49 protein-coding genes and 3 pseudogenes (1 of these 52 running past the window's edge) are annotated in these 57,671 nt (G+C 69.0%); 30 read left to right on the plus strand and 22 right to left on the minus strand.

Features of this window, described 5'->3' with window-relative positions:
- Positions 1 to 510: 510 nt before the first annotated feature.
- Positions 511 to 1,023, plus strand: coding sequence for a hypothetical protein (locus FAF44_RS04825; protein ID WP_237101772.1), 513 nt, complete (start codon positions 511 to 513; stop codon positions 1,021 to 1,023).
- Between the two features lie 303 nt (positions 1,024 to 1,326).
- Here the strand turns inward: FAF44_RS04825 and FAF44_RS04830 are convergent, their stop codons facing one another.
- Positions 1,327 to 1,683 carry a hypothetical protein gene (locus tag FAF44_RS04830; RefSeq protein WP_237101773.1) on the minus strand — a complete coding sequence of 119 codons (357 nt, stop codon included), beginning with the start codon at positions 1,681 to 1,683 and terminating at the stop codon, positions 1,327 to 1,329.
- Between FAF44_RS04830 and FAF44_RS04835 the strand changes: the two are divergent.
- The 3 genes and pseudogenes from FAF44_RS04835 to FAF44_RS04845 all read left to right on the plus strand — a co-directional run.
- Positions 1,682 to 1,825, plus strand: a pseudogene (locus tag FAF44_RS04835) (IS3 family transposase); the annotation flags it as partial. The gene FAF44_RS04830 and the pseudogene FAF44_RS04835 sit on opposite strands and share 2 nt — an antisense overlap.
- A gap of 2 nt (positions 1,826 to 1,827) precedes the next feature.
- Positions 1,828 to 3,984 (plus strand): LamG domain-containing protein, encoded by a 2,157-nt coding sequence (locus tag FAF44_RS04840; protein ID WP_237101774.1) that lies wholly within the window; start codon positions 1,828 to 1,830, stop codon positions 3,982 to 3,984.
- Positions 3,985 to 4,071: 87 nt separating this feature from the next.
- Positions 4,072 to 4,659 carry a hypothetical protein gene (locus FAF44_RS04845; RefSeq protein WP_237101775.1) on the plus strand — a complete coding sequence of 196 codons (588 nt, stop codon included), beginning with the start codon at positions 4,072 to 4,074 and terminating at the stop codon, positions 4,657 to 4,659.
- 187 nt (positions 4,660 to 4,846) lie between these two features.
- Here the strand turns inward: FAF44_RS04845 and FAF44_RS04850 are convergent.
- Positions 4,847 to 5,119: pseudogene (locus FAF44_RS04850) on the minus strand (transposase); the annotation flags it as partial.
- 176 nt (positions 5,120 to 5,295) lie between these two features.
- Between FAF44_RS04850 and FAF44_RS04855 the strand changes: the two are divergent.
- Positions 5,296 to 5,805, plus strand: a complete 510-nt coding sequence (locus FAF44_RS04855) for an Imm21 family immunity protein (RefSeq protein ID WP_237101776.1) — start codon at positions 5,296 to 5,298, stop codon at positions 5,803 to 5,805.
- Between the two features lie 67 nt (positions 5,806 to 5,872).
- Here the strand turns inward: FAF44_RS04855 and FAF44_RS56315 are convergent, their stop codons facing one another.
- Together FAF44_RS56315 and FAF44_RS04860 are read right to left on the minus strand one after the other, a co-directional pair.
- Positions 5,873 to 6,124 carry a DUF6086 family protein gene (locus FAF44_RS56315; protein ID WP_368857751.1) on the minus strand — a complete coding sequence of 84 codons (252 nt, stop codon included), beginning with the start codon at positions 6,122 to 6,124 and terminating at the stop codon, positions 5,873 to 5,875.
- A 295-nt stretch (positions 6,125 to 6,419) separates the two neighbouring features.
- The gene (locus FAF44_RS04860; protein WP_237101777.1) at positions 6,420 to 7,691 is read right to left on the minus strand and encodes an integrase core domain-containing protein; all 1,272 of its coding nucleotides are present in this window, start codon (positions 7,689 to 7,691) and stop codon (positions 6,420 to 6,422) included.
- Between the two features lie 348 nt (positions 7,692 to 8,039).
- Between FAF44_RS04860 and FAF44_RS04865 the strand changes: the two genes are divergently transcribed.
- Positions 8,040 to 10,994: an AAA family ATPase gene (locus FAF44_RS04865; protein WP_237101778.1), complete on the plus strand. Its 2,955-nt coding sequence runs from the start codon at positions 8,040 to 8,042 to the stop codon at positions 10,992 to 10,994.
- A gap of 53 nt (positions 10,995 to 11,047) precedes the next feature.
- Here FAF44_RS04865 and FAF44_RS04870 read toward each other — a convergent pair whose 3' ends face one another.
- Positions 11,048 to 11,224, minus strand: coding sequence for a hypothetical protein (locus FAF44_RS04870; protein ID WP_237101779.1), 177 nt, complete (start codon positions 11,222 to 11,224; stop codon positions 11,048 to 11,050).
- A gap of 38 nt (positions 11,225 to 11,262) precedes the next feature.
- Between FAF44_RS04870 and FAF44_RS04875 the strand changes: the two genes are divergently transcribed.
- Entirely contained in the window at positions 11,263 to 17,451 is a 6,189-nt protein-coding gene (locus FAF44_RS04875) for a S8 family serine peptidase (protein ID WP_237101780.1), read from the plus strand.
- Positions 17,452 to 17,832: 381 nt separating this feature from the next.
- On the opposite strand, the gene FAF44_RS04880 is transcribed toward FAF44_RS04875, so the two are convergent.
- From FAF44_RS04880 to FAF44_RS04895, 4 genes are all read right to left on the minus strand, one after another.
- On the minus strand, positions 17,833 to 18,381 hold the full coding sequence (locus FAF44_RS04880) for an SMI1/KNR4 family protein (RefSeq protein WP_368857752.1): 549 nt from the start codon (positions 18,379 to 18,381) through the stop codon (positions 17,833 to 17,835).
- Between the two features lie 481 nt (positions 18,382 to 18,862).
- Entirely contained in the window at positions 18,863 to 19,348 is a 486-nt protein-coding gene (locus FAF44_RS04885; RefSeq protein WP_237101782.1) for an HIT family protein, read from the minus strand.
- 320 nt (positions 19,349 to 19,668) lie between these two features.
- Positions 19,669 to 20,322, minus strand: a complete 654-nt coding sequence (locus FAF44_RS04890; protein WP_237101783.1) for a response regulator transcription factor — start codon at positions 20,320 to 20,322, stop codon at positions 19,669 to 19,671.
- Positions 20,310 to 21,440: a sensor histidine kinase gene (locus FAF44_RS04895; RefSeq protein ID WP_237101784.1), complete on the minus strand. Its 1,131-nt coding sequence runs from the start codon at positions 21,438 to 21,440 to the stop codon at positions 20,310 to 20,312. Before FAF44_RS04895 ends, FAF44_RS04890 begins: the two co-directional genes overlap by 13 nt.
- A gap of 131 nt (positions 21,441 to 21,571) precedes the next feature.
- On the opposite strand from FAF44_RS04895, the gene FAF44_RS04900 reads away from it, so the two are divergent.
- Genes FAF44_RS04900 through FAF44_RS04910 form a run of 3 tightly spaced genes read left to right on the plus strand, consistent with a single transcriptional unit; the run spans position 21,572 to position 23,611 of the window.
- Positions 21,572 to 21,949, plus strand: coding sequence for a DUF6069 family protein (locus FAF44_RS04900; protein WP_237101785.1), 378 nt, complete (start codon positions 21,572 to 21,574; stop codon positions 21,947 to 21,949).
- Between the two features lie 47 nt (positions 21,950 to 21,996).
- Entirely contained in the window at positions 21,997 to 22,878 is an 882-nt protein-coding gene (locus FAF44_RS04905) for an ABC transporter ATP-binding protein (RefSeq protein WP_237101786.1), read from the plus strand.
- Complete coding sequence (locus FAF44_RS04910; protein ID WP_237101787.1) at positions 22,871 to 23,611, plus strand: ABC transporter permease; 741 nt, start codon at positions 22,871 to 22,873, stop codon at positions 23,609 to 23,611. The genes FAF44_RS04905 and FAF44_RS04910 overlap by 8 nt, the downstream gene beginning before the upstream one ends.
- A 103-nt stretch (positions 23,612 to 23,714) precedes the next feature.
- Here the strand turns inward: FAF44_RS04910 and FAF44_RS04915 are convergent, their stop codons facing one another.
- Together FAF44_RS04915 and FAF44_RS54415 are read right to left on the minus strand one after the other, a co-directional pair.
- Positions 23,715 to 25,007: an erythromycin esterase family protein gene (locus FAF44_RS04915; protein WP_237101788.1), complete on the minus strand. Its 1,293-nt coding sequence runs from the start codon at positions 25,005 to 25,007 to the stop codon at positions 23,715 to 23,717.
- A gap of 29 nt (positions 25,008 to 25,036) precedes the next feature.
- A complete protein-coding gene (locus FAF44_RS54415; protein ID WP_272894067.1) occupies positions 25,037 to 25,168 on the minus strand; it encodes a hypothetical protein in 132 nt (43 codons plus the stop codon).
- A 134-nt stretch (positions 25,169 to 25,302) separates the two neighbouring features.
- Between FAF44_RS54415 and FAF44_RS04920 the strand changes: the two genes are divergently transcribed.
- From FAF44_RS04920 to FAF44_RS04950, 7 genes are all read left to right on the plus strand, one after another.
- Positions 25,303 to 25,509 carry a TetR family transcriptional regulator gene (locus FAF44_RS04920; protein WP_272894076.1) on the plus strand — a complete coding sequence of 69 codons (207 nt, stop codon included), beginning with the start codon at positions 25,303 to 25,305 and terminating at the stop codon, positions 25,507 to 25,509.
- Positions 25,510 to 25,586: 77 nt separating this feature from the next.
- Complete coding sequence (locus FAF44_RS04925; RefSeq protein ID WP_237101789.1) at positions 25,587 to 26,267, plus strand: TetR/AcrR family transcriptional regulator; 681 nt, start codon at positions 25,587 to 25,589, stop codon at positions 26,265 to 26,267.
- 237 nt (positions 26,268 to 26,504) lie between these two features.
- The gene (locus FAF44_RS04930; RefSeq protein WP_237101790.1) at positions 26,505 to 27,839 is read left to right on the plus strand and encodes a cell wall metabolism sensor histidine kinase WalK; all 1,335 of its coding nucleotides are present in this window, start codon (positions 26,505 to 26,507) and stop codon (positions 27,837 to 27,839) included.
- A 92-nt stretch (positions 27,840 to 27,931) separates the two neighbouring features.
- The gene (locus FAF44_RS04935; RefSeq protein WP_237101791.1) at positions 27,932 to 28,822 is read left to right on the plus strand and encodes an RNA polymerase sigma-70 factor; all 891 of its coding nucleotides are present in this window, start codon (positions 27,932 to 27,934) and stop codon (positions 28,820 to 28,822) included.
- 99 nt (positions 28,823 to 28,921) lie between these two features.
- Positions 28,922 to 29,665 (plus strand): SDR family oxidoreductase, encoded by a 744-nt coding sequence (locus FAF44_RS04940; protein ID WP_237101792.1) that lies wholly within the window; start codon positions 28,922 to 28,924, stop codon positions 29,663 to 29,665.
- A complete protein-coding gene (locus FAF44_RS04945) occupies positions 29,662 to 30,060 on the plus strand; it encodes a hypothetical protein (protein ID WP_237101793.1) in 399 nt (132 codons plus the stop codon). The genes FAF44_RS04940 and FAF44_RS04945 overlap by 4 nt, the downstream gene beginning before the upstream one ends.
- 33 nt (positions 30,061 to 30,093) lie before the next feature.
- Complete coding sequence (locus tag FAF44_RS04950) at positions 30,094 to 31,278, plus strand: cytochrome P450 (protein ID WP_237101794.1); 1,185 nt, start codon at positions 30,094 to 30,096, stop codon at positions 31,276 to 31,278.
- Positions 31,279 to 31,444: 166 nt separating this feature from the next.
- On the opposite strand, the gene FAF44_RS04955 is transcribed toward FAF44_RS04950, so the two are convergent.
- From FAF44_RS04955 to FAF44_RS04970, 4 genes are read right to left on the minus strand one after another with little or no spacing between them, the layout of a single operon-like run.
- Positions 31,445 to 32,065 (minus strand): response regulator transcription factor, encoded by a 621-nt coding sequence (locus FAF44_RS04955; RefSeq protein ID WP_237101795.1) that lies wholly within the window; start codon positions 32,063 to 32,065, stop codon positions 31,445 to 31,447.
- Positions 32,062 to 33,270: a sensor histidine kinase gene (locus FAF44_RS04960; protein WP_237101796.1), complete on the minus strand. Its 1,209-nt coding sequence runs from the start codon at positions 33,268 to 33,270 to the stop codon at positions 32,062 to 32,064. The genes FAF44_RS04955 and FAF44_RS04960 overlap by 4 nt, the downstream gene beginning before the upstream one ends.
- 36 nt (positions 33,271 to 33,306) lie before the next feature.
- Positions 33,307 to 35,127, minus strand: a complete 1,821-nt coding sequence (locus FAF44_RS04965; protein ID WP_237101797.1) for a hypothetical protein — start codon at positions 35,125 to 35,127, stop codon at positions 33,307 to 33,309.
- The gene (locus FAF44_RS04970) at positions 35,112 to 35,879 is read right to left on the minus strand and encodes an ABC transporter ATP-binding protein (protein WP_237101798.1); all 768 of its coding nucleotides are present in this window, start codon (positions 35,877 to 35,879) and stop codon (positions 35,112 to 35,114) included. The genes FAF44_RS04965 and FAF44_RS04970 overlap by 16 nt, the downstream gene beginning before the upstream one ends.
- Before the next feature lie 274 nt (positions 35,880 to 36,153).
- Here FAF44_RS04970 and FAF44_RS04975 point away from each other — a divergent pair, with 274 nt between their 5' ends.
- The 3 genes from FAF44_RS04975 to FAF44_RS04985 are packed head-to-tail and all read left to right on the plus strand — an operon-like array spanning position 36,154 to position 39,010.
- Positions 36,154 to 37,065, plus strand: a complete 912-nt coding sequence (locus FAF44_RS04975) for a CPBP family intramembrane glutamic endopeptidase (RefSeq protein WP_237101799.1) — start codon at positions 36,154 to 36,156, stop codon at positions 37,063 to 37,065.
- Between the two features lie 56 nt (positions 37,066 to 37,121).
- Positions 37,122 to 38,327: a sensor histidine kinase gene (locus tag FAF44_RS04980; RefSeq protein WP_237101800.1), complete on the plus strand. Its 1,206-nt coding sequence runs from the start codon at positions 37,122 to 37,124 to the stop codon at positions 38,325 to 38,327.
- On the plus strand, positions 38,324 to 39,010 hold the full coding sequence (locus tag FAF44_RS04985; protein WP_237101801.1) for a response regulator transcription factor: 687 nt from the start codon (positions 38,324 to 38,326) through the stop codon (positions 39,008 to 39,010). The genes FAF44_RS04980 and FAF44_RS04985 overlap by 4 nt, the downstream gene beginning before the upstream one ends.
- Positions 39,011 to 39,266: 256 nt before the next feature.
- On the opposite strand, the pseudogene FAF44_RS04990 reads toward FAF44_RS04985, so the two are convergent.
- The 6 genes and pseudogenes from FAF44_RS04990 to eccCa form a co-directional block, all read right to left on the minus strand.
- Positions 39,267 to 39,542 (minus strand): annotated as a pseudogene (locus tag FAF44_RS04990) (alpha/beta fold hydrolase); the annotation flags it as partial.
- A 70-nt stretch (positions 39,543 to 39,612) separates the two neighbouring features.
- A complete protein-coding gene (locus FAF44_RS04995; protein ID WP_237101802.1) occupies positions 39,613 to 41,592 on the minus strand; it encodes a hypothetical protein in 1,980 nt (659 codons plus the stop codon).
- Between the two features lie 113 nt (positions 41,593 to 41,705).
- A complete protein-coding gene (locus FAF44_RS05000; protein WP_237101803.1) occupies positions 41,706 to 42,908 on the minus strand; it encodes a S8 family serine peptidase in 1,203 nt (400 codons plus the stop codon).
- Positions 42,909 to 43,132: 224 nt separating this feature from the next.
- Positions 43,133 to 44,296, minus strand: coding sequence for a transglycosylase SLT domain-containing protein (locus tag FAF44_RS05005; protein ID WP_237101804.1), 1,164 nt, complete (start codon positions 44,294 to 44,296; stop codon positions 43,133 to 43,135).
- A complete protein-coding gene (locus tag FAF44_RS05010; RefSeq protein ID WP_237101805.1) occupies positions 44,293 to 44,607 on the minus strand; it encodes a hypothetical protein in 315 nt (104 codons plus the stop codon). Before FAF44_RS05010 ends, FAF44_RS05005 begins: the two co-directional genes overlap by 4 nt.
- Positions 44,608 to 44,643: 36 nt before the next feature.
- The gene (gene eccCa, locus FAF44_RS05015; RefSeq protein ID WP_237101806.1) at positions 44,644 to 48,621 is read right to left on the minus strand and encodes a type VII secretion protein EccCa; all 3,978 of its coding nucleotides are present in this window, start codon (positions 48,619 to 48,621) and stop codon (positions 44,644 to 44,646) included.
- Positions 48,622 to 48,691: 70 nt separating this feature from the next.
- Between eccCa and eccD the strand changes: the two genes are divergently transcribed.
- From eccD to FAF44_RS05055, 8 genes are all read left to right on the plus strand, one after another.
- Positions 48,692 to 50,188 carry a type VII secretion integral membrane protein EccD gene (gene eccD, locus FAF44_RS05020; protein ID WP_237101807.1) on the plus strand — a complete coding sequence of 499 codons (1,497 nt, stop codon included), beginning with the start codon at positions 48,692 to 48,694 and terminating at the stop codon, positions 50,186 to 50,188.
- Between the two features lie 36 nt (positions 50,189 to 50,224).
- Positions 50,225 to 50,671 carry a YbaB/EbfC family nucleoid-associated protein gene (locus FAF44_RS05025; RefSeq protein ID WP_237101808.1) on the plus strand — a complete coding sequence of 149 codons (447 nt, stop codon included), beginning with the start codon at positions 50,225 to 50,227 and terminating at the stop codon, positions 50,669 to 50,671.
- A gap of 208 nt (positions 50,672 to 50,879) precedes the next feature.
- A complete protein-coding gene (locus FAF44_RS05030; protein WP_237101809.1) occupies positions 50,880 to 51,224 on the plus strand; it encodes a WXG100 family type VII secretion target in 345 nt (114 codons plus the stop codon).
- A gap of 17 nt (positions 51,225 to 51,241) precedes the next feature.
- Entirely contained in the window at positions 51,242 to 51,547 is a 306-nt protein-coding gene (locus FAF44_RS05035; RefSeq protein WP_237101810.1) for a WXG100 family type VII secretion target, read from the plus strand.
- Positions 51,548 to 51,627: 80 nt separating this feature from the next.
- The gene (locus FAF44_RS05040) at positions 51,628 to 52,005 is read left to right on the plus strand and encodes a hypothetical protein (protein WP_237101811.1); all 378 of its coding nucleotides are present in this window, start codon (positions 51,628 to 51,630) and stop codon (positions 52,003 to 52,005) included.
- Positions 52,002 to 53,378, plus strand: a complete 1,377-nt coding sequence (locus FAF44_RS05045) for a hypothetical protein (RefSeq protein ID WP_237101812.1) — start codon at positions 52,002 to 52,004, stop codon at positions 53,376 to 53,378. The genes FAF44_RS05040 and FAF44_RS05045 overlap by 4 nt, the downstream gene beginning before the upstream one ends.
- Positions 53,375 to 54,442, plus strand: coding sequence for a pentapeptide repeat-containing protein (locus tag FAF44_RS05050; RefSeq protein ID WP_237101813.1), 1,068 nt, complete (start codon positions 53,375 to 53,377; stop codon positions 54,440 to 54,442). The genes FAF44_RS05045 and FAF44_RS05050 overlap by 4 nt, the downstream gene beginning before the upstream one ends.
- The gene (locus FAF44_RS05055) at positions 54,443 to 55,204 is read left to right on the plus strand and encodes a WXG100 family type VII secretion target (RefSeq protein ID WP_237101814.1); all 762 of its coding nucleotides are present in this window, start codon (positions 54,443 to 54,445) and stop codon (positions 55,202 to 55,204) included.
- A 12-nt stretch (positions 55,205 to 55,216) separates the two neighbouring features.
- Here the strand turns inward: FAF44_RS05055 and eccB are convergent, their stop codons facing one another.
- Positions 55,217 to 56,647 (minus strand): type VII secretion protein EccB, encoded by a 1,431-nt coding sequence (gene eccB / locus FAF44_RS05060; protein ID WP_308193283.1) that lies wholly within the window; start codon positions 56,645 to 56,647, stop codon positions 55,217 to 55,219.
- A 113-nt stretch (positions 56,648 to 56,760) separates the two neighbouring features.
- Here eccB and FAF44_RS05065 point away from each other — a divergent pair, with 113 nt between their 5' ends.
- Entirely contained in the window at positions 56,761 to 57,177 is a 417-nt protein-coding gene (locus FAF44_RS05065; RefSeq protein ID WP_237101816.1) for a hypothetical protein, read from the plus strand.
- A 2-nt stretch (positions 57,178 to 57,179) separates the two neighbouring features.
- On the plus strand, positions 57,180 to 57,671 hold the start of the coding sequence (locus FAF44_RS05070) for a hypothetical protein (protein ID WP_237101817.1). 801 nt of this gene lie beyond the right edge of the window; 492 of the gene's 1,293 nt are visible here — the first part of the coding sequence; the start codon lies at positions 57,180 to 57,182; its stop codon lies off the right edge, out of view.

Raw genomic sequence — 57,671 nt, forward strand, 5'->3', positions numbered from 1 at the left:
TACGAACGTCGACACACGCTCAAGAACGCCCAAGACCTCGACTATGCTGCCGCGTAGTCGCAAGCCCTGATGTGTCTATCGAACCGGGGCAACTCCAGCCGGATGATCTCGTCGGATGGTCGGCCGGATGCATCGCCAACCAGGACGCGGGTCAGGGTGGCGAGTGTGTCGGTCATACCCTCGCGGGATTTGGCCGCCGCGTGGGGCCACCAGGCATCGCCGCGCGAGTGTCAGGACCGTTGGTGGTTGAGCTGGAAGCCGGAGAATCCCGTCGCCATCGCCCCAGGACGAGCCAAGCAGACCAAGGGCCTGGGGCGAAGGTCGTTCCTCCAGTTGGGGGCCCCACCTTCACCCCAGGCCCTTCGCCCGCTTCCCTGACGGATGGGACGACGGCGACGGGATGCTCAGGCAGGCCAGTTACTGGCAGCGCCAGGCGTCTTTCGCACGCACGTACGATCCCCTAATGTGTCGCGAGCATAGAAGCCAAACGATCAAGGCCGGAGGGTCCAAATGGGGGTCTTCTACGACTACTACCGGGCGGCGAACAGGCAGGCCGCCGCGGAGAAGCCTGATAGTCCCCGTGCTGTCGAGAAGCCCATGCCGGGCGTACCGACGTTCGACGCGGTGGACGCCAAGTGGATCGACCCCGGCGTGATACTTGGGCAGCTCATAGCCCTCGTCAGGGACGTTCCGTTCAGCTTGGATTTGGTGCAGACGATCACCATCTATCCGCCGCCCGAGGGCGCTCCGGCGACGATGGAGGAGTGGGAGGCTCTGCCGGAGGACTCTCCCTACAAGGAAGGGCCGGGAATCGAAGAGCTCTCTGCAGACGTGCGCGACACGCTCGCCGGCATCCCGGACACCAGGCTGGATGAACTCGTTGAGCACTGGGAGCAGATCGAGGAGTTCGCCGACGTACCACCGGCCGATGGATACCTTCTGGAGGTCCTTACAGGCCTGCGAGGCCTTGCTCAACGGGCACAGGAAGGGGATCAGATGATCTATTGCTGGGTCTGTGTATAGGGTCTCTCCCAGTGCCAGGTTCGAGCCCTCGGCGTCTTGTCTCAACGGCTGCCGTGCAATATGCGTGCAATGATCATGAGCTCGGTGGCAACGAGACGTGGCTGCGGTGCAGGTAGAAGACCGTCTGAGCTTCGTGACGGTCACGAGCTGTAAAACCGTCGGCGCTTCGCAGGCGTGCCCGTTGCGTGCCCTTCAGGGCGGACAACGAGGGGGAGTCGCGGGAAAGTCGCGGACAAGATGACTCCCGTATTGACCTGCACCGCAGCAGGTCCCGAGACCGTGTGCCGAAATCTTCCAAACTAGCTACGACGGTCGTCGATGGCCGGTTGACCAGAGCCCACTTTCTTTCAGAAGTTGCTTCGCCGCGTGCTGACTAGCTTGGGAACCTCGCTGGCCAAGGGCGATCTCTCGAAGCAGGCCGGCGAAAAGCACCACCTCATCCGCCGCCATCCATGCCAGAGTCCTAGAGAGCCAGTACTCCGACTGCCCCATCAGGCCACAGTGAACGACTGCCCGCAGAGCCTCGGCGAGGTCCGGATCATCAGGGCCAAGCTGCCACCGGGCCTCACTTTCTACTTCATCTCGCGACTTCTCCAACAGCGGCAAGTGAATCGCCCCGGGTTCGGTGGAGACTTGATCTCTTGAGAGGATCGAGTCCATGCCAGGCAAGTCTCCCTACCCCGATGAGTTGCGCAGGAGAGCGGTGCGGATGGTCGCCGAGGTGCGGCCGAACTACCCGACCGAGTGGGCCACGATCAACGCGGTCGCGGCCAAGCTCGGTATCGGCACCGCGGAGACGCTGACGTGCCGAACCCGACGGTGGGAGCCTTCCAGGTCACTCCCTCCCAGGTGGTGGACGGCGTCACCGTTGCCATCAGCCTCACCCCGGCCCTGCGCGCGACCGTAACCGACCCGGCCGCCCAACCGCTGCGGGCCGAGTTCGAGGTTGAGCACGACCCCGCCGTCACCGGCCAGGGTGAGGGTCAGATCTGGGCGGGCGGTCTCGACGGTGTCGCCTCCGGCACCCAGGCCACGGCCACGGTCCCCGCCGGGAAGCTGAACGACGGCTGGAAGATCCGCTGGCGGGCCCGCGCCGTCGCCGCCGATCAGTCGTCGGAGTGGTCAATCTGGCAACCGGTCACGGTCAAGGTCCCCCAGCCCGGTTCAGGGCCGTTCGCGCGAACGGCCGCCGCTGTCATCCGCACGGACCAGGACTTCACCGTCGGCGCCTGGTTGAAGTTCAGCGACAAGGATGGCTCCTACACCGTGATGGAGCAGAAGGGCACCCATCAGGCGCCCTTCCGGCTGGGTAACGACCCCGACCATGGTCTGGTGTTCACCTTCAGCAGCGCCGACGCGGCCGATGCTACGACCGAGGGAGTTCTGTCCGATGTGGATGCCCCCGTCAACGAGTGGTTTCACCTCGCGGGCGTGTACACGCAGAATCCGAGCACCGCGACGCTCTACCTGAACGGGTTGGAGATCGGCACCTCCGCGCTCGGTTTCGCCGCCTGGAACGCGGCCGCGCCGCTGACTCTCGGCACCGCGATGACGGGCAGCCTGGACGAGGTCTGGGTGTACGACGTCGCCCTCGTCTCGGACGAGGTGTTCGACCTCATGGATGGCAGCCCGACCGCGGACGGCGCGGCGGGGACACCCCTTGCCAAGAGCGCCGCCCCGGTCACACCCCGGTACGACCGGCTCTCGCCGGAAGACTGCTGGAAGAACCACGGATACAAGAAACGCACCTACGGCTACATGAAGAACCGCTATAGCGGTTGCATGATTCACGAAGTGCCCGTGTTCACTGGCAGCGTCGAGGTAGGGGTGGACGGCTACTACGGCAACATCACTCCGGACATCGATGTCGAAGGAAATCCGGAGTGGCTCGGCCGGATGATGCTGGTGGCGAGGAGCTGGAACGGCCCGCAAGAGATCGACGCTGGCGCCACCGCCCGTGACATATGGTTCGATCTCTATGTCGGCCACAGAAAGAATGTCTTCTGGGAGGACGCCTCGTCCACGGACCTGACCCTCGGGCTCCGGCCCGCCTACGGACAGTCGGCCTGCAAAGACGTCACGATATTCAACGGCGGCTCGCAGAAGAACCACCTGACGATGGATGTCGAGGACTGGAGGGAGAAGGCAGACGAGACCGACGACGGCGAATGGACGCCCCTGGCGACGTTCCGTTTTCGCGCGGCCTCCGCCGACGCACCGGCCTACATAAAAGACCGGACCGGCACGTCGGTCTCGAACGGCGACAAGATCTCCAACTGTGTATTCAAGCCCTACATCAAAATCGAGAACACCGGGTCGCACGCGGTCATCTTCGAATACGGCACCATCGAGGAGAAGGCCCAGATCACCTGTGATTCCTCACACTCCGTTGGTGCCTGGAACGGGTGCACCCTGCCGGTTCTCCCATCCATCGAATGGAAGCTCGACGGCACCTATGACGCCGCGTACAAGCACTACTACAAGGCCTGCTACGACAGGACAGACACCTATCCAAAGGACACGACCAAAACCATCCCCGGCTGCGCCGTCAATCGTACGAACCGGCCGCCGAAAGAGCAGTACCTGTGGAGGGTCAGCGATCCTGCGGCGAAGAACACCAATGCACGCGCCCGGGCCCGGTGCCACAGCCTGTGGTTAAACTTCAGTACCAACGGCCAGGAATGCGATGAGTATCCGTTCGCCTCGGCCGGCAACCGGACCAAGGACACGGACAATGATCGGAACTTCTCCGTTTGCGCCATGACCGGCGGTACCAAGGGGCCGAACTACGTCGCGGGTATGGCTTTGCGGCGTTTCCAGAAGAAGGACAGGCTCCTGTACGGCCAGGACTTCTTCAACCGGTTCTCCACGGAGCTGCAAACCCTGCCAGCCATGGACAGCATCTGCTGGAAGCCGGCCAACACCGGCTCGATGTACTGGGCAGATAAACAGAAGGATTAGCGGCTGACGCACCCAGCCGCCGTGGACGCGACAATGCCGTCCGCGGCGGCCGGGCGCCCATTCACGCCTCGGATTCAAGGAGTATCGATGAGCCTGGACAGCTTGTCAGCGCATTACGGCCACCTCCTGCAGGGCGACGGGAGCTGGCTGGCCGAAGGACTGGCGTGGACCGTCGTCGTGCCGGATGAGGGGGCGCTCTCATCAGAGGAGATCGCGGCGCGCCTGCTCGGCGGGGATGAACGGCCGTCCCTGACGATCTGCGACATCGAGGAGGCGAGCGAAGGCGACGTCGCCATTGTCGAGCAGGCAGGCAGGGCTGCCATGATCGTCGACTTCTCCGGTGCCGGCCGCACATGGGACGAGGACATCCTCAGCCGGCTCAGCGCCGGTGCTCAGGTCTGGCACGTGTCGTGGGAGGTCACGCGAAACTCCCGGCTGATCCACGCCGCACACGGACATGTCGTCACCCGGATCCCGCATCTGGAACCCGTCGGCGCTCCGGGGGCTGACGTCTCCTTCGCCGGGACGGAGCTCACAGCGCTGGCGCGGACGCTCGAGCATCCCTGGCCGGCCACGCAGGCCATGGCGATGGCCATCGTGGAGGCGCGCACGGGCGCGCACCTGGACAGCGCCTGGCTCGGGTCCTTCCACCCGGTGGTTCCCGTGGGCGGGTGAGCGGCGCCCTTCCAGGGCTGATGCGTTCTTGGCTAGTGGGACGCGCGCGGCGCGTTGAGGCCGAGCGGTTGAGGCGGGACCCCGGGGTACACGCGGCGAGCAGGACCTGGAAGGCTGGGCGGCGCGAGCGGAGGCCAGCCCGGCACGGGAACTACGCGACTTCGTCGCCGGCCTTCGCCGGGACTGGCCAGTCCGGATAGTACGAGCCCGACCGGAGTTTCGGGATCGCGAGCTCGATGGTGCCGGCCCGTGTGTCCCACTCGCGCTGCCGGTAGCCGTTACGCGAGTTGGTCCGCTCATCGCTGCGCTCGCCATAGCCGGCCCCGCACAGGCTGTCAGCCTCGGCCGACATCAACGTCTCGGCCATGGTCTTCACCATGGATCGCAACATGTCAGGGTCACCACCCTCGATCTGCTGCGTCGGCCACCGGGCAGGCGTCACACTGTTGTCCGCGGTCATCGCCGTTCTCCTTCTTGGAATCGTTGCTACGAAGGATCACGCGATGACCGTTCTCATTTCACGGCACCACACCTGGTGACCAGGTCAAACCCTTACACCACTCCCGCGGACGCAACCAGATCGCTGCCCGTACTCTGTCCCCCAGGAACGATCACGCAGTGAAAGCGGGGTCATCAGTGCTGCATACCTGGGTCAGCACCGCCGGAGGGCCACTAATCGCCATCCCCCAGTCCGGGCTGAACAGGTGGGCGGGTGTGGACGACAACGATGGTCCCGTCGAGACCTCGGGAGACTACGGCCGCGCCTGCGCTGTTGAGGGCTACATCGGTGCCGTCACCGTTGGGGCGCGGCAAGCCCTTGTTTTCGGCGACGAACCTGCCATGACGACCTATCTGCCGGCCGAACGTCTCTTCCTGCGCTGGGTCGCCGCATACTCCGAAGCCGAGCTGGTCGCGGCAGCCAAGCGAGCCCTGGCAGCAGAGCCGGATTGGGATGATGACGAAGACCTGAACTGGGAGGTGCGGGAGGCAGTCGCGCTCTTCGACTCGGCCATTCCTGGTGCTGAGCTGGAGCCTGACGATCGACTCATTATTGATCTGGAGCCTGGCCAGTACAGGGTTCGAGCCACCTACATGAAGGACGAGGACAACTGGATGATCCTCGTCCAGCTCCAGCCGGAAACTTGAGCCCCGGGCGTACTCCGCGCTTGTGCCGCTCTTCTCATTGATCATGTGGTCGAGTGTCGTAGGAGCCTCAGTATGGCATTGCCCGAGCGTGCTGCCCAGAAAGGGCTGCCCATCGCTCAACATCACGTACCTGGCCACCTGGTGGCCATGCGGAATGTTCGCTCACCTGCACATCCTTCCAGCCGCCATCGTTCGCATCGGGCACGGGCAGTTTTGCTCCGCCGCGGTCAATGAGAACGAGGGCCGTCGCTATGAAGCCCTCCATGAGTGAGTGCAGGATGGGATGGTTCGAACGCTCGTAGCGCTCGATTAGTGGCACTCACGAAGGCCGTGAAGGCGGCCAGGTCAACCTCATATTCGTCGCTCACCATAGGGTCGAGCCCCGTCGGCAATCCTGTCTGGGGGCAAGCGCTTCTGCTGATCGCATGAACAGGTCAGCGACTCCGTTCGAGGGTTCCAGAGGACTCGATCGCCAACCTGGAAGTACTGGCTCATGTTCTCCTCGCGTTCCACCGCGCCCGCCGCTCAGACTGCGACGTTGGGCCCGAAGGTTGCCGTTTCCTAGGCATCCCCGGGTATCGTCGCGGGTCCATCGTAGTAACTCGGATGAGCTATTAGGACGGACTCGAACTGTCTCCCTCGGGGTCGCCCTCTGCTTCGGGCTTAATAGAGCGCCAAAAGGCTAAGAGAAGCTTGGGCAAGGTGCAACTGTGTCCGTTCTCTTCCTCGATCACCGTTGCATGCTGCCGAAGCTGCGCCACCAACTCTTCCGCGGGTGTGGCGAAAACATCCAACTCCGCCCAGAGAACGCGGTCCCACTCATCCGCGCCGGCTACTGGGGTGTAGATCTCAATGGCTTCTACTACCTGGTGTTTGTCGAAGTAGATCGCTCCGCTGAGCACCTTTCGGCGCTGAACCCAGCCTTCCAGCGGCACCACAACGTGCTCGTCTTGATCGGGTGGGCGTTGTTGGCGGGACTGGTGCGGACGGTGCACGTTGTAATGCTCGGCGTACTCCTCCAGGACCGATCGAAGGTGGCGTTCGTCGTAGATCAGCATCCGGTCAGTGCATTCGGCCCGGACGGTACGCACCCAGCGCTCGGCGTAGCAGTTGGCTCGGGGCGTCCGCGGCGGCGTCTTCATCACCGTGACACCCTCGCCGGCGAAGACCTCGTCGAAGACGGCGGTGAACTTGGCGTCCCGATCACGGATGAGGAACCGAAACGAGCCGGCCCTCCGCGCGAGGTTCATGAGCAGGTTGCGGGCCTGCTGGGCCGTCCACGCGCCGGTGGGGTTGGTGGTCACGCCCAGGACGTGCACGCGCCGCGTCGCCACCTCCATCACGAACAACACGTACAGGCGTCTCAAGAAGATCGTGTCGACGTGGAAGAAGTCGCAGGCGAGCAGCCCTTTCGCTGGCAGGCGTAGAAACGTCCGCCAGGAGGTGTCGAGGCTTCGGGGAGCCGGACCGTGTCTGCGCGAACGCAGGATCCGTCGCACGGTCGCTGCACTGACCTGCAAGCCGAGCCCAACCGGTGCACCGTGTACCCGCCGATACCCCAACCTCGGGTTCTCCCGTGCCAGGCGGAGCGCCAGATCCCGGACCTCCTTGCTCGTTCCGGGACGACCGGCGCGGTGAGGATAGGTCCACGAGCGTTTGATCAAACGGCGATGCCGTGCCAACAAGATGCCCGGGGTGACCAGCCGATGCGCCCGCAGCACCGCAGGAAGGAAGCGCACCAAGGCTGCCAGGAGCGCCCGATCGGTCCAGTCCGGCTTCGCGCGGGCGAGTTGACGCTTCAACACGGCCACCTCATGGCGGAGCACCATGATCTCGACGTCCTTGGACGCCTGACCACGTCCCAGCAACACCAGCCGGCCGAACATACGAACCATTGATCAGATACGGCAGACGAACCGGCACAAGCCGCGATCCTGCCCGTAGTGCTGCTGAAGGTCAAAACCGCAGATCAGGCACCCTGCGGTGCGTTATGAAGCGGTACAGGATCTCCATGTTCTCGGAGGCGTCGCTACGGGCTAGCAGCGTCAGCCGCCCCACGATGCGGCAGAAGAACATGGAGAAGAAACGGAGCGTCACGAGCCTCGAGCATGCCCGACCCAGGCCACTGCTCGACCAGGAAACCGAGAGTAACCCGCAGTTCACGACCGTGAAAAGGAGTATTGACACCCTTCGGGGTAATTGCGCCCGAGCATCGAAAAGCGAGATCATCACGCATGTTCGACCCCTTGCCCGAGAACGATGGGACTTCACCGACGGTTTCTACGCCGCATTTCGTGGGTCGTGATCGGGAGATGGCGGCGCTTCGGGCCGCCTTGGCCCGGCCACCGGCGATCGTGCTGGTAGAGGGCGAGGCGGGGATCGGGAAGAGCCGGCTGCTGCGAGAGTGGTTGGCCGGGCCGGACCAGCGCACTGCCTTGGTCTCGGTGTGCCCACCGCTTCGCGAGTCGCTGACGTTGGGGCCGATCGTCGACGCGTTCCGTGGGATCGACCGCCCGGTGTCGCGATCGCGGCTCACCGAGCTTGCGGGTGCGTTACGGCCCCTGTTCCCTGAATGGTCCGCTGACCTGCCGCCCGCATTGCCGCCTTTGAACGATGCGAAGGCGGCCCGGCATCGCCTGTTCCGCGCCCTGGACGAGCTGCTGCGGGCTCTGCGTGTCGACGTTCTCGTGCTCGAGGACGCTCACTGGGCCGACGAGGTGACCTTGGAGTTCCTGCTGTTCGTCGCCTCCCGACAGCAATCGGACGGGCCGAGCCTCGTGATCTCCTATCGGCCGGAGGAGGTGGACGCCGGGTCGCTGTTGCTGCGGCTGACGTCCCGGTTGCCTGCCGGCGTGACCCAGTTGAGGATCGCCCTGGCGCCGATGCGACCCGACGACACGGCAGCGCTGGTGTCCTCGATGCTGGACGGCAACCCGATCTCGCAGGAGTTCACGACGTTCATGCACGAGCGGACCGGTGGGGTTCCTCTGGTGCTGGAGGAGTCGGTTCGCCTCATGTGCGACCGTGCCGACCTCGTCTTCCGCGACGGACAGTGGGTCCGGCTGAAGCTGCGCAAGCTACAGGTGCCGCCAACGGTGCGCGACTCCACCCGGGAGCGGGTGGGCCGTCTGTCGCCGACGGCGCAGCAGGTGTTGCGAGCCGCGGCCACGTTGGCTGAGCGGTCATCGGTGGCCACGATCGCGATGACCGCCGGTCTGTCACCGGTTGCGTGCCGAGGCGCCATCGCGGAGGCGGCCGACGTCGGCGTCCTGGACGGAGACGACCGCGGCCAGTGGCGATTCCGGCACGTGCTGGCCGCCATGGCTGTCTACGAAGCGATCCCGTTGACCGACCGCAGACACTTCCACCTGCTGGCCGGCCGGGCCTTGGAGGACATCCATCCGCCGCCTGTCGCGCGCCTTGCCCACCACTTCCGTGAGGCGGGCGAGACACGGGCCTGGGCGCGGTACGCCGAGCAGGGCGCCGAGCTGGCCATGGCCTCGGGTGACCACACCAAGGCGGTCGACTTGCTGGTCGATCTGTTTTCGTGGTCCGAGCTGCCGCCGGCGGATCGGGCACGAGTCGCGCGCATCGCCGGAGTAGCCGCACTGGGCCGTCGTGAACCGGTCGACGAGGTGTACCACCGCGTGATCCGTACCTTGCGCTCGGTGCTGGAGACCCCCGGTCTCTCCGCCCGCCAGCAGGCGGAGATCCGTAACCCCTTAGGTCGGCTCCTGATCATCGGGGGTGAGGCGCAGGCCGCGCTCAGCGAGCTCGAGCAAGCGGTGACCAATCTCGACCATGACCCGGTCGAGGCGGCCCGGGCAATGACCTATCTGGGATGGGCCTACGCGGGACCGTGGCCGGCGTCGACCCATCGGCGTTGGCTGGATCGCGCCGCTGAGCTCACCGCCGACGTCGATTCTCCCGCAGAGCGGCTGAACCTGGCCGGCAACCGAGCCGCTGCGCTGCTCATGCTCGGTGAGGAGGAGGCCTGGGACGTCGTCGCTGACCTGCCCATCGACGGCGCGGCCTCGGCGGAGCGTCTCGACGTGGCCCGCATCCACACAAATGTCGGGACCGGCGCACTGATCTGGGGCCGGTACGCCGACGCGGAAAAACACCTCGCCGTGGCCATGCGCCTTGCCGAGGCCGAGCAGGCGTCCCGGCTGCAACACAACGTCCGACTCGAACAGACGAACCTGGCGTGGTTCACCGGCCGGTGGGAGGGTCTCGCGGAGAGAAGCGCGGCGCTCGCCGATGCCGACCGAGACCGGCCGGCGTACTACCTCGGCAGCATTCGCCTCGCGGCCCGGCTGGCGGCCGCAGCCGGACGGCGGCGCGCCGCGGGGGAGCAGTTCCGGCTGGTCCTTGAGGAGTCTGCCCGTCTCGGCGCAGCCGACGACACGATGGAGGCTGCCGCTGCGCTGGCCAGACTGTGGCTGACGGACGGAAACAGCGGCCGGGCGCTGCAGATCACGAACGAGCCGATGGACACCGTCCAGAGAAAAGGCATCTGGGTCTGGGCGACGGACCTCGTCCCCGCCCGGATCGAGGCGCACCTCGTCGCGGGCGACCTGAAGGCCGCGACACGCCTGGGCGACCAGTTCGCCAGAGGACTGCGTGGCCGTACGGCGCCGGCGCCGCGCGCCGCCCTCACCGTATGCCGTGCGCTGCTGGCCGCCGCAGCCGGAGACCACGCCCGCGCGGCGAGGGCGTACGACCGGGCGGCGCGCGCCTGGAACGCGTTGCCGCGCCCCTACGACGCCATGCTCGCCCGCGAGCGTCAAGCCGAGGCGCTCATGGCGCAAGGCCAGATCGAACAGGGCCGAGAGCTGCTGGCCGCACAGTACGAGCAACTGTTCAGGCTCGGAGCCCGCGGCGATGCGGACCGTGTCGCACAGCGGCTCCGCGAACACGGCGCCGAGGTTCCGCGATTGTGGCGCGGCGGTCGACGGGGGTACGGCGACCGGCTCTCACCTCGTGAGCTCGACGTGGTCCGACTGGTCGTCGCCGGCAAGACGAACCGGGAGATCAGCCGGATTCTGGCCAAGTCACCGGCCACGGTGGATCAACAGCTACGTGCGGCGATGCGCAAGTTGAAGGTGAGTTCCCGAACCGCGCTCGCGGTCAAGGCGGTAGAGGCCGGAGTGTTCGCAGAAGAGGATTCGCTCGGCGACCCGTCGTGAAAATTGACGTATCCGCCGGATAGCGAAGATCGCTCGTCACCCCGAGCATGACTTCATGATCCAAGGCCCCAGGGCAGTGCATGCCTGAGCGACCTGTCGCGCGTGACGACTCCCTCATCGAGCACCAGCAACCACTTGAGCTGTCGCGCGAGCCGCGCGTCAGCAGCCCTGACGCCCCTGACGCCCGGGATGCCCGGGATGACGGCGATGACGGCGATGACGAGAGCCACGACCCCTACCAACCCCTGTAGGCCGGAGGAGCCCCCACGTGAGACTGAAAGCCCTCGTCGCTTCGCTGGCCGTAGCGGTCGGCCTGAGCATGATCCCGCCATCACCGGCGTCGGCCGCTGAGCCGGATCCCGGTGCGGCCGCCAACAAGATCGCGTCGGACCTGAAGGGCCGCTTCCGCACGGAGCCGGTCTCCGACTTCTGGATCACGTTCGACACCAAGGCCGACCTCGCGCCGGCGAAGAAGATCGCCGACTGGACCACTCGCGGTCAGTTCGTCTACGACGCACTGAAGGCCTCGGCCAAGGCCTCCGCGGCGTCCGTCTCCGCCGAACTCGACGCGGCGGGCGTGAAGTACACGTCCTACCCGCTCGTCAACGCCGTGCTCGTCAAGGGCGGCACGCAGCAGCTCGCGCTCGACGTCGCCTCGGTCGGGCAGGTCGCCGAGATCCATGCGTCGCCACAGGTCGCGCTGGTCGAGCCCGTGGACGAGAAGACGCCGGCCGACCAGGCCGTCCGCCCCGACGCCCCCGCGGCCACCGCCGAGGATGGCACCGTCTCGTGGGGTCTGGACGCCATTCACGCCCCCCAGGCCTGGGCCATGGGGGCCACCGGTGCGGGCATCACCGTGTCCAACCTCGACTCGGGCGTTCAATTCGACCACCCCGCCCTGAGGCAGCAGTACCGCGGCACGAAGCCCGACGGCACCGTCGACCACAACTACAACTGGATGGCCACCCGGGGCACGTGCTCCGGCGCACCGTGCGACGACGACGGACACGGCACGCACACCATGGGCACCATGGTCGGCGACGACGGCACCAACCACGTCGGCGTCGCCCCGGAGGCGCAGTGGATCGCGACAAACGGCTGCTGCGACAGCACCGGCGCCGAGTCGTTGCTCCGGTCCGGCTGGTGGTTGCTCGCCCCGACCGACGTCCACGGGAACAACCCCGACCCGTCCAAGCGCCCCCACGTCATCAACAACTCGTGGGGCCAAAGCGTCGAGCACAACTTCGACGACTTCTTCCAGGCCATCGACGAGGCCTGGAGTGCCGCGGGCATTTTCAGCGTCTGGTCATCGGGCAACACCACGCCGTACGCGGCGTGCGACACCGTCTCCTCGCCCGGCTCCGCCGAGAGTGCCTACTCGGTCGGCGCCTACGCGTCGGACGGCAAGCTCGCGTTATTCTCCCGCAAGGGCGAGGGTGAAGATGGCCGGGTCAAGCCCGAGATCTCCGCTCCGGGCGTCGCCGTCCGTTCGTCCTACCCGAACGACGGTTACACCGCGATATCCGGCACATCGATGGCGGCTCCCCACGTCGCCGGCGCCGTCGCCGGCCTGTGGAGCTACGACCCGACCCTCATCGGGCAGGTCGAGGAGACCCGCCGCCTGCTGGCCGAGTCGGCCGTCGACGTCGACGACACCGAGTGCGGCGGCACCGCCGACTTCAACAACAAGTACGGCGAAGGCCGGCTCGACCTCGTCCGCCTGCTCGAGCTCGCACCCCGGCAGGGCGGTACCCTCACCGGTGTCGTCACCGCCAACGGCGCCCCGGTCCCCGCCGTCGACGTGACGATCAGCGGACCGTTCAGCCGGTCCATCGGGACCGACAAGGACGGCCGGTTCACGGTAAATCTCCCGGTCGGCGACTACCAGATCAGCACCAAGGTCTTCGGGTACCTGACCGCGACCGCGAGCGCCACGGTCGCCCTCGGCCAGAACACCTCGGTTGAGGTTCCCCTCACCGCCGCCGCGCGCCACGACATCAGCGGCAGGGTCATCGACGACAAGAGGCAGCCCGTCCCGAACGCCGACGTCTCCGTCAAGGACACGCCGCTGGACGCCGTGCGCACGGACGCCAACGGCGCGTTCACGATCGCCGGTGTGCCGGAGGGCCAGTACGGGCTCGCCGTCACGCCCAACGCCTGCTTCTCGCCGACGATTGTCCCGCTGACCGTCGGTGCCGAGAACAAGTCGCTGGAGATCCCGATCGGGCTCGTCGTCGACAAGGGCGGCTACAACTGCGCCCTCTCCGAGGGGGAGTACCTGCGCGGCACCGACCCGGTCGCGTTCGAGAGCGGCGTGTGGGCGACGGTGAACCTGCCGTTCCCGATCGCGCTCTACAACGGCAGCCACGACACCCTCGGAATCAGCCTGCGCGGCGTGATCTCCCCGGACACCTCCACCGGACCCGGCACCGGCGGTGCGGGCATCTTCCCGTTCTACGTCCCGTCCCCCGTCAAGTTCGCCCCCGGCGGGGGAGTCTTCACGACGGCCACCAAGGTCGACGGCGAGGACGCGTTCGTCATCGAGTTCCGCGACGCCAAGATCTGGGCCTACCCGATCCGGTCCGAGTACACGGAGCCGGTCAGCTTCTCGGCGACGCTCACCCGCTCGGGCAAGGTGATCTTCGGGTACGGCGACGGCATCGGGACCGACGACCCGGTGACCGGCGGCGCCCGCACCATCACCGGCATCCAGGGCTGGGCCGGTGTGGACGGCATCCGGTTCTCCGACAACGTCCCGGTGCTCCACGACGGGATGATCGTCACCTACGATCTTCCGGACTGGGGCTACCTCGACGCGACCGTCGTCGACAAGAACGACGGGCTGCCGGTGTCCGGGGCCAAGGTCTCGCTCACCGGCAAGAACGGCCTCGTCGAGAGCGTCACGACCAACGGGACGGGCGTCGTGCATCGCCAGTTGCCGGTCGCCGACTACACGATGACCGTCGAGGCGCCGAACTACGTGACGGGGTCGTACGACTTCACCCTCGACAAGCTCTACGCGAAGGCGACGATCGACGCGCGCCTCACCACGGGCGTCGCCGGGCTGAAGGCGAGCGGCCTCGACGCCGTGATGGGAACCGACCAGAACGGTGTGGGCTCGCTGACGCTGACCAACAACGGTTCCGCCCCGCTCACGTACGACCTGGGCGAGGCCGCGCGCCACCACGAGCTCGACGCTTCCGGCGCCACCAAGCGCACCGGGACGGGTGCGGACAGCACGATCGACCTCACCGCGTGGCAGGCCGGTGCGAGCGGCATGAAGCCGTCGAACGTCGACGGCAAGGCTGCGACGGCGAGCGCCGCGGAAGCACAGGCGGTCGGCAAGGTCGGCACGACCTCCGGCGGCGACGTCATCACCCGCATCGAGATCCCGGGCACGATCGCGGAGAAGGAACCCTCCGGCATCGGGTACGACGGCGACGTCTGGGTCCACGACTACAACGCGCGGACCAACACCGCCTACACCGTGATGGGCAAACCGACCGGCAAGGTCTTCGACGCCTCGTGGAACCCCAAGTACCGGGCGTTCGACATGGCGCTCGACACCAAGACCGGTGACATGTGCCAGATGGAGGACAGCCCGGCCAGCTACATCCACTGCTTCGACCGGGAGACCGGAAAGGAAACCCGGCAGATCAAGGGTGACTGGTCCACGCTGCAACTGACAGGACTCGCCTACAACCCCACCGAGGACGTGTTCTACGTCGGCGGCCGGGCGAACGGCCTGATCGGAACCGTCGCCGGGACGTCGCACGACAACGCGGGTGCGCTGCTGTCCTTCTGCGCCCCGCCGCTGCCCGAGGTGATGGGCCTGGCCTACAACCAGACCTCCGACACCATCTGGTACACCGACCTCACCTCGAACAGGCCCACCCGCCTGCTGCAGGTCGACCCCGACGACTGCTCGCTCGTCAACGCGTGGTGGTTCCCGGGCCAGAAGGTGGGCCAGGGTGGCGGCCTCGAGACCGACTCGACCGGGGCGCTGTGGGCGGCGGACCAGATCGCCGATGACGTCGTGCTGGTCGACGTCGAGGACGACCTGCTCACCGACCTGCCCTGGCTGTCGCTCTCCTCGACCGGCGGCACCCTCGCCCCGGGCGAGTCGGCGACGGTCAAGGTCTCGATCTCCTCGAAGGACGCCGCCCCGGGCACTCTCGGCGCGAACATCGTCGTGTGGTCCGACTCCGGACGGCAGCCCAAGACCTACGTCCCGGTGACGCTCACGACCACGAAGTACCAGGTCGGCGTCAACGCCGGCGGCCCCTCGTTCACCGACGCCTCCGGCTACACCTGGTCCAGCGATCAGGCGGCCGGTGACGGGGCGTGGGGCTACGCCGGGAAGGGCAAGACGATCTCCGCGAGGGCCGCGATCGAGGGCACCGAGGACGACGCCCTGTTCCAGTCCCAGCGCACCACGCCGGGCAAGGACCTGGTCTACACGTTCCCCGACGCGCCGAAGGGCACCTACGCCATCGACCTCGGGTTCGCCGAGATCGAGCAGGTGAAGCAGGGCAAGCGGGTGTTCGACGTCCTCGTCGACGACGAGCTGACGCAGTACGCCTACGACGCCGTGAAAGCCGTCGGCCCGAACGCCGCCGACTGGCACACCGCCGTCGTGCAGCACGACGGCGGTCCGCTGACCGTGGAGCTGCGGGGCGGGAAGGGCCTGCGGGCTCCGAGCATCGCGGCGCTGCGCGTGACGCTCGATCCGCGCGGAGACAAGGCGGAGCCGGAGCCCCAGCCCGAGGAGCCGGAGCCGGGACCCGTGCCGGTGGCCCCCGCCGGTCGCTCGTACTCGATGAAGGTGACCGACGGGCTCTACCGCCAGGGTACGGAGGAGTCCGGGTGGCACGGCGATGACGTCTGCGGCGTGCTGTGGTTCGACTCCAGCTTCCTGTTCCCGTTCTACGACACGGCCTGGGACGGCGTGTGTGTGACGACGAACGGCGCGCTGATCTTCGACCGGGCCAGCGCCGTGGGGAACAACACGGCGCTGCCGTCGCCGTACGCGTTCGACGCGATCTTTCCGCTCTGGGACGACCTGGTCGTCGACGACCAGGCGGGCATCTACTTCGGCACCACCGAGGTGGACGGCCTGGCCGCTGAGGTCATCGAGTGGCGCAACGCCGCCTTCGACAGCGACAGGGCGGCCCGGGTGAGCTTTTCGGTCACCCTGATCGCGGACGGCCGCATCCAGATCGGGTACGGCGACGGCATCGGCGGCGACAACCCCGTCACCCGCGGGGCCTCGGCGACGGTCGGCCTGGAGAGCCTGAAGCGCAACCCCGCGAGCCAGTACTCCTTCAACCAGCCCATCCTGACGGCCGGTCTGGGGCTGGAGTACACCCTCCCGGCTGCGGGCACGATCGAGGGCACGGTCACCGACGCGAACGACGGCAAGCCGATCGCGGGCGCGATCGTCACGCTCGGGGGGCCGAGCGGTGACCGGGTTATCACCGCCGACGAGAAGGGCCGGTGGAAGGCCCAGGCGCTGATCGGCGAGAACACCGTGCAGGTCTGGGCGCCGAACTATGTCACGGCCGGCCGCCCCGTGACCATCGCCAAGAAGGATCAGGCCGAGGTGGTTGACGCGGCGTTGACCACGGGCGTCACAACCGTCACGGGAGGTGACCTCGACTGGCTCCTCGGCCCGGACCAGAAGGCGACCGCCGACGTGATCGTGACCAACACCGGCTCCGCCCCGCTCGAAGTGCGGCTCAGCGAGCAGAAACGCACCGGCGACGGCGGGCACGAGGCCGCCGACCTTCCGTGGCTGACCCTCACCGGCGCGGCCGCGGCCGGCACGGTCAAGCTCGCCGTCGGCGAGTCCACCACGGTCACGGCGACGGCCGACAACGCCGCCGTCGTGCCGGGCGTGCTCGTCGGGGACGTGCTCGTGGCGTCGAACGCCGGCAAGGGCGAAGCCCAGCTCAGGCCGGTCCGCCTGGCGACCTCGGCCTACTGGAAGGGCGTCGACGCGGGCGGGTCCGGGCACGTCGGTGCCGACGGCTTCGTCTGGTCGCCCGACCAGGAACTCGGCTCGCGGCCGTGGGGCTACGTCGGCGGCAAGGCGCGTGCCACCAAGGCCGACATCGGCGGCACGGAGGACGACGACCTGTTCCGCACCCAGCGGACCGGCGAGACGTTCGCCTACGTGTTCAAGAACGCGCCCGCCGGGACGTACCGAATCGGCCTCGACTTTGCGGAGATCGAGAAGGTCAAGGTCGGCAAGCGTGCCTTCGATGTTCTGGTCGACGGCAAAGCCGTGCTCCACGACCACGACGTGCAGGCGAGGGTGGGTGCGCTGACCGCGGACGTGAACACGGTCACCGTCGAGCACGCCGGTGGCGATCTGAAGGTCGAGTTTCACCGCGAGATCGGCGAGCGCGACCCGATCCTCAACGCCCTGAAGGTCCAGCAGGACCCGCGCCTATGAGGTAGCCAACCAATCCGCCGGCAGTGGTCAGAGCCTCCTCGGAAAGGATCGCCGTGGAGGCTCTGACCACGCCTACCGAGTCTGCGGCTTCCGACCTGCGCTTTTCAAACGTATGCCAGGAAACTGGGCGGCTCCTGCCGGTAGCGATGCAGGCAAACCGTTGCACAGAACTACCAGCGCCGACGACAACACAACCAACCGGCTTGTGTAATAACAGGTTCACCGGTGGGAGGCGCCGCGTTCGGTGAGCGCAGGCCCGCCAACGTGTTTAATTGCCCTCTGATACTTCAGCCATCCTGGATCACAGCCTCTGATTGGTCCGATATTCACCGGACTTTACTGTTACTCTGTCCACGCCAGTGGACTTGACAGGCGTCGGTATCAGTCGGTCTTCAACTCATATGCTGCGAGGTCCCAGAAGGACTTAAACCGCTTAGCGCCGGGTAGCCATGGTGCGAGATACCAGGCTTCCCACTCACCCTCGGAAGTTCTGACGTGGGGATTGAGGAGGGCGACCCCGTCATCCCAGTATCCGATCAGAAGGGTGTCGGGCACATACTCCCTTCTGAAGTGGCTGGATTCCTGCTCGGGCCCATACACAAGGTAGAGCTCGTTGGGCACACTCCACGAGTCCGCCTTAGGCCCTGACCAGATCTCGGCCCGCAAAGGATCGGCCTCACGAAGCCAGCCGACCTCTTCAGTACGCAGCAAGCAGCAGTCATCGTCGCTACCCCACCCGTTAGCGAACAGAAGGAACTGCCTGTAACTCGGCGGCAACTCCAGGCCCACCCGCTCTTCAAGCTGGGTCACCTCTGCCTCGGTAGCCGAAGGATACAGCTCGCCGAGTGGACTGATCGTTGAGTATCGAGAACTGTCGGTCGACGGATGCCTTGCAGGGAAATGTTCAGACCATGCGTATTGGGCACTCATGGTGATGAAGATATTCCGCTTGAGTGACTGCTTGGGCTGCCGAATGGCCGAGTTGTTCCTTCAGGTATCAAGGCTGCGGCGCGGCGCGCCGCCGTATCCCCGGCCGTCCGCCCGCCGTCCGGACGTGGTCGGGGGCGATCGGAGGTCCAGGGCTTCGTTCCTCCGTCCCGGCCCACCGGACAACGTGATTGCGGTTTGCCTCCAAGCCAAGGCAGGCCAAGGCAAGCCTTGAGCTTTGCGGTGAGGTACACGTGTTAGTCCTATGCCCCGCCCGTGAGGAATCCGTAGAGATCCCAACCTCGCGGGATGTTGGATTCCGCTGGGTGGTCCGCGAGGTGGAGCGTGGCTCTGTCATACACGCTGTGGGTTTGGACGTCCTCGACATCGTCGTACAGGACGAACGTCACATCGAACATCTTCGCTCGTGCGTTACCTGCCCAGGCTCCCCACGGAAAGGTGACCTCTGAGGATCAAGCATTGCCTAGGCGGTGTGCCACTGCGGTACATCGGGTAGCGGAGCTTGGAGCAGATGGCCGAGCTTGATCGCGATCTCGTTCATCTCATCCGTACTCACCGCGTCCTTCTCCGAGGGGCACATCAGGTCGAACACGTTAGGGCCGTGCAGGTGTAGGGGAAGGTCAGGCATTCGTGGCACGAGGTGGAAGTGCACGTGGCTGAAACCCTCTCGCTCGGCAAACTGGATCACGTAGGTCTTCACGCAGCCGGTGAGCTCGTGGAGAGCCCGAGACAATCGCACTTGCCACAGCCCCAGTGTCAATGCTTCCCCGTCGGTGAGCTCCGCGATAGTTGCGATATGGCGCCGCGGAACCAGAACGAGCCAGCCAGGTAGAGCTGTGTCGATCGCATGCGCCACGCGCCAGTACTCGTCGTAGCCGACCTTTTCGCGCGGAGGCAGGCTCTCGAATTGGCCCTCTTGTTCACAGGTGTAGCAATTCTGGGCGATCACCGTTCGATGTTATGGGCCTCTTCCTCGCCTCGACCAGCCCTGTGGACTGTCCCAAGGGCAGCCTCGGCTCCGACGGCCGCGAGAATGCACAGGTTGAGGCCGCGATGGAGCGGGACTGCGCCTGCCGATGATTCCATCCATGCAGCTCGCGCGGCATGTGAGTATTCGTGAATGACGCCGCCGAGCCGGTCTCGTCGGCGTGTGTTCAGGTCGATGGCAGCGGTCGAGGAGTTCGTGGCGGCATGACTGCAGCCGCCACGCGACCCCGGCAAGGCCATGACCTGGCCGGATGGCATGATCGGCAGGCGCACGGCCGCCGCTCAGGTCAGGCCCGCGTCGTGGGCGAGGATCGCGATCTGGGTGCGGTTGTCCATGCCGAGCTTGGTGAGGATGCTGGAGACGTGCGCTTTCACGGTCGTGATGCCCATGGCCAGGTCCGCGGCGATGTCGGCGTTCGTCTGGCCGCGCGCGATCGCCAGGGCCACCTCGTGCTCGCGAGGGGTGAGGGCGGCCAGCGCGGCACGGGCCCGCTCATAGGCGCCGGCCTGCGCGACGGTGCGCTCCATCAACCGCCGGGTGATGTGCGGGGACAGGATCGGATCGCCTGCGGCGACCCGGGTGACCGCCTCCACGATCCGCGGCGGCGGGGTGTCCTTCAGCAGGAATCCGGCAGCGCCCGCGCGGAGGGCGTGCAGGACGTTCTCGTCGGTGTCGAACGTGGTCAGCACGATCACCTCAGGCGGGCGGGGCCGGGCACGCAATCGGCGGGTGGCGGTGATGCCGTCCACCCGCGGCATCCGCAGGTCCATGAGGACGACGTCGGGGGCGTGGGCGTCGGTGGCGGTGATGGCCTCCTGGCCGTCGGCCGCCTCGCCGACGACGGTGATGCCGGCGGTGCCGTCCAGCATCATGGACAGCCCGGCGCGGACCAGGGCGTCGTCGTCGACCAGTAACACGCGGATCACGCGGGCCATGGTAGCCGGGCGTGGAGCCGGAACTCTCCTTCGGTGTGGTGGTGGTCCAGTTGCCCGCCGGCCAGCCGTACCCGTTCGGTGAGCCCGACCAGGCCGAGGCCGCTGCCGGGCGCGAGTGGGGCGGTGTCCGCCGGGGCCAGCGGGTTCCGGATGTCGATCAGCAGGTGCGTGCCGGGGGTGCCGTGCAACAGCACGTCCACCGGCCGGCCGGGGGCGTGTTTGCGGGCGTTGGTGAGCCCCTCCTGGACGACGCGGTAGGCGGTCCTGGACGCGGCCTGCGGCACGGCGCCGTCGTCGATGGCCTCCTCACGGAGCCGTACCTCCTGCCCGGCCTCCTGCGCGTCGGCGATCAGGCCGGGCAGATCGGCCAGCGCCGGCTGGGGTTGCAGCTCGTCCACCTGGTCGTCCTGCTCGCGGAGCAGGCCGATCACCTGGCGGAGCTCCTCCAGCGCCTGGTGCACCCCCGTGCGGACCACCCCGGCGGCGCGGGCGACCTGCTCGGGGGAGGAGTCCGGGCGGTATTCCAGTGCCCCGGCATGGGTGGCCACCAGGGACAGGCGGTGGGCCAGCACGTCGTGCATCTCCCTGGCGAGCCGGCGGCGTTCGGCCATGCGGGCCTCGGCGACCCGCCTGCCCTGCTCGGCCTCAGCGCGGTCGGCACGCTCGTGCAGGGAGATGAGCAGGGCGCGGCGGGAGCGGGCCAGCGCGCCCCAGCCGAGCAGCGCGCCGTAGGAGGCGCAGATCAGCAGCAACCACCATTGCTGGGAGATGCCGGAGCTGGGCCGCCACAGCCCCTGGAGCACGTGGGCCGCGACGCCCCCGGCCGCCACCGCCGCCGCGACGGGGAAGCGTCTGCGCTGGGCCACCTGCAGCGCCCCTACCGTCGCCGCCGCAGTGGCCACGGGGGACAGGGTGGCCAGGAGGGTGGCGGCCAGCGCTCCCGAGGTCGGCCACCAAAGCTGGGCGAGCGCCGCGACCAGGCTCACCGCCGCGACGACGACGTCCAGCCCCCACATGGGCCCGTCGGCCTGGCTCCACAGCGTCAGGCTGCTCAGGCCGCCCACCCCGAGGACCATGCTGGCAACCGCGATCGGGTACGAGGGTCGGATCCTTTTCACCGGGTCAGGGTAATCGCCGGTTCTCAGGCACCATCACCTACTAAAGGAGGACCCGTTCCCCACCGAGGGAGAACACAGAGCGGCCACGCGCCCGATGTGCCGGATCGGGCGACTGGGCGAAGCTGACCGGCATGAACACCTCAGCCAAGCGCATCCTCCTCACCGTCGTCGGCGCCCCCGCGGCCGCCCTGGCCGTCTGGGCCCTGGCCGTGCCGGTCGCCGGAACCACCCTGACCGTGCGCACGGGCGCCGGCACGCAGCCGGTCGGACCGGGATCGGTCCTGGTGGCGAGCCTGCTGGCCGGGCTGGCGGGCTGGGCGCTGCTGGCCGTCCTGGAGCGGTTCGTGTCCCGTCCCGGCCGGACCTGGACGATCGTCGCCCTGACCGTGCTCGTCCTGTCGCTGCTCGGGCCGAGCGGCAGCGCCGTCGGTGCCGCCGCGATGCTGGTGCTGGCCCTGATGCACCTGGTCGTCGGCGCCGTACTGGTCCTGGGACTGGCGCGGCGGTGAACGCACACCCCGCTGGACGACGGCCGGTACGACACAGGAGACATGACATGACCGTCCTCGCCAGAGGAATCGAGGTCACCCGCCGCTACGGTGACGTGCTCGCGCTCGACCGCGTTTCGCTCGACATCAGGGCAGGCGAGCTGGTCGGGCTGCTCGGCCCGAACGGCGCCGGCAAGTCCACCCTCATCAACCTCCTCGTCGGGCTGCGCCGGCCGACGTCGGGCACGGTGGAGCTGTTCGGCGGCCCGCCCGCCGACCCGGTCGCACGGCGGGGCATCGGCGTGACCCCCCAGGAGACCGGGCTGCCGGAGTCGCTGCGGGTCGGCGAGATCGTCGACTTCGTCTCCGCGCACTTCCCCGAGCGCTATGGCACGGCGGAACTGCTGGCCAGGTTCGGTCTCGGCGACCTGGCCAGGCGGCAGGTCGGGGGACTGTCCGGCGGGCAACGGCGGCGGCTGGCGGTGGCGCTGGCCTTCGCGGGCCGGCCGCGGCTGGTGTTCCTCGACGAGCCCACCACCGGGCTGGACGTGGAGGCCAGGCGAACCCTGTGGGAGGGGATCAGGAGCTTCCACGACGACGGCGGCACCGTGGTGCTGACCAGCCACTATCTGGAGGAGATCGAGGCGCTGGCGCAGCGGGTGGTGGTGATCGGCCGGGGCCGGGTGCTGGCCGACGGCACCGTGCGGGCCATGCGCGATGTGGTGGGCGTGCGCCGGGTCTCCTTCGCGGCGCCGGCCGTACCCGATCTGCCCGGGATCTTGCGGAGCTCGGTCGAGGACGGCCGGGTGCACCTGCTCACCACCGACTCCGACCTGCTGGTCGCCGAACTGGTACGCGCCGGGACGGCCTTCGCCGACCTGGAGGTGCGGCCGACCTCGCTGGAAGAGGCCTTCATCACCATCACCTCCGAGGAGGACGCTCGTGCCTAGCCTCACCCTCACCCACCTGCGCTACCAGTTCCTGGAGCAACTGCGCGTCCCGATCGCGCTGGTGGCGAGCGCGTTCTTCCCCGCGGCCGCGATGCTGGCGTTCGTGGTGCCCTTCACCGGCGCCGACCCGGCGAGCGCCACGTCGGCGACGGCCGGGATGATGCTCTTCGGCGCCATGTCGTCGGCGCTGATCGGGCTGAGCGTCAGCGTGGCACAGGACCGCGAGCGGCCTTGGGACCCCTACCTGCGCACACTGCCTGCCGGCCCGCTGCCCCGCTTCGCCGGCCGCATCCTGACCACGATGGCCGGCATGCTGCTGTCGGTGGTGCCGGTCCTGCTCATCTCGGCCTTCCTCACCGCCGCCGCCATCTCCCCGCCCCGCCTGGTGCTGGGCATCGGCGCGCTGCTGCTGGGCTCCGTGCCGTTCATGCTGATGGGTCTTTTCATCGGGTACGCGGTGTCGTCCAAGGCGGCGATCGCGGTGTCGCAGGTGGCGTACTTCCCGATCGCGGCGCTGGGCGGGCTGCTGATGCCGCTGGAGGTCATGCCGGGGTTCGTGCAGTCCCTGGCGCCGTTCGTACCCAGCCGGGGGGCGATCGAGCTCATGTGGGCCGCGGTGGCGGGCCGCACCCCTTCTCCCGTCTCCGTGGTCGCCTTCACCGCCTGGATCATCGTCGCCGGGGCCGCCGCCACCTGGGCCTACCGCCGGGACGAGGGCCGCCGCTTCTCCTGATCCCTCCCCGGTAGCGCAGCAGGTGCAGGATCTGCCCGCCGAGTCCCGCCGGCCGGCATGAGGCCGGTGGGACCGGCTCCCACGATGATCACATCGGTGTCGGTCACGGGGCTTTTCCTTCTTCGAGGTCGCGGGCCACGGTGGCGGCCGGGGTGTGCAGGATGCCGTCGAAGGCGTCCAGGACGGGGGTGTGCAGGAAGGTGCTCTGCAGCCGGATGCGGTCGGGGCCGGTGGCGGCGAGCTGTGTGCGGGCCGGGCGGAGGCCGGCGACGCTGAGCCCGAGGCCGGCGCCGGCGAAGGCGGCTTCGACGCTGCCCGGCTCGGGCGGCCGCAGTGCGGTGTCCTCGATGCGGAAGCCGAAGCGCGCCTTCTCGTCGCGGATCATCTCTCCGGTGTGGCCGCCGGTGCTGGTCAGGCCGAGGGCGAAGTACGCGTCGCCGAGCGCGTTGTGCAGGTGCTGCCCCATGGGGAAGCCGGTGAGCTGCCCGTTGAAGGAGATGGGTGCCTTCTGGATGTGGGCGTTGTGGGCGGCCAGCACGATGCGGGTGCCGGGCTCGCAGCGCTCCAGGTGCCACAGGACCGACCCGGCCATGTAGACGTCGCGGGCCGAGGTGTCGGCGGTCAGCCCGGTTCCGGCGAACAGGCCGGCCATGGCACGGAAGCCGTAGTCGGCCTGGCAGGCGCCTTCGAGGCGGCGCAGGGCGATGTCGTAGCCGTGCTGGTCGCCGCGGGAGACGTACAGCGGCTCGACGGCGCGGAACCGGATGAGCAGGCGGGTCAGGGCGGCGGTGAGGGCGTCCTGGTCGGCGGCGGGCAGGCGGGCCCACGCGGGCGCGCTCGAGGCGGCGGAGGTTCCGGCGAACGATTCGGCGATCCGCGTCGCCGTCTGGACGGCCGGGAGGGCTTCGGGGTCGATCTGGCGCAGGTAGTCGGCGACCGGGGTCAAGGCGGGGAGCAGGGAGCCACCGGCCGCCGGGATGTCGATGCCGGCGAACCGCACCGGCCGCAGGGCCGTGGCGTTGTGCCGGCGGAGCCAGCGCAGCGGGTCGTCGACGCCCACGGGGACCGCCTCGGCGAGGTGGGCCGTCAGGTCGTCGTCCGTGCCCTCGCCCTGGGCCCAGGCGTCGAGGGGGAAGCCTTCGCTGAAGCCGTACTCGAAGGCCAGGACGGTGAAGCCGCAGCGTTCGACCAGGAATCGCAGCAGGCGCCGGCGCAGGCGAATGAACTCGTCGATGAAGTGGGAGTGCTCGCCGATCGCGACGACGCGCGCGTCGCCGATGAGGTCGCGTAGCGGCTCCAGGTCGTCGAGCGGCGCCTCGGGGTCGAGGTGGGTGAGCGGGGCGGCGTGGCGGCCCAGCCAGTCGGCGAACGGGTCGGGGTGGGGCGAAGCGGGCATGCTGATGGCTCGATTCTGGTGCTGGAAGGTCAGTGGACGGGTCTCAGGTCCTGCGCCGCCGCCACCTGCTCCAGGGCGCCGACGCTGCCGGACATGATGGTGCGGACGTGTTCGGTGATGAACTGGAGGGGCCAGTCCCACCAGGCGGTCGATGTCGGCATCGTTGTGGTGGCGGCGGATGAGCTTCGGTTACCCCCGGCGACGGAGCCGGACGCGGTGATCGCTCCGTGGCCGCTGCGGTGTCGGTATGACCGACCCGCCCCACCGCCGCGGTGCCGACCGGACCGAGGCCATCATGCGGACTGCGCTGGAGATCGGCTGCGCCGACATGAGCATCGAGGCGATCGCCGCCCGTGCGGGCGCGAGCAAGCGGACCATCCACCGCCGATGGTCATCCGAGGCGGCTCAACGAGCGGTTCATCACCCCACAGGCCGACAAGACCGCCGCCTGCCTGAAGACGGCCCGCGACCGGATCCTCGACGCCCCCACTCGGGTATATGACGCCCGGGTCCGCTGTTCATGACGTACGCTCCCCTCAGCCACTCTTAATGCGACAGTTTATACATTAAGATGGTGTCATGGCGCAGTCCACCGAGCAAACCGGGGGTGGGGTGGCGGAGCCCTCCGCCACCCCACGCCGTCGCCGCCCGGGCGGCCGTACCGAGCGCATCCGCGCGCAGGTGCTCGACGCGGTCGGCGCCGAACTGGCCGAACGCGGCTACGACGCGCTCACCCTGGACACCGTCGCGGCCCGCGCGGGCGTACACCGCGCGACCGTGTATCGGCGCTGGCGGGACGTCGGCGGCCTGCTCGCCGACTTCTGCGCGGCCACCGCCGACGACGACTGGCAGCCGGAGGACACCGGCTCCCTGGAGGGCGACCTCGCGGCGCTCAACCGGGAGAACCTGGCGGCACTGACCGTCCAGCCGTCGATCGCCGCCGCTCTGCTCGCCGCCTCGTTCCGCTCCGAGGAGGCCGCGCGCGGCCTGCGGCGGCTGTGGGCGGACCGCTACGCCCGCTGCGAGATCATCGTCGCGCGCGCCGTACGACGCGGCGAACTGCCGCCGGCCACCGACGCACGGCGACTGCTCGTCACCGCCACCGCACCGCTCTACCACGAGGTGATCCTGCTGGGCACGCCGCCCGGCCTGGACCCGGACCTGCCGGGCCGGGCGGCCAGGACCGCGGTCCTCGCGGCCGGCGCCGGCGCCTTCAGCCGCCCCACGCCCGCGAACGACCCCTCCGAGGGCCTGTCCTAGAGCCGGTACGAAGTTGGGATCGCCTGCGAATCCTGGTCGGCCGTCGGGCATGGCGCGTGGAGAACTCACCGACTGGGCTTTGATCGAGCCTCACCTGCGTCGGGGAGAGGAACGAGAACACTCTTGGCCGAGGCTTTCCCGTGACCTTGTCACGATAAGGACAAGTTTCACTACATTGAGGTTGTGGGCACCTGGCGGTCAAGGCTGCCCCCACGGTCGATCCGGGGGCGCCTTACGATGTTGAGCGTCGTCTGCACGCTGCTCATCCTGATCCCCGTGGGCCTGCTGATGAGCGCGATGATCTCGCGGACGGTCGCCGATGCCATGTGGAACGGGACCGAGCAGCAGGCGATCCTGGTGGCGGCGAACGTCCGCAGCGGCACTCTGCACCACGTGATCATGCCTACGGTGCCGGGTGCGGAGCTGATCCAGGTCGTGGCGCCGGGCGGGCGAATTCTCGCTGCCTCCCCCGACGCCGGTGACCGGCAACCGATGGACAGGGTCTGGCCCGCGCCCGGCGACACGATTCAGGATCTGCAGACATGCGCCAACCCCGCGCCGGGCTGCCTGCGCCTCAGCGCGCTCCGGGTGGATTCCGCAGCCGGATCCCCGGTGGTCTACGCTGCCGATCGCACCACGGCCATGACATCCACCGTGTTGGACGACATCCTCGTGGCCGCACAGGCCGCCCTCCTCACCGCCGTCGTCGGCTGGATCACCTGGAACGTCACCGGGCGCATTCTGCGCCCCGTCGAGTCGATAACCTCACAGCTCGACACGATCACCTTCAACGACCTGAGCCGTCGCATCCCCGAACCGGCGGGACGCGACGAGATCGCCAGGCTGGTCCACGCGCTCAACCAGACCCTGATCCGGCTGGAACGGGCCACGCACCAGCAACGACGGTTCGTCACCGACGCCTCGCACGAACTACGCACCCCGCTGGCCGGCCTGCGCGTCAAGCTGGAAGAGGCCCAGATGAACCCGCAGGACATCAACCACGACGACCTGCTCGGCCACACCCTCGGCGACGTCGACCGCCTCCAGGCCATCACCACCGACCTGCTCCTGCTCGCCGGGCTCGAATCCGGCTCGGCGACACATCGCGAGAGCGTGGACCTCACCGACCTCATCCGTACCGAGCTGAACCGCCGGGCCGACCGCATCCCCGTCAAGGCTCGTCTGCAGGACGGTCTCACCGTGGACGGCACGCCGACCCAGCTCGTCCGGCTGCTGACCAATCTCCTGGACAACGCAGAACGCCACGCCCGTGACCGGGTCGAGGTAGAACTGCGCGGCGACGACGGCCAGGCTCTCCTGACCGTCCGCGACGACGGCCCCGGAATCCCCGAAGCCGACCGCGAACGAATCTTCGAACGCTTCACCCGCCTGGACACCGCCCGCAGCCGCCACCAAGGCGGCACCGGCCTCGGCCTGGCGATCGCCAAGGACATCGCCCACGCCCACTCCGGAACCATCACCGTGCGAAACTCCGCGCACGGCGGCGCCCACTTCGACGTCCGGCTCCCCCTCTCCCCAAGGCCCGCAAACCACCCCACCTCCGGCACATGACGCCCCTCGGGTTCGGCCGGTCGGCGAGGTGCCGCTCGGTATGAGCCCGGCCAGGCGACCGGGCCCGTAAGCGGGCTGAGAGGCTGGCGGGCGTGACAGTTGATGCGGTCGAGGAGTTCGAGCGGCACCGCTCGAAGCTGTTCGGGTTGGCCTATCGGATGCTGGGTTCGGCAGAGGAGGCCGAGGACGTCGTCCAGGACGCCTTCCTGCGTTGGCATCAGGCGAGCGCTGTGGAGTCGCCGTGGGCGTGGCTGGCCAAGGTCGTCACCAACCTGTGTGTGAACCGGTTGACGTCCGCGCGTGCCCGCCGGGAGAGCTACGTCGGCTCCTGGCTGCCGGAGCCGGTGCTGACCGCGGGCGGCGCTCTGGGCCCGCTGGACAGCGCCGAGCAGCGGGAGTTCGTCTCGCTGGCCTTCCTGGTGCTGCTGGAAAGGCTCAATCCGGTGGAGCGCGCGGTGTTCGTCCTGCGCGAAGCCTTCGGCTACAGCCATCGGGAGGTGGCCGAGGTCATCAACTCCTCCGAGGCGAATTCCCGGCAGTTGTACACCCGGGCTCGCCGGCGCCTGGCCGAGGCGCGTGGTCGCTCCGATCGCCGATCGGACCAGAGCCACCGCCGCGACCTGGTGGAGAGCTTCCTGGCCGCCGCGAAGCAGGGGGACCTGCCGGGGTTGGAGAAGGTGCTGGCCGAGGACGTGACCGTGTGGGTGGACGGTGGCGGCAAGGTCGGCGCCGCCCGGCGGCCCGTCTCCGGCGTCTCCCAGGTGGCGCGCTACTTGGTGGGGTCGTTCAGCATCGCCGGTGACGGGGTGCGGCTGTCGGCCGCCGAGGTGAACGGCGCACTGGGGCTGCTGGCCCGGGCCGGCGAGGAGCTGGTCGGCGTGCTGGTGCCGGAGACGTCGGAGGGCCGGATCAGCGGGATTCGCATCATCGCCAACCCCGACAAGCTCCGGTTGTCACATTCCGGAGGTCTATCCGGTTCTTAACGGGTGACCGTCTCCCGCCGGACCCGGCGTGAGGCGGTGACCTGACAGCCGCGCGAGGCCGGAAGACCGGCATCGCGCTCTCCGCGGAGGATTCCACCCGTGACGAACCTGATCCTGGTGACGGGCGGCACCGGCCGGCTCGGCCGCACGCTCGTGCCACAGCTTCTGTCGGACGGTCATGCCGTCCGCGTGCTGAGCCGCAGGCCGCCGTCGGATGAGCAGACGTGGCACGGTGACCTGCTCACCGGTGAGGGCCTGGAGGAGGCGGTCGACGGCGTCGGGGTGATCGTCCACTGCGCGACCGGTAACGGCCGTGCGGACATCGCCGGCACGCGCAACCTCATCCAGACGGCGGTGCGAGCCGGGCGTCCGCATCTGATGTACGTGTCCATCGTCGGCGTCGGCCGGGTGGACATGGCCTACTACCGGGCGAAGCTGGCCTGCGAGCAGCTCGTGGCACGCTCCGCCCTGCCATGGACGATCCAGCGGACGACCCAGTTCCACGAGCTCATCGTCTGGATGTGCACGATCCAGCGCCGGCTGCCGGTGATCGTGATGCCCAGCGGGGTCAGCTTCCAGCCCGTCGACGCCGGCGAGGTGGCCGCCCGGCTGGTGAGGCTGGCCGGCGCGCGACCGGCCGGGCGGGTGCCGGACATGGGCGGGCCCGAGGTGCGCCCCGCCGCCGACCTGGCCCGCGCCTACGCCCGCTCGCGCTCCAGCCGCCGGCCGGTGCTGTCGGTGCCGATGCCGGGGGCCGGCATCCGCGGCTACCGCGACGGGGGACATCTGACCCCTGAGCACGCCGACGGACGCATCACCTTCGAGCAGTTCCTCGCCGCATGAGCGCCCGCACCTGGCTGCGCGCGGGCCTGGCCTTCCTCGCCGTCACGCAGTTCGCCGTGGGAGGTTGGGCGCTGTTGTTCCCGCGCTCGTTCTTCGACATCCCCTGGGTGGGCATGCGCATGCCGTACAACGCGCATCTGATGATGGACTACGGCGCGATGAGCCTGGCCACGTCGGTGGTGCTGGGCGTGGCCGTTCTCGTCGTACGGCGGAGCATGGCCCGTACGGCGCTCGCCATGTACCTGGTGTTCGCCGCGCCGCACCTGGTGATCCACATCCAGATGCTGCACCATCTCACGCCCGCTGAACGCGTGCCGTTGCTGGCCGCACTCACCGTGGCCGTCGTGATCCCGCTGGCACTGCTTCCGCTCACCAGCCGGCTGGAAAAGGCGTAATTCCTCCACCTGCCAGAGAAAGGCGTCTTCGTCATGCCGGAGAACGTGCCGTTGCCGATCCGCAGGGACGCGGCCTGCCCCTTCAGCCCCGACCCGGAGACGGCCCGGCGGCGTGCAACCGATCCCGTCTCGACCTCCCAGTCGCTCCTGCCGACCGGCGACCTCATCGACGTCCGGCTGGTCACCGGGTACAGCGCCGCCCGCGAAGCGCTCGCCTGCCCGCACCTGAGCAGCCGCCCGGACGCCAAGCTGAGAAAGTTGATCGGCGAGCAGGCCGGCTTCCTGGTGGCCATGGACCCGCCCGGCCACACCCGCGTCAGACGGCTGTTGACCGGCGAGTTCACCGTCCGGCGGATCAACGCCTTCCGCCCCCGCTTCGTCGAGCTCGTCGACGAAGCTCTGGACCGGATGGAACAGGCCAGGGGGCCGGTGGACCTGATGACCGCCTTCGCGTTGCCGCTGCCGTCACTGGTGATCTGCGAGCTGCTCGGCGTCCCGTATGAGGACCGCGCGGACTTCCAACGGCACAGCAACACCATGCTCGACCTCAGCCTCACCATGGAGGAGCAGTTCGCCAACGCCATGGAGATGTACACCTACATGGGCGATCTGGTGGCCGCCCAGCGCGAGAATCCCGGCGCGGACATCCTCGGCATGCTGGTCCGGGAGCACGGCGACGAACTCGGCGATGACGACCTGATCGGCATCGGCAATCTCCTGCTGATCGCCGGGCACGAGACCACAGCCAACATGCTCGGCCTCGGCACCCTGCTCCTGCTGCGTCACCCCGACCAGCTTGCGCTGGTGCGGGACGAGCCCGAGGTGGTCAACGGCGCGATCGAGGAGATGCTGCGCTACCTGTCGATCGTCAACAACGGCGCCATCCGCACCGCGACCGAGGAGTTCACCCTCGCCGGCCAGGTGATCCACGAGGGCGAACGGGTGGCGGTCTCCCTGCCCTCGGCCAACCGTGACCCGGCGCTGATGGCCGCGCCCGACACCTTCGACGTCACCCGCCGCCCCAGCGCTCACGTCGCCTTCGGGCACGGCATCCACCAATGCCTCGGCCAGCAACTGGCCCGCATGGAGCTCCGTCTCGCCCTGCCCGCCCTCCTGCGCCGATTTCCCACGCTACGGCTCGCCGTGCCACATGAGGAGCTGCGCTACCGCGAGCCGGCACCCGTCAACGGCGTGCTCTCCCTCCCGGTGACCTGGTGATCACCATGGACAGCAGCATCGACGGAGCAGCATCCCCGAACGAGCGCCCCTCCGGAGCCGCGGCCGCTTTGGAAGGTGCCGAGTCCGGTAGGGCCGGGCCGCGGCGAAGGCGGTGCAGGCGCCGGCCGCACCAGCCGCCGTCTGCGCCGTGGCGGGGGTTGGTCGGTTAGCTGAGCAAGCCGCGTCGGTACCCCTCGCCGACGGCGGCGGCGCGGTCGCGGACGCCGAGTTTGTCGTAGATGTGCAGCAGGTGGGTCTTGATGCTGGCCTCGCTGATGAAGAGTTTGGCGGCCGCCTGGCGATTGGAGGCGCCGTCGGCGACGAGGGCGAGGACCTGCAGTTCGCGGTCGGTGAGGGCGGCCTTGACCGGTCGGCGTACCTGGCCCATCAGGCGGCCGGCGACCGAGGGGGACAGGACCGGCTCGCCCGCGGCGGCGGCGCGGACGGCGCGCAGGAGTTCCTCGGTGGGGGCGTCTTTGAGGAGGTAGCCGGTGGCGCCGGCTTCGATGGCGGGCAGGACGTCGGAGTCGCCGTCGAAGGTGGTCAGGACGAGGACCTTGATGTGCGGGTGGGACCGGCGCAGGGCGGTGATGGCGGTGACGCCGTCCATCTCGGGCATGCGCAGGTCCATGAGGACGATGTCGACGTCGAGGGCGGCGGCGCGGTCGATGCCTTCGCGGCCGTTGGCGGCTTCTCCGGCGACGTCGATGTCGGGTTCGGTCTCGAAGGCGGCGCGCAGGCCGTCACGGACGATGGGGTGGTCGTCGACGAGGAGGAGGCGGATCACCGGGGGTTTCCTTGGAGCGCGGGGACGGTGGCGCTGACGGCGGTGCCCTCGCCGGGCGTGCTCTCGATCTCGAGGGAGCCGCCGACGCCGCGTAGGCGTTGTCTCATGCTGCTGAGGCCGAATCCTTTGCTGTCGGGGTTGTGGATGCCGGTGCCGTTGTCGCGGATGTCGAGCAGGACGACGGTGCCGGTGTAGGAGAGGGTGAGGCCGGCGCGGGTGGCGTGGGCGTGTTTGGCGACGTTGTTGAGGGCTTCCTGGGCGACGCGGAAGAGGGTGACGTCGATGACGGGGCTGAGGGGGACGCGGTCGCCGGTCACTTCGACGTGGAGGTCGACGCCGGTGCTCTGGCTCCAGTTGCGGGCCAGGGTGGTCATGGCTTCGGGGAGGTGAGCGTCTTCGAGCTGGTGGGGCTGGAGAGCGGAGACGGAGCGGCGGGCTTCGGTGAGGCTGTCCTGGGCGAGGTTGAGCGCGAGTGTGACGTGGGTGCCGGAGTCCTCGACGCGTTGGGCGGCGCGGAGCTGGGTGATGATGCCGGTGAGACCTTGGGCGAGGGTGTCGTGGATCTCGCGGGCCATGCGCTGGCGTTCGTCGAGGATGCCGGCCTGGTGGGCTTGGGTGAGGAGCTGGGCGTGGAGGTCGGCGTTCTCCGCCATGGCGGTCTGGAGGTCGTTGACTGCTTTGCGGTATTTGCGCTGCCGGTCCTCGATCTTGATGCCGGCGATGGAGCCGCCGCCGATGGCAACGGTCTGCACGGCGATGATCGCCAGGTAGAAGACGATGAGCTGGGCGGTGGCCTGGGCCCAGTCGAGCGTCGAGCCGTACAGGACGAAGGAGGTGGCGGCGACGGCGGCGAAGGTCCACTTGGAGGGAGCGAAGTTGGCGGCGAGGAAGTAGCCGGAGATGCAGTAGATGAGATAGATGGGGTCGTGGAAGGAGAGCAGCGCGGCGCTGGCCAGGACGCCGGCGAAGTGAACGGTGACGACGACCCGGCGTCCGCGCAGGGCCTTGGGCAGGAGGGTGTGGGCGCCGAGATTCCAGGTGAGGGCCAGGGCGGTGAGCGCGAGAGTACGGAGGATCCCGCCTTCGGGCTGGTTGGGTGAGGCCAGGCTGATGACCAGGGAAGCGGCGAGGGTGATGTAGGGGATGATCTCGACGACGCGGTCGAAGCGCTGCTCCCAGGCCGAAGGCGGGAAGGGGTCGTTCATCCGGAGCGTGCTCCTCTCCGCGGCTATGGATGGCTTTCACCTGGTTTCGGCAGATGAGGGCGAGTTTAGGCGCATGGGGAGCAGGATGGCGTAGCCGTACATGAGCAACCCCAGGGCGATCATGAAGATGACGGTGGGCCATTGCCAGACCGGCGGGAGATGAAGGGCGAGGAACCAGCCGCGGTCATCGATGCCGATGATCTTCATGACCATGGGCACGACTCCCTGGGGGAACAGCGGAAGCCAGGCGATGAGGTAGCTGATCGTGACGCCGATGCGGTGCGGGATGGGCAGGTCCGCGGTGGTGGGTTTGTCGGGTTGGGGCGCCGGGCCGTGCTTCATGAGGTTGAGCAGATCGATCCCGTGGTTCTCGAGTCTGCGGTAGGCGATCCTGCCGAATCCCCAGGCGCACAGGGCGCCGGTCAGCACACCGGTGGCGATGCCGGCCCAGGGGTGGAGGAGGATGGCGCCGGCCGCGGGCAGGGCGGTGGCGGGGACCGCGAGGAGCACGAGCCAGGCGAGGCTGGTTTCGGCGCTTTCGTCGGCCCCGGTGCTGAGCGGGTTGCCGCCGCGCTTGTGCGGGTCGGTGCCGGGGACGAGCGAGGTGACGGCGAGCAGGACGATGATCCCGGCGCCGCCGCCGAGGAGGGCGGGGAGCAGGCCGAGCACCCACGGCCAGGCCCACGTCTGGCCGCTGACGAGGGTGCCGATCAGGGAGAGGATGACGGCGGCCGGGCCGACGACGAGGAGCCAGGCCCGCTGGCGGCCACGTACGTCGGCGCGCTCCGCGCCGGGGATCATGAGGGTGAGCCAGAGGGCGGTCCCGTCGGCGCCGTAGAGGTTGGCCGAGGACGCGGCGGCCATCACGATCGCGATGAGTCCCGTGAAGGGGACCATGACCCAGATGTCGAGGGCGAGGAGCAGGAGGGGGGTGACGATGGCGTAGGAGAAGGCGGTGGCGAGGAGCTGGATGCGGACGAGGTCACGCCACCAGGCGCGCAGTTCCCTGGCGGCGGCGATGCGGGCGCCGCCGGCGCCGGGGAAGGGACGGGGCGTGCCCCGGCGGGGTGGCACACCCCCGCGCGCGGCCGAGACGACGCGCCGCGCCAGCAGGCCGGCCCAGGCGGCCAGGAGGAGGACGATCACGCCGGCGTTGGCGGCGAGGATGGCCAGGGCGAGAGGCCAGGAGGCTTCGATGGCGGCCACGCCCCATCCGGAGGGCAGGACGCGGACGAGGATCTCGGACCAGGCGGCGGTGTCGGTGGCGCCCATCGCTGCGACGGGTGCCCAGCCGTTGCTGCACAGGGCGATGGCGGTGCCGGTCACGATGCCGACGGCGGCTGCGGTGGCGCGCGATCTGACGAACAGCCCGATGAGCGCCACGATGACGCGGGAGATCATCACCATGGTGACGAGCGTGGTGAGGGCTGCTGCCAGGCCGATGAGCACGCCGGCCGGGCCGAAGCGCCAGCCGTACACGGGCAGGGACAGCAGGGCGAGGAGATTGACCGCGGGTGCGGGGCCCGCGAAAGCTCCGGCGAGCAGTGCCGGCGCGATCCGGCCTGGCCTGGCCGGGAGCATGGAGAAGTACTCGGGGCGCAGGGCCTCGTTGCCGCCCCCGATGAAGATGGGGCCGAAGATCCAGCCGGACAGCCACACGGCCAGGGTGATCGGCAGGTAGGCGGGCCACAGGACGGCGACGGCGATCGTGCCGAAGGCCAGGATCAGCCCGAGCGAGACACCGGTGTAGAGGTTGGTGGCCTGGTCGCCGCGCAGGGAGTTGCGCATGACGGCCAGCCGCATGCGGATCATGTGCTGTGCCAGGGCGGTCGGGCCGGGAGTCAGGAGGTGAGCCATGCCAGCCCCTCCGTTCCGCCGGTGCGGGCGCCGACGAGGCCGACGAAGGCGTCCTCCAGCGTTCCGGCGCCGCGTACGTCGGCCAGCGGCCCGGCGGCTACCACGCGGCCGTCCGAGATGACGCCCACGTGGTCGCAGAGCTGCTCGACGAGGGCCATGACGTGACTGGAGATGATCACGGAGCCGCCGTTGGCCGCGAACCTGCGCAGGATGGTCTTGATCGTGGCCGCGGAGACGGGGTCGACGGCCTCGAAGGGCTCGTCCAGGACGAGCAGGCGGGGCGCGTGCAGGAGGGCGACGGCCAGGCCGATCTTCTTGCGCATGCCGGTGGAGTACTCGATGACCAGGGTCCGTTCCGCGGAGTCGAGTTCGAGGACCTGGAGGAGTTCGTCGGTGCGCTCGGCGACGACGGCGGGCGGCATGCCGCGCAGCAGGCCGAGGTAGGTGAGGACCTCGCGGCCGGTGAGCCGTTCCGGCATGGCGTTGCCGTCGGGCAGCACGCCGATCAGTCCTTTGGCCCGGACGGTGTCACGCCAGACGTCGACGCCGAAGATCTCGGCGCTGCCGGCGTCGGGGCGGAGCAGGCCGACGGCCATGGCCAGGGTGGTGGTCTTGCCTGCGCCGTTGGGGCCGACCAGGCCGTAGAAGGATCCGGCGGGGACGGTGAGGTGGATGTCGTCGACGGCCTTGTGGTCGCCGAAGGCTTTGCGGAGTCCGATGGTGCGCAGGGCGGGCTCCCGGTGTGTTGGCATGCCTTGAGAATCGCGCGGGGGCAGGGGGTGGTGGATCGTCCGGCCGGAGAGCGGGATGGTGGATTCCGGCATCAACCGATCGGTTGATGCGGGGAGAGCGGCTGGTCCGTGGTGCGGGTCTCAGCGCCGCGGTCCGCGGCACCTGGTCGGAGAGGGCGAGCCGGCTTGTTTCCTGATCCCCCGCGAGAGCTACCGCGGATGTCCGTCTCAGGGGGATGGCACGCCTCGCCCTGATCCCTAGTCTCCTTCTGACCGCACAGAACGCTGCGGAAACTTGATCGAGAGGATCGCGATCGTGGCGTCTACGGAGCACCCGAGCAGCACTCTTCCGCAAGCCGGCCTCTCCACGGGTCGACGCCGGTTGCGCAGATTCCGGTTCCCCGTCCTGCTGGTCGCGTTGTTCGGTGTGATGGTGGTGACCGCGGGGATCAACCAGTTCGTCGCGCCCGCACCGATCCTCGCCCTGCCGGTGGGGATAGGTCTGGCCGTCGCGGGTCTGACCTGCTATCACTGGCTTTGCCGGACCGTCGAACTCCGTCCGAGCATCTCCGAACTCGACAGGACAGGTAGACGGTCCCAGTTGCGGCGCGGGACGCTGCTCGGCGCCGGCCTGTTCACCGTGGTGATGGTGCTGATCGCGGTCTTCGGCGGCTGGCAGAGCCTGTCCTTCGGCTCCTTCGGCGGCTTCCTCGGCACCGCGGGCATGATGGCGAGCGTCGCCGTGGCCGAAGAACTCCTCTTTCGCGGGGTCGTGTTCCGCATCATGGAGGAACACGTCGGCACCGTGATCGCCTTGGCCGTATCCACGCTGCTGTTCGGGGCGACACACCTGGTCAACGCCAACGCCACGCTGTGGGGCGCGCTCGCGATCGCCTTGACGGGCGGAGCCATGACAACCGCCGCCTACGTCGTCACCCGCTCGCTGTGGTTGCCGATCGGCCTGCACTTCGCCTGGAACTTCACCCATACCGGGATCTTCGGTGTCATGCTCTCCGGATCGGACGCACCGGTCCACGGCCTGCTGAACGTCACGCTGTCCGGCCCGTCCGTACTGACCGGCGGCGCTTTCGGCCCTGAAGCCAGCCTGCTCACCCTGCTGGTCTGCCTGGCGCCCACGATCTTCCTGCTGCGGCGCGCCGCGCGCACCGGTCAGATCCGCCCACGCCCCACCAGGACGTCCGCCTGACGGTTGCCACCGCGGCCTTCTGGTACGTGGGTCGTGGCCGTCGTTAGGCTTGCCCGATGTTCGCGAACGTCACTCGTTCAGTGCGCTCCTGGCCGGACTCGTGGCGGGCCGGCCCCGTCTTCGCCAAGGACGGCGCGCTCGCGGCGGTGCTCACGCTGGCGGCGTTCGTACCGACGCTGGACACCATCGCGGCGCGGCTCGGCGACCTGCCCGGACGCCCGGCCGACCTGCCGGCGCTGGCGCTGACCGTGGCCCAGTCGGCGCCGCTGGCTCTGCGCAGCCGGTGGCCGGCGGCGAGCCTGGCGGTCATCGGCATCGCCTTCGCGGCCCATCAGGCGCTGGCCTACCCGCCGACCTTCGCCAGCATCGGGCTCTATCTCGCGGTGTACGCGGCCGGAGCCCATCAGGCCCGGTTCCGTCGCGGCGTCGCCGCTGGGACGACCGCGGGTTATGCCGCACTCGCGGTCGTGCTGCACAGCCTCGGGTCACCCAATCGGGCTCTGGACTTCCTCGCCTTCTACCTGACGCTGGTGGTGATCTGGATGGCCGGTGCGGGAATGCGCCGGTGGCGGGCGGAAGAGGCCGAGCACCGCCGGCTCAGCGCGGACGTGGCCAGGGCCGCCGAGCGGGCACGCATCGCCCGGGAACTGCACGACGTCGTCACGCATCACGTGACCGCCATGGTGATCCAGGCCGACGCGGCACAGTTCGTCGTCGGCACGGCGCCGGATCGCGCCGGATCGGGGCTCGCCGCCATCAGCGACACCGGACGCCGGGCGCTGACGGAGTTGCGGCACCTGCTCAACGTCCTGGAGGCGACCGGCGAGCCGGGCCCGGCCAACCGCACCCCGGCACTGGGCAGGATCGCCGACCTGGCCGAACAGGCCCGTCTGTCCGGCCAGCCGGTCGAGCTGAACGAGCACGGCCGGCAGCGGCCACGAACCGTGGACGTCGAACTGGCCGCCTACCGGGTGGTTCAGGAGGCGCTCACCAACGCCATGAAGCACGCGACAGGGCGGCGCACCGTCGTCACCGTGCACCATCACCCCGACCGCCTCACCGTCGAGGTGACCACCGACGGCCCCACCGGCCCGGAACCCGCGGATCCCGGGCCCACCACCCCCCTCGTGCCCGCGGGCGGGCGGGGACTGAACGGGCTGCGCCAGCGGCTGCGGATGCTCGACGGCGACCTGATCGTCGCGAGCCGGCCTGACGGCGGGTTCAGCGTGCGAGCCCTCATCCCCTCCGGGAGCCAGACATGACCGACGCCCCGATCAAGGTGCTCATCTGCGAGGACCAGGAACTCGTCCGGGCCGGCTACCTGACCATCTTCTCCGCCCAGCCCGACATGGAGGTGGTCGGCGAGGCCGCGGACGGTCGCGCGGCTGTCGAGGCCGCACGCCGGTTACGTCCCGACGTCATCGTGATGGACATCCGCATGCCCATCCTGGACGGCATCGAGGCCACTCGCCAACTGGCCGGTCCCGGCGCCACCGCTCCGGCGAAGGTGCTGGTCGTCACCACCTTCAACGTCGACGAGTACGTCTACGAAGCGCTCAAGGCCGGAGCCAGCGGCTTCCTGCTCAAAGACGCCCCGCCGGCGGAACTGGCCAACGGCGTACGAACCATCGCCCGCGGAGACTCCCTGCTGGCCCCCGCCGTCACCCGCACCCTCATCGGCCACATCGCCGACCGGCTCCGCCCCTCCGCTACCTCCAAACCGGCCAGGGACCGGATCATCAGAGCGCTGACCGCCCGCGAGCTCGAGGTGCTCGAACAACTCTCCGCCGGTCTGTCGAACGCGGAGATCGCCGGCAGGCTGTTCATCGCCCCCGAGACCGTGAAGACCTACATCTCGCGGATCCTGACGAAGCTGCAACTGCGCGACCGCGTGCAGGCGGTCGTCCTCGCCTACCAGGCGGGACTCGTCCGCGGCGACGACTGAACCACGATTCGTCCCGCACCGCTGAAGCCCGGGTGTAGCGCATCAGCCTGCGGAGCTTTGCCCCAGTTCTCATCGAGGGGATCGCCAGGCAGCCACGATTTGACCGGTCCGCGTCCCGGCTCGGGCTCCCACGCTTTCTTCCTCGGATTCCAGCGGAGCGTGGCCTCCCGCAGCGAATCGGCCGAGAGGTCGATTTCCTAGCGAATTCGATCACCTCACGCCGCATGGGTAACTCGGTGTTTCTGCAGGGCGGCTCCGCCCGCGCGGGGTTGGCGAAGGCGGTGCACCACGCGACGGAGCCGCCCCAGTCGTGCCCGACCAGGTGGAAGCGATCGGCGCCCAGGGTGTCGGCCACGTCCAGCACGTCCTGAACCAGGTGCGGCATCCGATACGCCGCCACCTCCGCGGGGCGTGCTCCGGGGGAGTATCCGCGCTGGTCGAAGGCCACGGCGCGGCAGCCCGCCGCGGCAAGCTCCGCGACGCCGGCTACTCGGCCGGTCCGGAGGTGGGAGGGACGTTCTGGTCTCCGCACTGCCGCCGCCGGGAGTCCTGACCGGCCACGACCGTGACGGCCCCACCCGGCGGGGCCGTCCGGCGCCGGATCAGCCGCAGTTCGCCCAGTCTGCGGAGGTGCCCTCCGCGCCGACGCTGCCGGAGAACTTCACGCACTTGCCGGGCGCGTCCAGCTTGACCGGACCGGCGTAGTACTTGAAGTTGCCGCTGTCGGTGGCGCTGCCCCCGCCCTGGACGTCGAGCGTCGCGCTGACGGGACTCTCTTTCCCCACTCCCGCGTACTTCATCGTCACCACGCAGTTCTGTTCGGTGCCGGCGTTGTAGAGCTGGAAGGTCTCGCCGCCGCTGAACGACTGCGAGCGCTGTACGTAGAAGCCGGCCCCGCACACCTGGGCCGGTGCGTAGGGGTTCTTCGGCTCGGCCTGCGCGGGCGGGGGCGGCGGCGGGTCCGCGCTCCTGGGTGGCTCCGGCCTCGGCGGCTGGGTCGTCGGGGACTGTGTCGTGGGCGCCGGCGCGGGCGCCTGCGTGCTCATGGAGGGAGCCGGAGTCTCGGAGCTCCTCGTGGGGGACGGGGTGGGGTCCTGGGATCGCTGCGGTGTCCTGGTGGCGGTGCCGGAGGCCGTCGGTGTCGCCGTGACCGTCTTGGTCACCTGCGGCAAGGCCGTCCGAGTGGCCGGTGTGGCGGTCGGTTGCGGTGTCTTCTGCGAGGTGGTGGTCGGCTGCACGGTGGAAACCGGCTGGGTGGACGTGGGCGAAGGCGTGGGCACCGTGCTGTACACCGGCGCGGTCGGGACGTCCGACGGCTGCTCGGTGGGAAGGATGAGCGGGCCCACGCCGTCCTGGTCCGTGGCGGAGGAGGTGGCCCATGGCACGGTCACCTCCGGTTGTGGCCGGCCGGATTCCGGACCCAGTTGCGGAACCGGGTCACCGGCGCCGGTCTGCGCGTTCTGCTCCGACTCGATCAGAGCGGCGATGCCCCGGTCGGCCTCGCCTGCTGCGCCGACGCCAACCGAATTGACGGGCCGGGTCTCCGTGTAGTGACCGGCTCCCCAGATGGCGACGCCGGAGAGCACCATGAGTCCGGCCGCCGACGCGGCCATGGCGATCGGGAACTTGCGCCGCGGGGCGGGCGTCCCCACGACCGGCGCCTGCAGCATCTGGGGGCGCTTGGCGGATCCGCCGGGTGGTTGCGGAGGCTGCCACGACTGTTGCGGTTGCTGCAGCGGCATCGACTGCGGCCGTACGGGGACGCCTTCGATCGGCGCGCCGTCCCCCGGAGTGGGTGACGGGGCTGGTTGTTCGTACAGCGGCAGCTTGGGCGGGGCCTTCGCCGGTGACAGTGCCGCCGTGATCCCCGGCTCCGCGTACTGGCCGCCGAGCAGGCGCAACAGCGCGTCGTAGGTGGTCGGCCGCGGGTCGGCGTCCTTCGCCAGCGCCGCGAGCACCACACCCCGCAGCGGCTCGGTCAGCGCGCCCAGCGCGGGCGCGCCGGTCAGCACCGCCTCGGCGTCGTGGCCGAACGGCGCCTTTCCGGTGGCCGCGAAGACCACCGTGGCCGCCCAGGCGAACAGGTCCGCCGCGGAGCCGTACGGTTCGTCCCGCAGTTGCTCGGGGGAGCGGTAGCCGATCTCGCCGGCGGCCTCGCCAAGGTCCAGGTCGGTCACCCGGACACCGTCGACGCCCATGATCACGTTGTGCGGGGTCAGCCCCCGGTGCGTGACGCCCACCAGATGCGCGGCGGTCAGCGCGGTCAGCGTGCCGACGGCCATCCGCTCCAGCGCGTCAGTGTTGAGCGGCCCGTCGGCCGCCAGGGTCTCGGCGAGGCTGCGCCCCCGCACATGCTCACGGACGACGTAGAGACAGCCTTCGTGCAGACCGGCGTCCACCATTTTGGCGACGTGCAGACCGGAGACGCGCCGGACGCCGGTGAAACGCGCGACGCCGTTCGGGTCCGGCTCCCCGGCCAGCACCTTGATCACCCGAAGCGGCGCGTCGTCCGACTCCCGGCCGAGGAAGGTCGTCCCGCGCGGCCCCGCTGGCAGCCGGTCCGACAGAACGTAGTGACCCACGCTCTTTGGATCATCCGCTCGTAAAGGGCGCATGGATCTGTCTCCTTGTCGTTTGTCGTCGTGTTGTGGTGGTGGCCGGATCAGGCGCACCCAGCGGCCGGAGCCGACGGCGGCTAGGCCGGCTCGCCGGGTCTCCAACCGCGGCTTCGGCCGAGCGGCAGGACCAGCGCGAGTGCACCGGCCAGGGCCGTGAGGATCAGCGCGCCCGCCATCACGGCCAGCGAAAGATTTCTGGTCACGAAGTCCTCCGGCGGCACCTTGGCGATCGCGTCCGCCGAGATCGCCGCCGCAGGAGGCGGGGCCACCACCGGCCGGCCGTCGGGCTCGAACGGCAGCACGGCGCTGACCGCCAGCACCGGATTGACCATGCCCGCTCCGGTGCCCTCGCCGATGGAGCCGTCGGACGTGGCGATGATGCGCCGCCGTACCTGCTCCTGGTCGAGATGCGGGAACCTGGCGCGTACCAGTGCGGCGGTTCCGGAGACGTAGGCGGCGGCGAAGCTGGAGCCCTCAAGGTCCAGCTTGTACGCGCTGGGCGGCCACGGGGCGACGATGCCGACGCCTGGCCCCAGGACGCTCACGGGCGTGGCCGTGTTGGAGGAGTCGGCGCGGCGTCCGTCGGGTGTGGCCGAGCCGGCGGCCAGCACTCCTTCGTAGGAGCCCGGGTAGGCGGGGACGTTCTCGTTCTTCTCGGTGATGTTGCCCGCGGCGGCGACGATGACGATGTCGTGGGCCAGGGCGTTCTGGACGGCCGCCTTGAGCGCCGGATTGTCGGCCGCCTTGATCGAGATGTTGATGACGTCGGCTCTCAGTTGAACCGCCTTGTCGATGGCCGCGGCCAGGTTGGCGACGTGGCCCTGCGCCTGGTTGCTCTGTTTGAGTTCGATCACGGTCGCCTGCGGGGCCACCCCGTGAAAGGCGACGCCCGGGTAGAGGCGGCCGGCGATGATGCCGGTGACGGCGGTGCCGTGGCCGACGCAGTCGATGTGGCCGGTTCCGGTGAGGTCGACGAAGGTGGCGAACTGCCGCAGTTGCGGGTGCCGGGTGTCGAGACCGCTGTCGACGACGGCCACCCGTACGCCCGCCCCGGCGCTCAGCCTCCAGGCCGTCTTGATGTCGAGCCGCTGTTGCGCCCACGGCTCCCCACCAGGCAGCTTCACCGTGCCCGGTTCTGGGTCGCACTCCTCGGCGGCCGGCGTGACGGCCGCCGGGGAGGCGACCGCCGGACCGGCGGTGAGGACGAGGACCGATACGGCGGCCAGCAGCACCCGGCCGAGCATCGCGCTACTCGGTCGCGGGGTGGATGAGCCGGCCATCGCCTGATTCCTCGACCGGTCTGCCGGCGGCGAGCGGGACAACATCGAACACGGGCCTCTCGGGCCTGAAATCCGCAGGCACGCACACCTGTCCTCGATCGGGGGTCGCATCCGTTCGAGAGGAAATCTTGCGCTGCCGGGTTCTCCCTGTCATTAGCAGAGAGCGCAGGATGTGTTGGTGCTGGGCGCAGGCCGCCCGCGGGACGGGTCGCGGAGCGGGGCGGTCAGTAAGGCCGGTAGCTGCCGCCTCCCTCCAGGGACGAGATGCCGGGATGGCCGCCGAGGTTCCCGTAGCGGCTGTAGGTGTACAGAACCCCCGCGATGATGTTGTCGACCGGGTCGAGGATCTTGCCGTGGCCGGGCAGAGCGTGCGCGTTGAACGTCGGTGGGATGGTCTGCATCAGACCCTGCGACGGTATTCCGTTCTTGGCGTTGATGTCCCAGTTGTTGATGGCACTGGGGTTGCCGCCGGACTCGTGGTAAATGATCGTCCAGACGCGCTGGACGTCCTGGGGGTCGTTCGGGTCCAGGTCGCCGACGTCGATGCCGCGTTCACGCATGACGTCCGCCATCTCGGGAGACCTGATGACGGTGAGCGCCTGCTTGATCCACTCGACGACCTCGGTCTTGGCCGCGGGCGTCCCGCTCGTCGGCGCGGCTCCGCCGGCTCCGGAGCCGGAGCCGCTACCGGCGCCCGCACCGCCCTGCTCCTGCGCGCCGCTCTCGTCGGCTGTCGCGGTCCAGACGACCTTCTGTTCGCCCGGGACGAAGTCCGGCCCGCCCGGAGGGGGGATGGCGGTGAAGAAGCCGAACCCCTGGGTCGGCTCGAGCTTGAGGTGTGTGTCCAGCGTGGTCATGGCGGTCGCGATGGCGTTCTCGGCCGTCGTGACGTGTGCCTGGGCCGAGGTGATGTTGCCGTTCATGAGACCGGTCAAGGTGGCGTCGGCGATCAGTGCGTCCTTCGCGGCGGCATCGCTCGCCGCGGGGTTCTGGGTCTTGTAGTTCGCCAGATGTTGCTGGGCGGTCGTGACCGCGTTCGTGGAGAGCGTCGCGATGTCCGCAGCGGCCTTCTCCATCGTCGTGGCGATGTCGTCGAGCGCCTTCGCGCAGGTGCCGACGGCGGCGTTGAAGGCGCCACCCGCCTGGGGATAGAGGCGGATGTGGCGGTCGAAGGCGTCCGCGGAGTCGCCCTCCCACTTCAGATCGACCTCGTTGATGTTCCGGATGAGCGCGGAGGTGACGTGCGCGGTACGGTGCGAGCATGATCGCCAGGCCGAGGCGATGCTCCTGATGCCCGCGACGTTGCCCGTCACCTTGTCGTGCAGGGCCTTCAGCTCCCCGCCACGGGGCAGATCGGTGATGGCCAGCGTGACCGCGGGGGTGGTCATGCGCCCGAATCCGTCTCCGCGGCGCGCAGGTTGGTCTCGACCTCGTCGAGTGCCCGCTCGACGAGGTCGAGCTTCGTGCGGCCGCTCTCGATCTCACCACCGATGCCCGACCAGATGTTCTGCATCTTGGTGGTCAGTTCCTGAGCTCTCGCCAGTGTGCCGAAGAGCGCGGGGTGCGTCACGGCGCCGGGGTCCACCGACTTGGTCTCTTTGATGATCTCGGCGAGGACGAAGGCCTTGGCGGTCTCGCGGACCCGTCCCCGGCACTCGTCGAACACCTGATAGGAAACATCGACTCGGCCTGTGCTCATGGGAGGGGAGCATAGAGGACATCGGATCGGGCGGGTTCACCCTTCTTCCAGCATCGCCGTCTGGATCAGCCGATCTCCCAGCCTTCTGTCCACGTGGAAGCCGCGACCGGGCGGGAGGGGTTGCGGCCGGGTGTTGCCGAACAGGACGCCCTCCTCCTTGCGGCCCGACATGATCAGCGCCGGGCTGGCCATCTCCTTGAGCCGCTGCACCGCCTGGTCGTACAGTGCCCGGCCCGCGCCGCCCATCTGACGGGCGATGATCACGTGGAGTCCGATGTCACGCGCCTGGGGCAGCAACTCGGCCAGCGGCTGCAGGGGATTGTTCGAGGTGGCGACCAGGTCATAGTCGTCCACCACGACGTAGAGGTCGGAACCCTTCCACCAACTGCGCTCACGAAGCTGGTCAGGGGTGAGGTCGGCGGGCGGAAGGCGCTTGAGCATGGCCACCCGGACCTCCTGCACCAACTCGGCCGCGGCCGCACTCGACACGGCATAGCCGATGCGATGCTCGGTGGCCGCGGTGTCCAGCAGCGACCGCCGGTAGTCGATCACGACCATCCTGGCGTCCTTGGGCGGCTTGCGCGCCACGACCCCCTCCATGATCAGCTTCAGCACGTTCGACTTGCCGCACCCGGTGTCGCCGAAGACGATGAAGTGCGGATCGGTCGCGAAGTCGAGGGCCACCGGCGAGAGCGTGCCCTCGTCGATCCCGATCGCGACGCTGTTCGCCCCGGTCTGCTCCGGCCCCGGCAGGTCGGACACGGGCAGCAGCGACGGCAGCAGCCGCACCGGGGGAGCGGCCGGGCCCTGCCACGCGGCGCCGACCGTCTCCACGAGGGCGCCCAGCCCGTCGGCGAGGTCGTCGGCGCCGCGCAGCCCGTCGATCCGGGGCAGGGCCGACAGGAAGTGCATGCCGTCCCTGGTGAGCCCGCGTCCCGGCGTGCCCTCGGGCACCGCCAGCGACGCGGTGCGGCTGATCTCCGACTCGAAGGCGTCGCCGAGCTTGAGCTCGATCCTGGTGCCGAACAGGTCGCGGATGCCCGGCCGGAACTCCGACCACTTGTTCGTGGCCGCCATGACGTGGACGCCGTAGCCGAGTCCCCGCGCCGCCAGATCGGTGATCACCTGCTCCAGGCTCTCGTACTCGTGCCGGACGGTCAGCCAGCCGTCCACGACGAGGAACACGTCGCCCCAGCCGTCGCCCTCGATGGATCCGTCGGCCAGCCGCTTGCGGTAGGTGGCGATCGAGTCGACGCCCTGCTCGGCGAACCGCTGCTCACGCTGCTGGAGGATGGCCGAGATCTCGGCGACCGTGCGGCGGACTCTCTCGACGTTCTGCCGGTTGGCCACGCTGCCCACGTGCGGGAGCCCCTCCAGCGCCGACAGCGAGCCGCCGCCGAAGTCCAGACAGTAGAACTGCACCTCACGGGGGGTGTGGGTGAGCGCCATGCTGGTGATCAGGGTGCGCAGCACGTTGCTCTTGCCGCTCTGCGTGCCGCCCACGACGCCGACGTGTCCGGCCGCGCCGGACAGGTTCAGCCAGTACGGGTCGCGGCGCTGGTCGAAGGGCCGGTCAACGATGCCGACGACGGTGAGCAGCTTGCCCCGGCCGTCCCAGCCCGGCGTGGACAACCCGAGGTCCGGTGTGATCGACAACGAGGGGAGCAGATGGGCCAGGGTCGAGGGCTCGCCCAGCGGCGGCAGCCAGATGCGGTGCGCGGCGGGGCCGCGCCCCTTGAGGCGGCCGACCACGAGGTCGAGGAGACTGACCTCCGGCCCGCTCTCCGCCGGCTCCTCCGCCTTCTTCTCCGGAGGCTCGTCGGCCACGGGCAGCGGCGCGTAGCCGGACCCGTACTCGACGATCTCCCGTGCCGTGGGCTGCCCGCCGTCCGCGGCCTGCCTGGTGTCCGGCTGGTGGGCGCCGGAGACGTACGCGGCCTTGAACCTGGTCATGCCGGTGGTGTCGAACTTGAGGTAGCCGTTGCCCGGGGCGGACGGCAGTTCGTAGGCGTCGGGCAGGCCCAGCACGGCCCGGCTCTCCATGGCGGAGAACGTCCGCAGGCCGATCCGGTACGACAGGTGGGTGTCGAGCCCGCGTAACCTGCCCTCGTCCAGGCGCTGGGAGGCCAGCAGCAGGTGCACGCCGAGCGAGCGGCCGAGCCGGCCGATCATCACGAACAGGTCGATGAACTCGGGCTTGGTGGACAGCAGCTCGCTGAACTCGTCCAGCACGACGAAGAGCGTCGGGAGCGGGCGCAGGTCGGCGCCCTGCTCCCTGGCCCGCTCGTAGTCGCGCAGCGAGGCGTAGTTGCCCGAGGCGCGCAGCAGTTCCTGCCGGCGCACCATCTCGCCGTGCAGCGCGTCGTGCATGCGGTCGACCAGGGGGAGCTCGTCCTCCAGGTTGGTGATGACCGCCGAGACGTGCGGGAGCGAGTCCAGGCCGAGGAAGGTCGCGCCGCCCTTGAAGTCGACCAGGACGAAGTTGAGCACCTCGGAGGAATGGGTGACGGCCAGCCCGAGTACCAGCGTGCGCAGCAGCTCCGACTTGCCGGAGCCGGTGGCGCCGATCAGCAGGCCGTGCGGCCCCATGCCGCCCTGGGCGGACTCCTTGATGTCGAGCTCGACCACGCGGCCGTCGGCGCCGAGCCCGATCGGCACGCGCAGCTTGTTACGACCGGCGCGGGGCCGCCAGATGACCGCCGGGTCCAGCCGGCGAGGGTCGCCGATGCCGAGCAGGTCGGTGAGCGTGGTGTTGACCGACAGCATGTCCTCACCCTCGTCACCGCCGACGGAGGAGGAGGCCCGGAGCGGGGACAACTGCCTGGCCAGCACGTCCATCCACACGAAGGAGAGCTGGTCGGGCGTGCCGAGCCGCGTCTTGCGCTCCTTGCCCGCGTGATCGACCTTCACCATGTACAGGGCGTCCTGCTGGACGTCCAGCCGCAGGGTGTTGCTCTCCTCCACGGCGCCGGTGGAGCCGGTCAGGTCGATGACGGTGACGCCCTGGATGGCGTCGCCGGCGAGCTGCGAATCGTGGGGGACCCGCCCGCCGTCCACGATCACCACGTGGTAGGGCAGCGCGGCGGCGGGCGAACCCGGCTGGAACCTGGCCCGCTCCCTGAGCTCGCCGCCGATGAGCCGGTCCAGGTCGCCGAGGTTGTCGGCCATCAGGCGCACGGGTCCGACCGCGTCGAACTCGTCGGGGTGCAGGGCGTGCGGAAGCCATTTGGCCCACTCCCAGTGGGGCAGGCGGTCCTGAGCGGCGCAGACCATGACGCGCATGTCATCCGGGGAGTGGAAGACGGTGACCTGGCCGATGATGGCGCGCACCAGTCCACGGACCGCCGTGATGTCCCCGCTGAGCCGGACGCGGGCGAAGGAGGCGAGAGCGACGGACACGGGCAGCCGGGGCACCGTGGAGTGGGACCGCATGAACCTGCGCAGCGCACCGGCCGACAGCGCGTCCAGGTCCTCCACGGGTTTGGAGTCCGGTGGGACGAGCTGGATGGCCAGCTTCTGCACGCCGGTGCCGAGCCGGATCGTGCTGAAGTCCTCGTCGCGGGGACGCCGCTCCCACAACCGGGTTCCCATCGCGATCCACCACAGCGAGTCCGGCTCAGGGCCGCTCCACGCCAGGGCCTCGCGTTGCTGCTTGGCGGTGCGCCTGGCCCTGGTGCGGATCTGGCTGAGATAGCGGAAGTAGTCGCGGCGGGCGCCGTCCAGCCGGTACCTGCGCTCGCCGGCCTGGCGGCCCATCTGGCTGACGGTCATGCCGAGCATGGAGACGGCGAACAGGCCGCTGGCGACGTACATGACCGGGTTGGCGCTGCCCCCCGAGGTGAACATGAGCGCCATCGCCGCCGCTCCCGCCAGCATCGGCAGGTAGGAGAGCACCAGCATGAAACCCTGGGCCTGGACGTCGGGAATCTCCGGCGGGGACTCCAGCATGACTTCCCCGCGAGGTGGCGTGGGGCCGGGGCGGCGCTCGGGGCGCCGGACGACTACTTTGCTCACCGGGCGTTCCTACCAGAAGTGACCCGCTATGTTCTCTGCTGTCCATGATGCTTGTGGGACGGAGTGGACTGTGAATTCGAAGGTTCAGGGGACATCGCCGCCCGAACCGGCACCTGGTGAGCGGGAACCCGAGGGGAGCACGCCGGCGCTCCTGGGGCCGATCCAGCAGGGCGCCCTCGCGCAGGTCCCGCTGCCGTTGCCGCTCGTGTGCAACGTCACGATCGTGGGGCCCAGCCGCAGGGCCGATCTGGCGCTGCCCGCCGACATACCCCTGCCGCATGTGCTGCCGGGGCTGCTGCGCATGCTCGGAGAGGTGGGCGGTGACGCCATGTCGTCACCGGGGTGGGCGCTGCAGCGGCTGGGTGGCGCTCCTCTTGACCTGGAACAGAGCCTGGGCACGCTCGGCGTGCTCGACGCCGAGGTTCTCTACCTCCGCCCCCGCGACGCGATCCTGCCGGCCGCGGTCTTCGACGACGTGGCCGATGTCGTCGCCACCGGGGTCAACGGATCGAGTGGCTGGTCACCGGCACGTACCAGGACTCTCAGCGCGGTGGGTGCCACGGGCCTGCTCGTCTTCGGCGCCGCCGGACTGGGCTCGGCCGGTCTGCCCGCACCGGTCGGCGCGATCACCGCGGGCGTGTTCGCGCTGCTGCTGATCGTCGCGGGAGCCGCGCTGTCGCGCGCCCTGGGAAATTCCACGGCCGGCGCGCTGATCGGCCACGCGGCGTTACCGTACGGCTTCCTGGCCGGGCTGTTCGCGCTCGCCGGCGGCGGGGGCCTGGCCGGCGTCGGGGTCCCCCACCTGCTCTCCGCGCTCGCCTGCACGGCACTCACCGCAGCCGTCGCCGGGATGCTGATCTCGTCCGGCATCCCAGGTTTCCTCGGTACGGCTGTCGCGGCGACGTTCGGTGCGGTCGGCGCGGCCGTGGTCATGGTGACCGGAGCCGCGCCGGCCGGCGTGGCGGCGCTGGTCGTCGCCGTGCTGCTGGCGCTGAGCCCGCTGGTGCCGACGCTCTCGTTCCGGCTGGCTCGGGTGCCCTTGCCGGCCATGCCCACCTCGGCCGAGGAACTGCGCGCCGACAACCAGCGGCTCGACGCGGCGGCGATCCAGGAGCGCACAGCGATCGCGCAGAGTTTCGTCACCGGGCTGATCATCGCCACCGGGCTGGTGGCGCTGATCGCCCAGGCGCTGCTGGTGCTGCACGGCGGACTGCTCGCCTGCATCCTGACCGGCACGCTGTCCCTGACGCTCGTCATGCGCGCCCGCGTCTTCTCCGGTCCCGCCCAGCGGATCTGGCTCGTCGGCTCCGGCCTGGCGGGGCTCGCGATGCTGGCGTTCGCGCTCAGCTTCGAAGGTGGCATCATCGGTGCGCCGGCCGTGGCGATCTGCGTGCTGTGGGCGTCCCTGCTGACGGTGGGTGTCGGGATGAGCCTGGCGTCCGGAAAGCCATCGCCGTTCTGGGGCAGAGCCGGGGAGATCCTGGACGTGTTGCTGATCGTCGAGTTGTTCCCCCTCGCGGCCGGTGTGCTGGAGATATACGGCTGGATGCGCGGATTGTCAGGCTGAAACGTTGCTTGCCGACGAGGCAGAGGAGTGCGGATCATGCAGGGATTCGGAGAGTTCGCGAACATCGACATCGACAAGCTGCTCAAGGGAGCGGACGGGCAACTGGCGCGCATGGAGGAGTCCCAGAAGAACCTGGAGTCCTGCGTCGGCCGGGCGCGGGACGAGCAAGGGCTGGTCGCCGTCGAGTGCGGCCAGGAAGGCGTGCGCGAGCTGTACCTGCACCCCAAGGCGCTGCGCCTGTCCACCGGCGACCTGGCCGACCTCATCAAGACAGCGCTGAATGACGCCACGCAGGACCTGAATGTCCAGGTGACCGAAGTGATGAGCGCGGCATTCGGCGACTCCGACGACAGCCCGACGGCGTACGTCACCAACCCGGATGCGGCGCTGAAGAAGATCAAGGAGGCGGAGTCCTCCTACAACCGGACCTTCGACGACGTCATGGGCGAACTCGAACGTATCCGGCGGCGGCTGGAATTGTGATCAGGACGGATCTCGCACGTCCGGGTTTGCTCAGAGCGCACGATGCGTTGGCGGTGGGCGCAGATCTTGCTCGCAACGCGAGAACAGCGGTGATCGGTGGGACACCCCGTGGCAGCATCCGAGTCGATGTCGTTCCGCGGGAGTAGTCGGCTCGGTCCGCAGTGACTGCTCACCGCATGAGACACAGCCATGTCCCCATGGAGGTCACATGTCACTGTTCGGAGCAAGTCCGACGCAGTTGGCCAACGCCGCAGGGTACTGCCAGGACACCGCGCAGTACATCGAAGGCATGCGTCAGAGGGTTCAGACCATCAAAGGCGAGCTGACCACCCAGGGCTGGCGGGGCGGCGCCGCCCAGAAGTTCAGCGCTGCGCTCGACCAGTGGGACGTCGAGTTCAAGGCCGTGATCCAGATCCTCGAAGACATCCATGACCGGCTCAACATCGGCGCCGGTGTCTACCGGAACGCCGCCGAGCAGAACATGGACCTGTCCGGGTCGCTGGCCAGGGACGGTTACCTGGGCCGGATCGACTCAGTGGTCAACGCCAACTAGACGCAACGGAGATCGCGATGACCGTTCCCGATGATCACACATTCGTCAAGTTCGGCAGCATGGAGCAGGCGTACGAGGAGCTGAAGAAGGTCGTGACCGAGCTCGACCGGGCCACGGACGACCTGTTCGCCGACGTCAAGAAGGAAATCGGCGCGAGCTGGGAGGGCGACGCCGAGCAGTTCTTCAACGCGAAGAAGAGCCAGTGGGACGCCCACGAGCAGGCGATGGCCAAAGAACTGTTCCAGGCGGCGAGCGCCGTCGACATCGCCAAGGGCAACTACCAGTCCGCTGAGCAGCGCAACATCGCCATCTGGACCGACTGACCGCAGCCGGCCGCACCTTCCTCCCTCGGTCGCCGCGGTGGTGCGCGGCGGCTGAGGGATCGTGTCTGCAGGGGTAAGTGATGGGCAACCCGGATCGTGAGTCGCACGGCGATTCCCTCCACCTCAATCCGTACTTGGTCACCTTCGAGAGCGACGGGCGGGTTCACGAACCCGCCACGATGCGTGCGGTCGCCGACGCGCTGGCGGAACGTCTCCGGGCCATGGAGAAGTCGGAACTCGACGGGTCCGCCATGACCGAGATCCAGCTCGGTGCCGCCCAGTTCGGGGAGTGGGTGGATGCCAAGCTCTTCGGGGCGGCGGCGGGCAAGGACAGTGCGGGGCAGAAGTTCGGGCACGTCCACGCGGAATTCATCAAGGCCTACAAGAACGTCATCGCCGCCATCGAGGCGAGTGCGGGCAACCACGCCGAGGCGGATGCCCGAAACGAGGGCGCTTGACGGTGGCTGACAAGAGCACGAAGTTCGAGACGCTGCCCATCTGGGGGGAGCAGATCCCCACCGGTCAGACGGAGTTCCAGCCGAAGGCGGAGATCTGGCGGCTGCTGGGGACGTCCCAGCTTCAGCAGATCACCTCCGCCGGGGCCGCCTACACCAGGGCCGCCGAGGCGGTCACCGGCGCGGTCACCGGCATCGATGACTACGCCGGCAAGATCCTCAGCATCTGGCAGGGTCCGGATGCCGACCAGGCGCGCGTCGCCCTGGAGGCCATGTACGCCACCGGCCGCCAGTTGGCGCGAGCGCTCGCGGACATGGGCCGGGCCCTGGAGACCTACGCGGGTTACGTCCCCACGGCCATCGCCGAGGTCAACGGCATCACGGTGGACAAGAACGAGACGGCGGTCCAGGAGGAGATCGGCAAGCTGGGGATGATCGCGATCCCCAACTTGGGCGGCAGGACCGACGCCCAGTTGCTGATCTATGCGGTGCTCCAGGCCAGCGCCGTCACCAGGGTGGAGGACGCCAGGGCCCAGGAGGTGTTGAAGAGGCTCAACGAGAAGATCCGCTCCCTGTACATCTCCTCGATCCCCTTCAATATCAACTACGAGCTGCCGACCGTGACGGTCCCGTCCACGTCCGGTACCTCGGCCAGGGTCGTCTATGGCGACTCGGGCGGCACCCCTGGCACCACCTCCGCCGGTCGTGACGGCACCGGCGGCGCGGCGGACGGGAGCGACGGCGCCGCCGGCGTCGCGGGCACCGCCGGCCAGGAGGACGACCGGCCGAGTGCCACGGATGAAGCCGGCCCCGGGACGGAACCGGATGAGCAGCCGGGCCACGACCAGGCCGCCGGCCAGGACCCGCCGCAGAGCGCGGACCAGCCGGGCGGCCAGGACCAGCCGGGCACGGGGGAGCAGACCGGCGAGCAGACCGGTGAGCAGGGTGCGGACGCCGGAGCGCCGGCGGAGGACGACATCGCTCCGCAGGTGATCGGCTCCACGGACGGGACCTTCCCCGGCGAGGCCGCTCCCGCGGCCGACCCCCTCAGGACCGAGGCGGCGGCCTACCAGCCTCCCACACCTGTCGCGCCGCCCACGATCGGCGGCCACGCGGTGAGCACGCCCACCCCGACCACGTCGATCGTCCCGTCGGTGAGCGTTTCCCCGAACACCGCGTACCCGCCCGGCACGGGCCTCGCGGCGGTTCGCGGCGGCAGCCCGGCGGGAGTGCCCGGCATGCCGTTCCCGCCGATGCTGGGAGGGGGCGGCGCCACGGCGGGCGAGGGCAGCGACCTGGAGCGTAGTGCCTACCTGCCGGAAGACAGGACGGCGTGGAACGGAAGTCATGAGGTGACGGATCCGGTGATCGGATGAGTGGGCAGCCGTACGACGACGACACCGGCCAGTACGACGACACCGGTCAGCAGTTGTACACCGATTACGGTGTCATGCCGACGGCCGCCCAGATGGGGCCGCCCTCGTCGGGCATCTCCTTCAAGCCTGAGCATCTCAAGACGGTCGGCGACCAGCTCGATAATCACACGAAGCACTTCGACTCCTTGCAGGGCCGGTCAAATGACATGGGTGTCCCGTTACCCGGCTTCGGGGTGATCGGCCTCGGGCTCGCCAAAGCTCATGACCAGGCGATCGAGCGCCAGTCCTTCGCCTTGGTCCAGGGCAAGAAGGCGTTGGAGAGCTGGAAGGAGGCGCTGAAGGCGGCCGACGAGAACTACCGGGAAGCCGAGGAGGAGAGCAGGCGGCGGATCCGGAAGTCAAACAACGGGCCGTTCGACGTAGAGCGGGGCGAGGAAGGGCCGGGGGCACCCGGAATCGACCTGCCCGACAGCCCCGGCATGCCGGACGCCGACCTGCCGGACGCCGACCTGCCGGACGCTGACCTGCCCGGAACGGACCTGCCCGGGGGTGACGTGCCCGGCACGGATCTGCCGGGCGCCGATCTTCCGGACGGCGATCCTTCCGGTACCGGCCTGCCGGGCGGCGACCTGCCCGGGACGGACACACCGGGCACGGATCTGGGGAATCCCAACCTGTCGGCTGTCGATGAGCCGAACATGAAGGTCCCTGACATCGGCGCGACACTCAACCCGGAGCAGGACAAGACCGGGCTCTCCTCGTTCGACCCCAACCAGCAGCTCGCCGGGCCGCCGAACGCCGACTCCCGTGCGGGCACCACGTGGGGCTCGCCGGGCAGCGGCGGAGTGGGCTCGACCGGCGCCAACGGTCCGCGGATGCCCGGCATGACCACGCCCGGCGCCATGACCGGCGGGATGCCGATGATGCCCATGACACCCATGGCCGGCGCGGGCAACGGCACCGACGAACGCGACCGGGAAACGAACTCCCTGTTGTCGGAGGACGAAGGCGTGTGGGACGGGGACGAGGAGATCGCTCCCGAGATCATCGGCAAGGAGGCATAGGTGAGCTACGAGGAGGGCAAATGGCTGTACGCCGCAGCACTCGGCACCGCGACCCTCGCGGCGGGCATGATCGGGAAGCCATGGGCCAAGTACGTGGTCCTCATGATCGGTGTCGTGATCTCCGACCCGGGCCGGATGTCCAGCTCGGCTGATGCGTGGCGGGGCACCGACGGCGGGAGTCCATCCGAGCTGACCCAGCTCGATGGTGAGCTCACCACCCTGAAGAACATGCTCGGGGAGTACTGGTCCGGACCCGCCTTCGAGGAATTCACCAAGGCCCACGAGAAATTCTCCGAGTCGCTCAAAAAGCTCGAAGAAACGCGGAACAGCACCGGTGAGGCCATCGATCAGAACGCGAGGTTGTATTACTGGGGGGCCATCACATGCACCGCCGTCGCGGGAGCCATGCTGGCCATCGGGCTGATAATGATGTTCCTCCGCCGCAACGTCTACGGCAATTTAATCGCCCATGCGTTCAAGATTGAGGAGAAGATCGCCAGAACCTCGATCAAGGCGGCGAAAAATGTGCTGCTCAAGCTCGGCATCGGGGTCGGCGTCGTGGCCGGCCTGATGTATGTGGCCATTCAGCAGGCCGAGACCACCGGGAAGGCATTTCCTCTGGTGAAGGGGATACCGACCGCGATCGACTCGCTGAAGACCGGCGCGCCGGAGTTCACCGACGCCACGATTCAGTACGACAAGCAGACAGGCCAGATCATCCCCAAGGTAGACGTCTCCTCCTTGCCGGGCGGCCTCGGCTGAGCGCCGGCGGGCTCACCGGCTGGTGAGGCGGCCGGCGGACACCTCCGTGACAGGCTTCCGCGCGGCGGCCGGGTCGAGGAGCGGGCCCTCCGGGATCAGTCGCAGCAGATGGGCCGGCAACGGAGCGACCTGGGCCGCGTCGTAACCCAGTTGGTCCACGACATCGGCGGAAGCCAGCCGGAACCGCTTGCCCCGGTCGGTGATGAGCGAATACTCCGTGATGCCGGTGACCTGCCCTTCTCCAGGCAGATGGCCGGCCAGCGCGGCCCTGCCAGGAGGGAGCAGCACCTGGTCGACCAGGTCGGGCCCGCCGCCGCCCGACGGCTTCGGGATGGTCATGCTCGCGCCGGTCGTGAGCTGTGCCCGGACCGATCCGCCGGCCGTGTCGGCGTACACCGCGCACAGCGGCGAAGACACCCCGGGGGTGCGGAAACGCGGCATGGCGGACGGCAGCCCGCCACCGAGAATGCGCCGGTCGGACGCCTTGGCGGCGTTGACCGAGGCCGCGTCGACGGGGATCGGGCGCACGCGCCGGCTGCCGTACGCGGTCTTGGTGCCCGGGTCCTGGAGCAGCAGCGTTCCCTGAGTGTGGCTGACGGGGGCGAGGCCGTCGGCGAGCAGTACGTACCAGCGTTCCGGCACGCCCGGGATGGAGGTCGTCCGGAAGATCTGCCCCACGCGCGCGGCTTCGCCGCCGGGGCCCGTCACCCGCAGGCCGCGCTGCGCAATCTCGGGCGCGGCGAAGTCGGGACCTGCGGGAATGGCGTTCACCCAGGACAGCGGCATCTTGCGCGGTGCCTGATCGGTGAGCCGGCGTACGTCCTTGCTGAGCATCCGATGGTTGTTCCACAGCACCCAGTCGTGCTGCCCGTCGTTGACGACCAGCGCGTCGCCGCCCACGGGGGTGCCGCCGACGTCGATCCCGCCCAGCAGCGTCACGTAGGGCCGGAGCACTCCGGTCGCATCGGCCTGTTCGACCACGCAGACCGTCCACGGCGATCTGATCATCTTCTCCGGCTTCGGCAGCGAGTCCGGCGCGCCCGGGATGCCGATCTCCTGCCCCCTGACCAGGCCGTCCAGCGACTCGGCCGACACCGTACGGACGTTGATCTCCTGGCTGTCCAGCAGCAGCCTGGCGGAGACGTAGTTCGCCACCGGCTGCAGCTTGCCGTCGCCCTGGTTGTAGACGTAGGAGGCGCCGGTCTCTTCCTCGATGAGCAACTGGCCGGCCTCGACGAGCTTGGTGGCCCCACCCGGGCTGAGCATGCCCCAGATCCCGAATCCGGCCATGATCAACACCATGATGAGGATGCCCGCGAACGTCGCCACGTTATAGCGCCGCATCGGGGACTCCGGTAAATCGGGCTCACCCTGTAGCAGCGCCAGGCTCAGACGCCGGGCCATCATTTTGTGAGCCTGATAGAGGTCCTTACGGGTTTGCACGACGACCAATATTACGCGGGTCGGCCAAGTAATTCATACCGGCAGACGGCTCAATATCTGTACGGCTCGCAAGTGGCCAAGTAAGATCTTGACCAACCGGATGTGGAGGTTTCATGGCACCGACGAACAACAGTTGGCATTTGGAGCCGAGCTGGCCCGGATTGGTGACCGAACGAGACGGGGTCACGTATAACCCGGAGGGTCTCGTCGTCATTGCCGACGCGCTGCGGAGGTCCACGATGTCCATCACCGGCTCCGGCTCCTATCCGGACGTGGAGGCGCAGCGCGAGATGGTGAAGATATTCGCCAACAATCTGGTGGAGGAGGCGGGTGAGTACGGCTGGAAGGGCGGCCCCGGCTGGGTGGGGGAGTGGAACGGCGGCCTGACCTTCGCCGAGGCCCTGGTGCAGAGCAACGAGGAGTTGATCAACGTCTACCGGGAGGTCAACGACAAGCTCATGACCGCGATCTCCCTGATCGAGGCGGGTGCGGGCACCTACAAGCGTGCGGATGCGGCGAACGAGGCTTAGAGATGGCAAATGATCAGGTGGATGCGCGCCCCATCAAGCTCGAAGGGGGCACCTCCTTCTCCGTCAACGACGACGGCCGCAGTGTCGCGGAGATCGAGAACCTCATCCGGTTCCTCCAGCCGGTGTGCGTTCAGCGCACGGCCGCGTCCTACCTGGCCGCCGCGGAGAAGCTCTCCTGGCTGAACGACGTCCTGGTGTCACAGGCGACCGAGATGGCCAAGGTCTGGGAGGGGCCGTCCTCGGTGGAGGCGCAGCAAGCTCTGCGTACGCTGCACGCCACCATTCGCGAGCTCGCGACGAGGTTCAAGGAAGTGGGCGGGCCGCTGGAGTGGCTGGGCAAGCGGCTCTTGGAGCATCAGGACTTCGTGAAGAACCAGTCCGGGGCGTGGAGCGACAACACCTTCACCTTTGACGACAGCATGCGCAAGCGCGTCATCACGATGGACAAGGGCGTGCGGATGGGCTCGCAGGACGAGATGGCCGGCCAGCATCTG

The organism is Nonomuraea sp. MG754425 (assembly GCF_021699195.1).
GTDB lineage: Bacteria > Actinomycetota > Actinomycetes > Streptosporangiales > Streptosporangiaceae > Nonomuraea.

Bases quoted from the DNA above. Each gene is read 5' to 3' on its own strand.
- FAF44_RS04825 (WP_237101772.1), top strand. From the start codon at position 511: ATGGGGGTCTTCTACGACTACTACCGGGCGGCGAACAGGCAGGCCGCC.
- FAF44_RS04830 (WP_237101773.1), bottom strand. From the start codon at position 1,683: ATGGACTCGATCCTCTCAAGAGATCAAGTCTCCACCGAACCCGGGGCG.
- FAF44_RS04845 (WP_237101775.1), top strand. From the start codon at position 4,072: ATGAGCCTGGACAGCTTGTCAGCGCATTACGGCCACCTCCTGCAGGGC.
- FAF44_RS04860 (WP_237101777.1), bottom strand. From the start codon at position 7,691: ATGTTCGGCCGGCTGGTGTTGCTGGGACGTGGTCAGGCGTCCAAGGAC.
- FAF44_RS04865 (WP_237101778.1), top strand. From the start codon at position 8,040: ATGTTCGACCCCTTGCCCGAGAACGATGGGACTTCACCGACGGTTTCT.
- FAF44_RS04880 (WP_368857752.1), bottom strand. From the start codon at position 18,381: ATGAGTGCCCAATACGCATGGTCTGAACATTTCCCTGCAAGGCATCCG.
- FAF44_RS04890 (WP_237101783.1), bottom strand. From the start codon at position 20,322: ATGGCCCGCGTGATCCGCGTGTTACTGGTCGACGACGACGCCCTGGTC.
- FAF44_RS04900 (WP_237101785.1), top strand. From the start codon at position 21,572: ATGAACACCTCAGCCAAGCGCATCCTCCTCACCGTCGTCGGCGCCCCC.
- FAF44_RS04905 (WP_237101786.1), top strand. From the start codon at position 21,997: ATGACCGTCCTCGCCAGAGGAATCGAGGTCACCCGCCGCTACGGTGAC.
- FAF44_RS04915 (WP_237101788.1), bottom strand. From the start codon at position 25,007: ATGCCCGCTTCGCCCCACCCCGACCCGTTCGCCGACTGGCTGGGCCGC.
- FAF44_RS54415 (WP_272894067.1), bottom strand. From the start codon at position 25,168: ATGCCGACATCGACCGCCTGGTGGGACTGGCCCCTCCAGTTCATCACC.
- FAF44_RS04920 (WP_272894076.1), top strand. From the start codon at position 25,303: ATGCGGACTGCGCTGGAGATCGGCTGCGCCGACATGAGCATCGAGGCG.
- FAF44_RS04925 (WP_237101789.1), top strand. From the start codon at position 25,587: ATGGCGCAGTCCACCGAGCAAACCGGGGGTGGGGTGGCGGAGCCCTCC.
- FAF44_RS04930 (WP_237101790.1), top strand. From the start codon at position 26,505: ATGTTGAGCGTCGTCTGCACGCTGCTCATCCTGATCCCCGTGGGCCTG.
- FAF44_RS04945 (WP_237101793.1), top strand. From the start codon at position 29,662: ATGAGCGCCCGCACCTGGCTGCGCGCGGGCCTGGCCTTCCTCGCCGTC.
- FAF44_RS04950 (WP_237101794.1), top strand. From the start codon at position 30,094: ATGCCGGAGAACGTGCCGTTGCCGATCCGCAGGGACGCGGCCTGCCCC.
- FAF44_RS04960 (WP_237101796.1), bottom strand. From the start codon at position 33,270: ATGAACGACCCCTTCCCGCCTTCGGCCTGGGAGCAGCGCTTCGACCGC.
- FAF44_RS04965 (WP_237101797.1), bottom strand. From the start codon at position 35,127: ATGGCTCACCTCCTGACTCCCGGCCCGACCGCCCTGGCACAGCACATG.
- FAF44_RS04970 (WP_237101798.1), bottom strand. From the start codon at position 35,879: ATGCCAACACACCGGGAGCCCGCCCTGCGCACCATCGGACTCCGCAAA.
- FAF44_RS04980 (WP_237101800.1), top strand. From the start codon at position 37,122: ATGTTCGCGAACGTCACTCGTTCAGTGCGCTCCTGGCCGGACTCGTGG.
- FAF44_RS04985 (WP_237101801.1), top strand. From the start codon at position 38,324: ATGACCGACGCCCCGATCAAGGTGCTCATCTGCGAGGACCAGGAACTC.
- FAF44_RS05000 (WP_237101803.1), bottom strand. From the start codon at position 42,908: ATGGCCGGCTCATCCACCCCGCGACCGAGTAGCGCGATGCTCGGCCGG.
- FAF44_RS05005 (WP_237101804.1), bottom strand. From the start codon at position 44,296: ATGACCACCCCCGCGGTCACGCTGGCCATCACCGATCTGCCCCGTGGC.
- FAF44_RS05010 (WP_237101805.1), bottom strand. From the start codon at position 44,607: ATGAGCACAGGCCGAGTCGATGTTTCCTATCAGGTGTTCGACGAGTGC.
- FAF44_RS05025 (WP_237101808.1), top strand. From the start codon at position 50,225: ATGCAGGGATTCGGAGAGTTCGCGAACATCGACATCGACAAGCTGCTC.
- FAF44_RS05030 (WP_237101809.1), top strand. From the start codon at position 50,880: ATGTCACTGTTCGGAGCAAGTCCGACGCAGTTGGCCAACGCCGCAGGG.
- FAF44_RS05035 (WP_237101810.1), top strand. From the start codon at position 51,242: ATGACCGTTCCCGATGATCACACATTCGTCAAGTTCGGCAGCATGGAG.
- FAF44_RS05040 (WP_237101811.1), top strand. From the start codon at position 51,628: ATGGGCAACCCGGATCGTGAGTCGCACGGCGATTCCCTCCACCTCAAT.
- FAF44_RS05050 (WP_237101813.1), top strand. From the start codon at position 53,375: ATGAGTGGGCAGCCGTACGACGACGACACCGGCCAGTACGACGACACC.
- FAF44_RS05065 (WP_237101816.1), top strand. From the start codon at position 56,761: ATGGCACCGACGAACAACAGTTGGCATTTGGAGCCGAGCTGGCCCGGA.